49 protein-coding genes (2 of these 49 cut by a window edge) are annotated in these 57671 nt (G+C 35.6%); 26 read left to right on the plus strand and 23 right to left on the minus strand.

Annotation, left to right across the window (positions count from 1 at the left end):
* The 13 genes from BMY56_RS04120 to BMY56_RS04180 all read left to right on the plus strand — a co-directional run.
* Nucleotides 1–194, plus strand: partial view of a D-arabinono-1,4-lactone oxidase gene (locus BMY56_RS04120; protein WP_091620325.1) — the end only. Its footprint begins 1180 nt before the window's first position; the window shows 194 of its 1374 coding nt (coding positions 1181–1374); its start codon lies off the left edge, out of view; the stop codon is at nucleotides 192–194.
* A gap of 15 nt (nucleotides 195–209) precedes the next feature.
* A complete protein-coding gene (locus BMY56_RS04125; protein WP_091620328.1) occupies nucleotides 210–1829 on the plus strand; it encodes a carboxylesterase/lipase family protein in 1620 nt (539 codons plus the stop codon).
* 8 nt (nucleotides 1830–1837) lie between these two features.
* Entirely contained in the window at nucleotides 1838–4135 is a 2298-nt protein-coding gene (locus BMY56_RS04130) for a glycoside hydrolase family 3 protein (protein ID WP_091620331.1), read from the plus strand.
* Between the two features lie 212 nt (nucleotides 4136–4347).
* Nucleotides 4348–4860, plus strand: a complete 513-nt coding sequence (locus tag BMY56_RS04135; RefSeq protein WP_091620333.1) for a hypothetical protein — start codon at nucleotides 4348–4350, stop codon at nucleotides 4858–4860.
* A 294-nt stretch (nucleotides 4861–5154) separates the two neighbouring features.
* Nucleotides 5155–5532 (plus strand): cupin domain-containing protein, encoded by a 378-nt coding sequence (locus BMY56_RS04140; protein ID WP_091620336.1) that lies wholly within the window; start codon nucleotides 5155–5157, stop codon nucleotides 5530–5532.
* A 148-nt stretch (nucleotides 5533–5680) separates the two neighbouring features.
* Nucleotides 5681–6361 carry an NAD(P)H-binding protein gene (locus BMY56_RS04145; protein WP_091620339.1) on the plus strand — a complete coding sequence of 227 codons (681 nt, stop codon included), beginning with the start codon at nucleotides 5681–5683 and terminating at the stop codon, nucleotides 6359–6361.
* A gap of 82 nt (nucleotides 6362–6443) precedes the next feature.
* The gene (locus BMY56_RS04150) at nucleotides 6444–7232 is read left to right on the plus strand and encodes a 3-keto-disaccharide hydrolase (RefSeq protein WP_218144549.1); all 789 of its coding nucleotides are present in this window, start codon (nucleotides 6444–6446) and stop codon (nucleotides 7230–7232) included.
* Nucleotides 7233–7710: 478 nt separating this feature from the next.
* Nucleotides 7711–8718, plus strand: coding sequence for a phytanoyl-CoA dioxygenase family protein (locus BMY56_RS04155; protein WP_091620343.1), 1008 nt, complete (start codon nucleotides 7711–7713; stop codon nucleotides 8716–8718).
* A 299-nt stretch (nucleotides 8719–9017) separates the two neighbouring features.
* The gene (locus tag BMY56_RS04160; RefSeq protein WP_091620346.1) at nucleotides 9018–9302 is read left to right on the plus strand and encodes a hypothetical protein; all 285 of its coding nucleotides are present in this window, start codon (nucleotides 9018–9020) and stop codon (nucleotides 9300–9302) included.
* 30 nt (nucleotides 9303–9332) lie between these two features.
* On the plus strand, nucleotides 9333–9698 hold the full coding sequence (locus BMY56_RS04165) for a DUF2200 domain-containing protein (protein WP_091620349.1): 366 nt from the start codon (nucleotides 9333–9335) through the stop codon (nucleotides 9696–9698).
* Nucleotides 9699–10056: 358 nt separating this feature from the next.
* Nucleotides 10057–10476 carry a hypothetical protein gene (locus BMY56_RS04170; protein ID WP_091620351.1) on the plus strand — a complete coding sequence of 140 codons (420 nt, stop codon included), beginning with the start codon at nucleotides 10057–10059 and terminating at the stop codon, nucleotides 10474–10476.
* A gap of 313 nt (nucleotides 10477–10789) precedes the next feature.
* Nucleotides 10790–11110 (plus strand): hypothetical protein, encoded by a 321-nt coding sequence (locus tag BMY56_RS18745; RefSeq protein ID WP_218144550.1) that lies wholly within the window; start codon nucleotides 10790–10792, stop codon nucleotides 11108–11110.
* Between the two features lie 215 nt (nucleotides 11111–11325).
* Nucleotides 11326–14706, plus strand: a complete 3381-nt coding sequence (locus BMY56_RS04180; RefSeq protein ID WP_143057778.1) for an SMEK domain-containing protein — start codon at nucleotides 11326–11328, stop codon at nucleotides 14704–14706.
* A gap of 129 nt (nucleotides 14707–14835) precedes the next feature.
* On the opposite strand, the gene BMY56_RS04185 is transcribed toward BMY56_RS04180, so the two are convergent.
* Complete coding sequence (locus tag BMY56_RS04185; protein ID WP_091620357.1) at nucleotides 14836–15804, minus strand: transposase; 969 nt, start codon at nucleotides 15802–15804, stop codon at nucleotides 14836–14838.
* A 359-nt stretch (nucleotides 15805–16163) separates the two neighbouring features.
* Here BMY56_RS04185 and BMY56_RS04190 point away from each other — a divergent pair, with 359 nt between their 5' ends.
* On the plus strand, nucleotides 16164–17150 hold the full coding sequence (locus BMY56_RS04190; RefSeq protein ID WP_091620360.1) for a DUF389 domain-containing protein: 987 nt from the start codon (nucleotides 16164–16166) through the stop codon (nucleotides 17148–17150).
* A gap of 273 nt (nucleotides 17151–17423) precedes the next feature.
* Here the strand turns inward: BMY56_RS04190 and BMY56_RS18480 are convergent, their stop codons facing one another.
* Nucleotides 17424–17618 (minus strand): hypothetical protein, encoded by a 195-nt coding sequence (locus BMY56_RS18480; RefSeq protein ID WP_143057779.1) that lies wholly within the window; start codon nucleotides 17616–17618, stop codon nucleotides 17424–17426.
* A 268-nt stretch (nucleotides 17619–17886) separates the two neighbouring features.
* Between BMY56_RS18480 and BMY56_RS04195 the strand changes: the two genes are divergently transcribed.
* Nucleotides 17887–18429 carry a DinB family protein gene (locus BMY56_RS04195; protein WP_091620362.1) on the plus strand — a complete coding sequence of 181 codons (543 nt, stop codon included), beginning with the start codon at nucleotides 17887–17889 and terminating at the stop codon, nucleotides 18427–18429.
* 79 nt (nucleotides 18430–18508) lie between these two features.
* Here the strand turns inward: BMY56_RS04195 and BMY56_RS18970 are convergent, their stop codons facing one another.
* Entirely contained in the window at nucleotides 18509–18643 is a 135-nt protein-coding gene (locus tag BMY56_RS18970) for a hypothetical protein (RefSeq protein WP_262493772.1), read from the minus strand.
* A 234-nt stretch (nucleotides 18644–18877) separates the two neighbouring features.
* Between BMY56_RS18970 and BMY56_RS04200 the strand changes: the two genes are divergently transcribed.
* The 7 genes from BMY56_RS04200 to BMY56_RS04230 all read left to right on the plus strand — a co-directional run bounded on the left by BMY56_RS04200 (nucleotide 18878) and on the right by BMY56_RS04230 (nucleotide 25762).
* Nucleotides 18878–20116 carry a DUF2130 domain-containing protein gene (locus tag BMY56_RS04200; protein ID WP_091620365.1) on the plus strand — a complete coding sequence of 413 codons (1239 nt, stop codon included), beginning with the start codon at nucleotides 18878–18880 and terminating at the stop codon, nucleotides 20114–20116.
* A 71-nt stretch (nucleotides 20117–20187) separates the two neighbouring features.
* The gene (locus tag BMY56_RS04205; RefSeq protein ID WP_091620368.1) at nucleotides 20188–20484 is read left to right on the plus strand and encodes an immunity 53 family protein; all 297 of its coding nucleotides are present in this window, start codon (nucleotides 20188–20190) and stop codon (nucleotides 20482–20484) included.
* Nucleotides 20485–20738: 254 nt separating this feature from the next.
* Nucleotides 20739–21116 (plus strand): hypothetical protein, encoded by a 378-nt coding sequence (locus BMY56_RS04210; RefSeq protein ID WP_245737135.1) that lies wholly within the window; start codon nucleotides 20739–20741, stop codon nucleotides 21114–21116.
* 125 nt (nucleotides 21117–21241) lie between these two features.
* The gene (locus BMY56_RS04215) at nucleotides 21242–21832 is read left to right on the plus strand and encodes an aspartyl/asparaginyl beta-hydroxylase domain-containing protein (protein WP_091620373.1); all 591 of its coding nucleotides are present in this window, start codon (nucleotides 21242–21244) and stop codon (nucleotides 21830–21832) included.
* A 264-nt stretch (nucleotides 21833–22096) separates the two neighbouring features.
* Nucleotides 22097–24244, plus strand: a complete 2148-nt coding sequence (locus tag BMY56_RS04220; RefSeq protein WP_091620377.1) for a cation:proton antiporter — start codon at nucleotides 22097–22099, stop codon at nucleotides 24242–24244.
* 174 nt (nucleotides 24245–24418) lie between these two features.
* Complete coding sequence (locus tag BMY56_RS04225) at nucleotides 24419–24802, plus strand: hypothetical protein (RefSeq protein ID WP_091620380.1); 384 nt, start codon at nucleotides 24419–24421, stop codon at nucleotides 24800–24802.
* A 393-nt stretch (nucleotides 24803–25195) separates the two neighbouring features.
* On the plus strand, nucleotides 25196–25762 hold the full coding sequence (locus BMY56_RS04230; RefSeq protein ID WP_091620383.1) for a cupin domain-containing protein: 567 nt from the start codon (nucleotides 25196–25198) through the stop codon (nucleotides 25760–25762).
* A 33-nt stretch (nucleotides 25763–25795) separates the two neighbouring features.
* Here the strand turns inward: BMY56_RS04230 and BMY56_RS04235 are convergent, their stop codons facing one another.
* The 3 genes from BMY56_RS04235 to BMY56_RS04245 form a co-directional block, all read right to left on the minus strand.
* Nucleotides 25796–26569, minus strand: coding sequence for a LytR/AlgR family response regulator transcription factor (locus BMY56_RS04235; protein ID WP_091620385.1), 774 nt, complete (start codon nucleotides 26567–26569; stop codon nucleotides 25796–25798).
* Nucleotides 26566–27600 (minus strand): sensor histidine kinase, encoded by a 1035-nt coding sequence (locus BMY56_RS04240; RefSeq protein WP_091620388.1) that lies wholly within the window; start codon nucleotides 27598–27600, stop codon nucleotides 26566–26568. The genes BMY56_RS04235 and BMY56_RS04240 overlap by 4 nt, the downstream gene beginning before the upstream one ends.
* Before the next feature lie 142 nt (nucleotides 27601–27742).
* Complete coding sequence (locus BMY56_RS04245) at nucleotides 27743–28129, minus strand: hypothetical protein (protein ID WP_091620391.1); 387 nt, start codon at nucleotides 28127–28129, stop codon at nucleotides 27743–27745.
* Between the two features lie 214 nt (nucleotides 28130–28343).
* Between BMY56_RS04245 and BMY56_RS04250 the strand changes: the two genes are divergently transcribed.
* Nucleotides 28344–28838, plus strand: coding sequence for a heme-binding domain-containing protein (locus BMY56_RS04250; protein WP_091620394.1), 495 nt, complete (start codon nucleotides 28344–28346; stop codon nucleotides 28836–28838).
* A gap of 44 nt (nucleotides 28839–28882) precedes the next feature.
* Here BMY56_RS04250 and BMY56_RS04255 read toward each other — a convergent pair whose 3' ends face one another.
* Nucleotides 28883–31198: a glycoside hydrolase family 113 gene (locus BMY56_RS04255; protein WP_091620396.1), complete on the minus strand. Its 2316-nt coding sequence runs from the start codon at nucleotides 31196–31198 to the stop codon at nucleotides 28883–28885.
* A 135-nt stretch (nucleotides 31199–31333) separates the two neighbouring features.
* Here BMY56_RS04255 and BMY56_RS04260 point away from each other — a divergent pair, with 135 nt between their 5' ends.
* Nucleotides 31334–32053, plus strand: coding sequence for a head GIN domain-containing protein (locus BMY56_RS04260; RefSeq protein WP_091620399.1), 720 nt, complete (start codon nucleotides 31334–31336; stop codon nucleotides 32051–32053).
* Here the strand turns inward: BMY56_RS04260 and BMY56_RS04265 are convergent, their stop codons facing one another.
* The 8 genes from BMY56_RS04265 to BMY56_RS04300 form a co-directional block, all read right to left on the minus strand.
* Nucleotides 32054–32236 carry a CPXCG motif-containing cysteine-rich protein gene (locus BMY56_RS04265; protein ID WP_091620402.1) on the minus strand — a complete coding sequence of 61 codons (183 nt, stop codon included), beginning with the start codon at nucleotides 32234–32236 and terminating at the stop codon, nucleotides 32054–32056.
* 5 nt (nucleotides 32237–32241) lie between these two features.
* A complete protein-coding gene (locus tag BMY56_RS04270; RefSeq protein ID WP_091620404.1) occupies nucleotides 32242–32919 on the minus strand; it encodes a hypothetical protein in 678 nt (225 codons plus the stop codon).
* A gap of 22 nt (nucleotides 32920–32941) precedes the next feature.
* On the minus strand, nucleotides 32942–34261 hold the full coding sequence (locus BMY56_RS04275; protein ID WP_091620407.1) for a TolC family protein: 1320 nt from the start codon (nucleotides 34259–34261) through the stop codon (nucleotides 32942–32944).
* A 19-nt stretch (nucleotides 34262–34280) separates the two neighbouring features.
* Complete coding sequence (locus BMY56_RS04280) at nucleotides 34281–37550, minus strand: efflux RND transporter permease subunit (RefSeq protein ID WP_091620410.1); 3270 nt, start codon at nucleotides 37548–37550, stop codon at nucleotides 34281–34283.
* Nucleotides 37550–38680 (minus strand): efflux RND transporter periplasmic adaptor subunit, encoded by a 1131-nt coding sequence (locus BMY56_RS04285; RefSeq protein WP_091620412.1) that lies wholly within the window; start codon nucleotides 38678–38680, stop codon nucleotides 37550–37552. Before BMY56_RS04285 ends, BMY56_RS04280 begins: the two co-directional genes overlap by 1 nt.
* A gap of 486 nt (nucleotides 38681–39166) precedes the next feature.
* Nucleotides 39167–40051 (minus strand): leucine-rich repeat domain-containing protein, encoded by an 885-nt coding sequence (locus BMY56_RS04290; protein ID WP_091620416.1) that lies wholly within the window; start codon nucleotides 40049–40051, stop codon nucleotides 39167–39169.
* Between the two features lie 214 nt (nucleotides 40052–40265).
* Nucleotides 40266–41141, minus strand: coding sequence for a leucine-rich repeat domain-containing protein (locus BMY56_RS04295; RefSeq protein ID WP_091620419.1), 876 nt, complete (start codon nucleotides 41139–41141; stop codon nucleotides 40266–40268).
* Nucleotides 41142–41301: 160 nt separating this feature from the next.
* On the minus strand, nucleotides 41302–43212 hold the full coding sequence (locus BMY56_RS04300) for an ABC-F family ATP-binding cassette domain-containing protein (RefSeq protein WP_091620422.1): 1911 nt from the start codon (nucleotides 43210–43212) through the stop codon (nucleotides 41302–41304).
* Between the two features lie 137 nt (nucleotides 43213–43349).
* On the opposite strand from BMY56_RS04300, the gene BMY56_RS04305 reads away from it, so the two are divergent.
* Nucleotides 43350–43739, plus strand: coding sequence for a DUF983 domain-containing protein (locus BMY56_RS04305; protein WP_091620424.1), 390 nt, complete (start codon nucleotides 43350–43352; stop codon nucleotides 43737–43739).
* A gap of 2 nt (nucleotides 43740–43741) precedes the next feature.
* Here BMY56_RS04305 and BMY56_RS04310 read toward each other — a convergent pair whose 3' ends face one another.
* The 7 genes from BMY56_RS04310 to topA all read right to left on the minus strand — a co-directional run bounded on the left by BMY56_RS04310 (nucleotide 43742) and on the right by topA (nucleotide 53378).
* The gene (locus tag BMY56_RS04310) at nucleotides 43742–44779 is read right to left on the minus strand and encodes an NAD(P)/FAD-dependent oxidoreductase (protein ID WP_091620427.1); all 1038 of its coding nucleotides are present in this window, start codon (nucleotides 44777–44779) and stop codon (nucleotides 43742–43744) included.
* Between the two features lie 100 nt (nucleotides 44780–44879).
* A complete protein-coding gene (porN, locus tag BMY56_RS04315; protein WP_091620430.1) occupies nucleotides 44880–45767 on the minus strand; it encodes a type IX secretion system ring subunit PorN/GldN in 888 nt (295 codons plus the stop codon).
* Between the two features lie 65 nt (nucleotides 45768–45832).
* Nucleotides 45833–47389 carry a type IX secretion system motor protein PorM/GldM gene (porM, locus tag BMY56_RS04320; RefSeq protein WP_091620433.1) on the minus strand — a complete coding sequence of 519 codons (1557 nt, stop codon included), beginning with the start codon at nucleotides 47387–47389 and terminating at the stop codon, nucleotides 45833–45835.
* Between the two features lie 57 nt (nucleotides 47390–47446).
* A complete protein-coding gene (gene porL / locus BMY56_RS04325) occupies nucleotides 47447–48103 on the minus strand; it encodes a type IX secretion system motor protein PorL/GldL (protein ID WP_091620435.1) in 657 nt (218 codons plus the stop codon).
* An 84-nt stretch (nucleotides 48104–48187) separates the two neighbouring features.
* Nucleotides 48188–49552, minus strand: a complete 1365-nt coding sequence (gene porK / locus BMY56_RS04330; protein WP_091620438.1) for a T9SS ring complex lipoprotein PorK/GldK — start codon at nucleotides 49550–49552, stop codon at nucleotides 48188–48190.
* A gap of 120 nt (nucleotides 49553–49672) precedes the next feature.
* Complete coding sequence (locus BMY56_RS04335; RefSeq protein WP_091620441.1) at nucleotides 49673–50830, minus strand: formimidoylglutamase; 1158 nt, start codon at nucleotides 50828–50830, stop codon at nucleotides 49673–49675.
* A gap of 58 nt (nucleotides 50831–50888) precedes the next feature.
* Nucleotides 50889–53378 (minus strand): type I DNA topoisomerase, encoded by a 2490-nt coding sequence (gene topA, locus BMY56_RS04340; RefSeq protein WP_091620443.1) that lies wholly within the window; start codon nucleotides 53376–53378, stop codon nucleotides 50889–50891.
* A 197-nt stretch (nucleotides 53379–53575) separates the two neighbouring features.
* Here topA and BMY56_RS04345 point away from each other — a divergent pair, with 197 nt between their 5' ends.
* Nucleotides 53576–56716, plus strand: a complete 3141-nt coding sequence (locus BMY56_RS04345; RefSeq protein WP_091620446.1) for a WD40/YVTN/BNR-like repeat-containing protein — start codon at nucleotides 53576–53578, stop codon at nucleotides 56714–56716.
* 61 nt (nucleotides 56717–56777) lie between these two features.
* Here BMY56_RS04345 and BMY56_RS04350 read toward each other — a convergent pair whose 3' ends face one another.
* Nucleotides 56778–57671: the 3' portion of an LVIVD repeat-containing protein gene (locus tag BMY56_RS04350; protein WP_091620449.1), read on the minus strand. It continues 378 nt past the right edge of the window; only the last 894 of its 1272 coding nucleotides appear in the window; the start codon falls outside the window, past its right edge — the gene reads right to left on this strand; it ends in the stop codon at nucleotides 56778–56780.

Consider the following 57671-nt stretch of genomic DNA (forward strand, 5'->3'; position numbering starts at 1 on the left):
TAATAAAAATCATTGAAAAAGAACTTGAACCTTTTGTATATCGCCCACATTGGGGGAAAGTGTTTACTATAGCCCCAGCTAATTTACATTCTCGATACCCAAAGTATTCAGAATTTATTACGTTGGCAAAGCAGTTAGACCCTATGGGCAAATTCAAAAACGATTATCTAAATCAAAATATTTACAACTCTTAATTAACTTTCAACGAAATGAAAATTTATTTTAAATTAATGACCGTGTTAGCCGTTACGCTATTGAGTTCGATAACTTCTGCTCAAGACGTGGTACTTACAGGATCACAAGTCCCAGCAACGGCAACTGAATTCGGCCAAGTTCGAGGCTACGTTCATAACGAAATTACTACCTACAAAGGTATACCGTATGCACAGGCAAAACGGTTCGAAGCGGCAGTAAGTCCAACTAAATGGGAAGGTGTAAAAAGCACCACCATGTTCGGGCCTGTGGCACCATTGCTTACCCCAACTACATCTATTCAAGATGAATCTGAATTTGTATTTGACCACGACTGGGGATTCCCTAATGAAGATTGTCTTAGTTTGAATGTTTGGACCCCCGAAGCTTCTAACAACAAAATGAGACCCGTACTTTTCTGGATTCATGGTGGCGGATTTACGGCCGGATCAAGTCATGAACTTCCGTCTTACGATGGTGAAAACTTGGCAAAAAAAGGAGACGTTGTAGTCGTTTCTATCAACCATCGATTAAATGTTTTAGGCTTCCTTGATCTATCATCCTATGGTGAAAAGTACCAACATTCTGCCAATAATAGTATTTTAGATATGGTAAAGGCCCTAGAATGGGTGAAGAACAATATTGCCAACTTTGGCGGTGACCCTAACAATGTAACCATCTTTGGTCAATCTGGTGGTGGCGCGAAGGTGAATACGCTTATGGCCATGCCAAAAGCAAAAGGGTTGTTCCATAAAGCCATTAACCAAAGTGGAGCATTTAGAAGTGCCATGTTGGAAAAAGAGGACACACAGGATATCGCAAAGGAGACCATAGCTATTTTAGGATTGGAAGGTTCTACTATTGATAGTATCCAAAATATCCCTTTTGATGTTTTAGCTGATGCGAGCACCAAGGCATTAGGCAAAGTCGCAGAAAAAATGAAAGCGGCGGGGAAACCTGTAATTGGTTTTGGACTTAGTTGGGGTCCAAGTCGAGATGGGATTGACCTACCCTATCAGGTGAACAGTAAAGAAGCCTTGGCCTTATCAAAAGATATTCCGTTGATGATCGGTACCGCAAAAAATGAATTTGCACCATTTGCCAATATGCGTTTTGTGGGTGCATCTGAAGAAGTCATCATGAAACATATTAAAGATACCTACAAAGACAATGCAGATGCCTATATCAAAGCGGCCAAAAAGGCATATCCAAATGATACAGATCCTAAAGACCTGTTAGATATCGACACTATGTTTAGACCTGGTGCCGTGGTTCAAGCAAATGAAAAGTCTGCAATAGAAGGTGGAGCTTCTGTATACATGTTCATATTCACATGGCAATCTCCCGTTTTTGACGGAAAATATAAAGCGCTTCACTGTATGGAACTACCTTTTGTATTCGATAATATCAATCTTGCAAATCAAATGACAGGTGGTGGTGAAGAAGCTCATGTACTAGCCGAAAAAATGAGCGGTGCATGGATCAATTTTGCAAAAACAGGAAATCCGAATTACAAGAACCTTCCCGAATGGCCTAAATACAATAGCAGCAATACGGCCACCATGCATTTTGATGTTACGTGTGAAGTTAAACCTCAGCTAGACAAAGAACTTTTTGAAATTGTTAGCGGTCAATAATATATAGCATGATAAATAATAAAATAAATATTAGTTTACTGACCGCCTTAATTTCAGGTGTTCTCTTAACTAGTTGTAGTGAAAAATATACTACAGAAGTTAAGGATGGCATCACCATTATTAGTAACCAAGATGGAGCTACATTAGGGTATTCCGCTGAATCTGGTGTTACTATTTTAGCGCAAGATCGGTACGCTTTTAAAGATTTAAACAAGAACGGAACGCTTGATAACTATGAAGATTGGCGTTTACCGGTAACCGAGAGAGCAAAAGATTTGGCAGGTAAAATGAGCCTTGAAGATATTGCAGGACTTATGCTGTACAGTTCGCACCAATCTATACCCGGCAGTAGCCGTGGTTTTGGTTCTTCTAATTATGGTGGTAAACCATTTTCAGAAAGCGGTGCCATAGCTAGTGATTTATCCGACGAGCAAAAGAAATTTTTGACCGAAGATCATTTACGTCATGTGTTGATTACCTCTGTTGAAAGTCCGGTTACTGCCGCACAATGGAACAATAATGCACAAGCCTTTGCAGAAGGGTTGTACTTGGGTATACCTGTCAACACGAGTTCTGATCCTCGACATGGTAGTGACTCTTATGCGGAATTCAATGCTGGTGCGGGTGGTGCTATTTCTATGTGGCCAGGCACTTTGGGCATTGCCGCATCTTTTGATCCAGCGTTAATGAAACAATTTGGAGAAATTGGGTCTAAAGAATATAGGGCTTTAGGAATTGCAACTGCTCTTTCTCCACAAATTGATTTGGCCACAGAACCACGTTGGAGCCGTTTTGATGGCACTATGGGTGAAGACCCAAATTTGGCTACTGATATGGCTCGTGCGTATGTAGACGGATTTCAGTCTACCGATGGTGGTGATTGGGGAATGCAAAGTGTAAATGCTATGGTAAAACATTGGCCTGGTGGCGGACCCGAAGAAGGGGGGCGCGATGGCCACTTTGGATATGGTGCTTATGCCGTATATCCTGGCAAGAATATTAAAGACCATATGCAACCATTTACAGAGGGTGCTTTTAAATTAAATGGCCCAACTAAAAAAGCAGCGGCCGTAATGCCCTACTATACTATTTCTGATGGTGAAGGAGAAAATGTAGCTAACGGATATAACAAGTATTTAATTACCGATGTCTTACGGGGCAAGTATGGTTATGATGGTGTTCTTTGTACCGATTGGGGAATAACTCGCGATGTATCTGCAATTGATAAATTCGAAGGTAAACCTTGGGGCGTAGAAACCATGAGCGAAGCTGAACGTCATTATAAGGCTATAGCTGCGGGTATGGACCAATTCGGTGGAAATAATGCTATGGGTCCGGTTTTAGATGCTTATAAAATGGGTGTCGCAGAACATGGCGAAGAAGCGATCCGTGAACGTTTCGAAGCTTCAGCTGTTCGATTATTGACCAATATTTTTAGAGTGGGACTTTTCGAAAATCCGTATTTAGATGTGTCTGAAACTGAAAAAATAGTAGGTAACAGTGAGTTTATGAAAGCTGGTTTCGATGCGCAATTGAAATCTATAGTAATGCTTAAGAATCAAAATAAAACCTTGCCAATTGCATCCAAAAAGAAAGTATATGTGCCACAACGCTATGTAGCACCAAGTACAAACTGGTGGGGAATAACTACTCCTGAAAAAACAGTAGACGCTTTTAATATGGAAGTTGTTGCTAAATATTTTGATGTAGTTGAGACTCCTGAAGAAGCAGATTTCGCTCTTGTAGGTATCTATAGTCCAAACGGTGGCGTTGGTTATGACCGTGCCGATTTGGAAAAAGGAGGTAATGGGTATGTACCCATTAGTCTTCAATATAGTACATATACCGCAGATACGGCTCGTGAAGTAAGTTTAGCAGGTGGCAGCCCACTTGAAGATTTCACCAATAGAACCTATAAAGGTAAAACGGTGAATACTATCAATACGGCCGATATGCAATTGGTAAACGATACCAAAGCAAAAATGGGCGATAAGCCAGTAATTGTATCGGTAAAAGTAGGCAAGCCAATGATTTTCTCTGAAATAGAAGGTAGTGCTGCGGCCATAGTGGTGCACATGGGCGTACAAGATCAAGCGTTAATGGAAATTATTACAGGAGCTAAAGAACCTTCTGCCCTACTACCATTTCAAATGCCAGCCGACATGCTGACCGTTGAAGCACAATTTGAAGATGTACCAAGAGACATGAAAGCATATACAGATGCCGATGGCAACTCGTATGATTTTGCTTTTGGTTTAAACTGGAGCGGCGTTATAGACGACGCTAGAGTAAAAAATTACAAATAATAACTCAACTAGCTCAATTAAGCTCTGGGAGATTTTTTCTTCCAGGGCTTTTTTATTCCTGTACTCATAAAAATTAGCCACAACAACCTCATAAAATCAAAATAAACTCACAATTATATTAAACCTTTTTGATATTTAAACATCTAATATTCTGTTACAAAAAATTAGATATTTTTGCCCTCGAAAAACAAAACCCTTTAAACAAATTAAAGATGAGAATGACCACCGGATTACGCATGAGAATTATTCACCGCTATTTAGGATTCTTCCTTGCAGGCATTATGGCAATGTATTCCATTAGCGGAATCATTATGATTTTTAGAAATACCGATTTTTTAAAGAGTGAAAAAATAATAGCACAACAACTGAAGCCCAATTTGGAGACTGGTGAACTTAGTGCAGCTTTACGGGTTAAAGGTGGCATCAAACCTGAGAAAACCGAAGGGGACGTCGTTTATTTTGCACAGGGAGAGTACAATGCCAAGACCGGTATGGCTAGTGTTAAGAAAATGGAACTGCCCGTAATTTTGGATAAGATGGAGCATTTGCACAAAGCAACTACAGACAGTCCGGTATACTATCTAAATATTTTCTTCGGACTTTCATTATTGTTTTTTGTAATATCCTCATTTTGGATGTTCATGCCACAAACCTCTGTATTTAAAAAAGGTATCTATTTTACGTTGGGCGGAATAGTCTTGACTATTATACTGCTTTTCGTATAACTGTACACCTACAACTCATATAGTAAACACCTCCATTTAGGAAATCCTAAATGGAGGTGTTTCATGTTTAAAGCACATATCAAGAAAAATGTACCCCAATTTTAGTATCTTGTAGTATATAAACCGAAGTACACTCCCCCTCCCGGTTTTAGCGTAAGTAATTTAAAACGAACTATATACACCTACCTAAACCCAATTAAGCTTCAAATCGGTTGATTTAGGTATTGGTTCATATTTTTATTAGTTCTACCCAAATTGAACGAAATGCATATGAAAACTCTAAAACTTTAAATTATGAAAATCAACAAAAAAAACATTCCAGTTACAATGGAAGCACCTGGCACAATAATGCGAGCAAAAGACAATTTTGGTGGAATGACTATTGGCTTTAACGAACTGCCAAAAGGAACAGATTTTACACCCCTACTAAATGGACTCGAAAATGACAGTTGCCATTGCCCTCATTGGGGATATGTATTAAGTGGTAAACTACTCGTTACGTATACCGATGGTTCTGAAGAAATCTTGACAGAAGGTGATGTTTATTTTCTTCCAAAGGGGCATACTGCTATAGTGCAAGAAGACATAAAAATGATTGAATATAGTCCTTCTAAAGAATTTAGCGAAGTAATGGCCCACGTGGGTAAAAAAATGGCTGAATTAGGCGGATAAAATGTAAACGATTATTGAAATTCTTTAGAGCGTAATCGAATAAGCGATAAGGCTAAAATAGGCCTCCCGACAAAACCTCTTGAAAACTATACAAAAGGCTGCATTTATTGATGACCATAGCATATCTTCAATAGAATTAAAATAGACCATGACTTTAGAATCTAATCAAATATCGGTTGTAATGCTCGGAGCAAGTGGGGCGGTTGGTATAGCAGCCTTAAAAACTTTTTTGCAACTCAATAACATTGAGCAAATTACGTTGCTTGGCAGAAACCCTATTACAACAGTAAAAACCGATTGTGTTCATCAGTTCAAAATAGACGTTAGTGAACCTAGTTCGTACAAGAACTATGTTCATGGACACACAACTGCTATTTGTACCTTAGGTGTTGGTCAACCTTCAAAAATCAGTAAAGAAGAATTTATAAAAATTGATAAAACTGCTGTGTTCGATTTTGCAACAGAATGCAAGAAAGCAGGAGTTAAACATTTCGAATTGCTAGCTTCTGTAGGCATAAACTCAAAGTCATCTTCCTTTTATCTGCGTACAAAAGGCGAATTGGTTGAAGCGCTAAAGGAATTACATTTTGACCGACTGAGCATTTTTCAACCTTCTATGATTTTAACCCCCTCCAACCGTTACGGCATTGGGCAAGCCATTACCTTAAAAGTCTGGCCTTTACTAAAACCCATGCTTATTGGAGGTCTACGTAAATACAGAGGCATACCTGTAAATGTTTTGGGGCAAGCCATGGCAAAAAATATCCTCCAAGAAGGCAAAGCTTACGAAGTATTGCAATGGAACGAGTTTTATGACATTAGCCAGTAGCAAGTAGCCACTATTTGGCGATACGTTGAGAAAATGTACTCTGAATTAAGAAATAAAATAAATGCTAATTGGAATATATAAAATGAGCAAAACTAAAAAGTTATCTTTCACGATTATACTAGTTGTATTTATTTTAACCAGTTCTTGCATACAGAAAAAGGAGAGTGAATGGATATCCATTTTTAACGGTAAAGACCTAAATGGATGGTCGCCAAAATTCACGGGTGAAGCATATGGAAAAAACTTTCTGAATACTTTCCAAGCAAAAGACGGGAAGCTAATTGTCTCTTATGATGACTACGCTAATTTTGATGACAATTTCGGCCATATTTTTTATAAAGAAAAGCTTTCACATTATAGGTTGCGGTTAGAATATCGATTTTTAGGGGAGTCGGTTCTTGGTTCGCCAGATTGGGCCTTTAAAAACAGTGGTATCAAATACCATTCTCCACACCCTTCTGAACTGCCAATAGACCAAAAATTGCTAGTTGCCGTTGAAGCCCAAATACTTGGGGGTAATGGTAAAACAGAACGCTTTACAGGCAATGTATGCACCGCAGGTACTCATATCGTAATGAATGACAGTTTAATTACACAACATTGCACAAATTCAAGCTATCTGGCTATAAACGATAGTAGTTGGGTAAAGATGGAAATTGAAGTTCATGGCAGTGAAAAAATAATTCACAAAATCAATGGTCAGGAAGTTCTGCAATACGCCAAACCCCAATATGATGACACTGATGAATTTGCTAGGGAACTCATGAAAAATGGTCACTCAAGAATTATGAGCGAAGGTTATATCGCACTTCAGGCAGAGGGTCATCCTATAGAATTCAAGAATATTGAGTTAATGAAACTCGATGAATAATCGTTCAACTTTTCATACCTAATACGTCTGAGATAGATACCAACGAACCTTTTCTAGTAACCTAGTACATTCCTGATTTTGTAGAAATACCAATAGCTAGTTGATAAAAAGCTTTTCTAAAAAGGCATTGTTATAGTGTATCTTTTGTGTGTCTAATATATCGTTTTGCACCACTATTGTATGGTGTTTAAATATCACGTTGAGCGCTGTCGAAAATCATAGGCATTACCAATCCAAAAACAACATCACCATTTTCCCAACCAAAAAAATGCGCTTCTTTCATTTTCAAGTACCTAAGAAAACATACAACAAACTTCTGTATATTGCAGTAGACCACGCAAAGAACACTCCCCTAACACTTTAGCGTTATATTTAAATAAGCATACGTATTATGACATCTATGTTTAGATAGCAATAGGTATTCATATACCCGTACGTTAAATGCTATTAGCCATAAAATACACCTAGCGCTATTAAAATGTCAAATCAAAGTGAAATAAAAATAACGGATTGCGGTAAGATTGGAATTTATTACCTAAAATTAATATGGAACTATTACGAAGAATTAAAAAAGAATCATAGAGAAATTAAAAAAATTGATTGGAAATATATGAATGGTGTTTTTAATGCCTTAGGACTCGGAACAGAGCCTACTATAAAATATCTGATGCAATCAAATAACTCCTTCGATCAATTCGAAAGTTGGATTTTAAAGAATGGTAGAATATCAAAGCCTATTATTGAACAATTTAATGCTGTCGTTAGTAGTGAAAAAGAGAATCATTTTATACCTGAAGAAACAGTATTTAATCAATCAGAACTAGAACAATGGCATCAAAATGGTTATATAATTTTAAAAAACGCTGTGCCTGAAATAGATTGTATAAAAACAGTCAACTTAATATACAATACCATTGAAGCTAATAGTTCCGAACCTGATTCTTGGTATAAGCCTCATCCTCTTAAAAATGGGATTATGATACAATTGTTTAACTCCCCAATTTTAGAGAGTAATAGACTTTCTAAAAAAATTCAAATAGCATATCAGCAACTTTGGAATAGAAAAGATTTATTAGTAAGTATGGATAGAGTTAGTTTTAATCCACCAGAGACTAGGTCTTATAAATTTCCTGGACCAAAATTACACTGGGATGTTAGTCTTAAAACACCAATTCCATTTGGCCTTCAGGGACTCTTGTATCTATCAGATACAGATGAGAACCAAGGTGCATTCACAGTGATTCCTGGTTTTCATAAAAACATTGAAAATTGGTTAGAAAATCTGAATGATGATGAAAACCCAAGAGATATTAATTTACTGAATGATTATAAAAAGAAACACATTGCAGCAAAAGCGGGGGACTTTATCATTTGGAATCAATGTCTGCCCCACGGAAGTAGTCCAAACACATCTGACAAACCTAGGATTGTTCAATATATAAATTATCAACCTATTGATTTAGAATATCAAACGGAATGGATTTAAAATTAGTTAAAGAAGAAAACATTATATATCAAAGTGTATAAAACATAGCTAATAAGTGCTAGATCGAAAGGGATGGGTTTATTTGTGAAGACCGCCAATTTTTAACTGATTTAGGTTTTGAATATTCCACATCATCTATTTCAGATGAATTATTGTCAAAAAATGAGGAATTAATAAGTGGACTTGTTTACAAAAAAACATGGTTAGATATTGCGTTGAAAAATACAAAAGAATGAAAAGGAAAAACTGAAAATTTAATTGACAACATAACAACGGAGATTAAAAAAAGTAAATAACATATGCAAAACAAAAGACCTATACGTATTGCGCTTATTACATTGGTTATATTGCTAATACCATTCATAGCAATGCAATTTACCAATGAAGTACAATGGACAATAGCAGATTTTATAATCGCCGGAGGACTTTTATTCTTTGCTGGTTTGGCCATCGAAACGGTAACGAGAAGAATAAAGAACAAGACCTATAAGCTGGTTTTACTAGTCGCTATTTTTAGTGTCTTAATACTCATTTGGATAGAACTTGCGGTGGGAATATTCGGGACTCCATTTAGCGGTAATTAAATTGTATATAAAATCTTAACAAACTACCTCATGAAATCAACAAGCCATCATGATGAGCGTATTGCAAAAATGATATTTGGATCAGTGTATCCACATTACGTGGCAAAAGTTGAGAAGAAAGGGAGAACCAAAGAAGAATTGAACCAAGTTATTGAGTGGTTGACAGGGTTTACTGAGAACAGGTTACAAAAGCTTATAGATGAAAAAGTAACTTTTGAAACGTTTTTTGAGCGTGCTGCATTACATTCAAATGCGCAATACATTACCGGTATTATTTGTGGCTATAGGGTTGAGGACATTGAAAACCCGTTAACCCAAAAAGTACGATACTTAGACAAGCTGGTAGATGAGTTAGCAAAGGGCCGTAAGATGGAAAAGATTTTACGCGTTTCGTAAATGGATCCTTCCTGCTGTATGTATGGCACAATTGAAATGCCCTCACCGTTTTTGTAATAAAAAGAAGATTTCGTTCGATTTTAGAACATCTGTAAGTCGCTGTACAATAATCTTCTGTACCTTGCAGTAGAACAAGCAAAGTACACTCCCCCTACCACTTTAGCATAGCTAAATTTAAAACACCCATATAAGAGCTATTACCTATACTCCATGCTATTGGTAACATAAGTACATATTACCGTATACAATTGTTGGCGGTAATTTAGTAACGACAATACAAATAAATAAGCATAAATTATTGTCAGTATAACAATACAAATTAGAGTATTAATTAATCATTCATTTAAACCATAAAATCATGAAAGCTTTTAAAAACGCAACAACATTTTTCCACAATTGTGAATCTGCAAAAGGATGGGAAGCCTGTAAAGAGTTTGCCATAGAAAATGCTAAATTCAATGCTCAAAGCGAGCCCATAACTGATGTTACAAAACTTGAGGATTATGTTAATTGGATGAAAGGGTTAGGGAGCATTACAATGCCTGGCTGTTCTTATAAAGTGCATTCTTCTGCTTATGATGAAACCACTAGTACTGCACTATTTTTTGCCACTTTTACAGGTACGCATTCTGGAGATGGAGGACCAATACCACCAAGCAATAAAACTACAAACTCAGAATATGTATATGCTTTAAAAATGAACGATGATGATAAGGTAGAAAGTATGACTAAGATTTGGAATTCTTCGTGGGCATTACGAGAACTTGGTTGGATGTAAAGTATTTAAAAATATATAGAATTTTTGAATCTTTAACATGTGTAAACTATGTGCCTTAACAAACATTTAAAACAACCAAAATCGAATAGGAAAACACATCTGAAAATAGTAGTTTCTCTTTTCTTAATTCTTTAGGTAACGAATCAAATTATTGCACAGCACGGCATAAAAGCCCATAAGGATTCGTTAGAAACCATTGTTAAGAAATCGTATGATGTACACCTTAAACTATTTCAAGCTTATTCGACAGTAGAGGATATCGACAACGCTTTTTAACTTTTTACGGAGGACTTTACATATGTTCATCCAAAATATGGCGGAGTATACCCCGAGAGAGGATTTGTATAATGGATATGTCAGAAATCAAAAAAATGGAGGGTACGATGGAAAAGTCACGGATATTATATTACTACATAAAATTATCGGACTGAACGCTGTCGTTATTCAAAAAAGTTTTGTTGAAAAAAAAGAAGTCAAAATCAAAGATGGCGAACCGGAAATGACCCTTTTTGAATTTAGGGACAGAAAAATATCTCGAATCTTTGAATATTTTATGGCAAAAAAGGGTATACTTTTCGGTGTGGTCTTCTGTACCAAAACCGGCATACACCCACTCACCATTTTCGTAACCTAAAAATGACATTTTCTTACAACTTTACGGTAATCCGTAAGAAAATATACCACCTTCATCGCTATCTTGCAGTACACCAAGCAAAGTACACTCCCCCTAATGCTTTAGCGTAACTAATTATATAACATAGAGATAAATACTAGTTACTTTATTCCTTGATATTGGGGGATATAATTACCAGTAACTATATCCAATTGTTAGCAGAAATTAAAAAACACATGAATCAAGAACATATATTATATCGAATATCACAACTTCTTTCTAGATTCAGGGAACAAATCAAAATATTAAATTCAAATGGAGAATTTAGTATAAATACTCATGCTGAAAATATCCTAATCAAAGTTTTAAACGAGATATACGAATGTGATCTTGAAAATGTAAATTATTCCGAGAACAAAACTTATCCGAGCATTGACTTAAGAGATAAACCAAATAGAATAGCAATACAAGTAACATCAACTGCCGACCTCAAAAAGGTTAAACACACATTGACAAAATTCATTGAAAAAGGAATTTATAAAGATTTTGATAGGCTTTTTATTTTCATAATAACAGAAAAACAGTCTAAATATGATCAATCGAAAATAGATGAAACTACCAAAGGAAAATTCATTTTTAAGGCTGAGTCTATTATTGACCGAACTAACGTTTATTTAGAATTAAATAAACAAAACGATTTAAAAAAAATCAATCGAATCTGTACTCTATTAGAAGAACAGTTTGCTGATAACAAGCCTGAATTAGATAAGTGGGATCTGTATTGTAAAGGGTTAGAAGAGTATGATAAATATATAACAAACTACTACAACTTTCTAGATATAAAAGGCTTTTCCCCTAAAATACACAATACACAAGTTAAAATCAATCTTGAAAAAATTTACGTCCCATTAACTTTAAAAATTGAAAGTGAAATTGGTTCGACTGAAAAAAAAGAAGATATTGAGATATTATATTCAATAGAAAAGGCTCTAATCCATTTTAACAAAATAGTAATTCTTGGAGACCCAGGCTCAGGAAAATCTACTATTTTAAAACACTTGGCACACAAAATATGCTCTCAAAGACCAACTGAAAGCCAATTAAGTGATTTAGTACCAGTGATAATTAAGGGAAGTGAATTTTCGAAATATGTTTCAACTACTTCAAAAAAATTATCAGAATATATAATTGACCAAATTGATAAAAAATTTGAATTTCTATTTACTGAGAAACTTGAAAGTAATCATTTGTTAGTTTTAATTGATGGAATTGACGAAATCAACAATGTTAGTTTAAGACATTCCGTTGTTAATCGAATTAATTCTTTTATTGCTCAATATCCAGAAATAAAAGTAATAGTATCATCAAGGATTGTTGGATATAAAGAAACTCGGCTAAATGGTTATTTTAATCATCTGCAAGTAGTGGAATTTAAAAAAGAACAAATCGAACTATTTGTTAATAGTTGGTATTTATCTATTGCTTCAAACTCAGATAACGACAAAGAAGTAGCGAAGAGAAGTGCAAAAGAATTATTCAAATCTATTAAAAAGAATGATTCTGTTCTAAAGATGGCCAGCAACCCTCTTTTAGTTACAATAATAGCCCTAATACATCATCAAGGTGGGGCATTGCCTGAAAAACGAGTTTCCCTTTACGATATCGCGACTTCGACTTTTTTAGAAAATTGGGTTAGACAGAGAGAAACCGAAAGAAACTCTTCTTTTGATAAAGAAACTTTAATATCAATTCTAGCACCCATTTCATATCATATACATCAGAATTATTCTACAGGTCTAATTACTGAGACTGAATTAAAATCGCTATTTAAACAGGAATATAATAATGTTTATCCTTATCAAAGCAAAAAAGAGGAATCACAAGACCTAAAGGATTTGATTAATTTCTTGCGTGAAGATGCAGGATTTCTATTTGAAAAAGGTTTGGATAAAAATGGAGAATCACTATTCGGTTTTGTTCATCAAACTTTTCAGGAATATTTTACTTCCATAGAATTTAAAACAAGATGGAAAGAAGATTATTATGCAAAAAATCTTGATGAGTATGTGTTCAATCCTAATTGGGCTGAAGTTATTAAGTTGTCAGCGTCATCTTTTAAATTCACTGAACAAGGTAGGTTAGGAAGACAGTATTCTACGAATATCTTAAAGGATATCTTAAGTGTTAATGATTCTATTGAAGAAATGTACCGTCCGTTAAAATTAGTATTTCAAGCACTAATTGATGATACAGAAGTTGAATTTCCTTTTTTTATTCAATTAATTGATCAAGTTTTTAAAGAAATTCTATCTCAAGATGAAAATCATGGTCCGGAATATGAACACAACAGGGAAGTTTGGTCATTCAAATATTTTATTGAATCACTTTTAGAAACAAAAACGTATCAAAATTATTTAGTCCAAAGAATTGTTAATGAAGTTAATGATGAACAAACATCTTCCTTATTAAAACACAATTTGGTTCAAATTTTAATTAATAAGTCGAATATCCAAGATGTAAAAGAGGAACTTATAAAGATCCTAAAATCAGATAATACTGAATTGAAAAAACAACTTTTTGAGTATAATACGGTGATGCCAGTTGCAGAGATTGTTTTCACAAAAGAATTTCGAAATTCCATTGTTGATTATATTAATACTGCAGATTATATAGAAAGTTATAGTGGCCATTTACCTACCCAATATCATTGTGCTTTTGAAAAAACTAAAAAGCAAGGAGATCTCGCTGAATATATTGAAAAAATATCTTCAGAATCGTATGCTGAAAAGTATAAAGAAGAACTTCTACTTTCAATAAGACTAATTGAAAATGAAAAAATAAAGTATGATTACATTAATTCTATTGTTTTTTCAATAGGAATGAGTGACCTAGAGAACCTAAATGAATATGTAAATTCATTAAAAAATGAGTATCCAAATTTGAAATTTCCTAAAATAGAGAAATACATTCTTGAATTAGAGGAATTTAGTTCTTATGGCTTAAATGAATACGAGTTGTTAAATTTTGACAATATAAAAATCTATAATAAAAAGGATGAACCTTCAGTATTTGCCTTTATAAAAAATAAGGAAGTCAAATTTTACCCATACCCTTTCAATGAATCCGATTTGAACATTTACTTTAACAGTGAAACAAAGTCATTTTTAAAATTTCTAGACTTAATTCTTCCAACAATTATTGGCTCAGAATCTGTGCTGTCTATAACAAAACGTGATGATTTACTTAGGTTCATTAAGTTTCAAAAACACATCCATTGGTACACGAGATTAGATCTGACGGAAGTTATTTATTATTGCTTTCAAATGTTATTTGACAAAAAACTAGATTATGATGAAAGCTTATTGAATTGGATAAAAACTCAAACGGAAATAAGACACAGAAGATTTAAAATTTCTGATGATTTCAATAAATCTGAACTTATTTCCAAAATAGAATCATCAAAACTTAAGATACATGATAAACTCTATATTCTAAGTCTAATAGGGGAAAAGAATGATTATGAAAAATATATTAATCCAACTATTAACAGTATGAATGATGCTGAATCAGAAAAAAATAAAAAAGAAATTAAACAAGTTCTATACGAAATACTATAAAAACTTCCGCTAACAAAGAACTGAGGTAAAAAACAAGTAAATTCTTCCTTAATCTGAGACAATACTATTCTAGGCTCATAGAAGCTAAAATCTGATTCTTTGAGCTTTTTTTATGCTATTTATTCTCATTTACCTAGGCAGTATCGAAACGTAAGTTTCATCATATGGTCTACCAGACTTTACAATAGCAAAAGACTGTTTGAGTAGTTTGTTAGCAACTGCTATCAATGCCAGTTTCTTACTCTTTCCTTTGTTGACGATTCGCTCATAAACTTCCTTACAAGCCTTGTTGTGCTTACAAGCATTAAAGGAACATAGGAATAATAAATTCCGAAGCTTTCTATTGCCCACTTTGCTTATCCTTGCACGACCTCTTACGCTGCTTCCTGACTCACGTATCGTTGGGGTTATACCAACATAACTACAAAGCTGTGATGCCGTTTCGAACTTGCTAAAACCATCAGTTACCACTATTAAAAATAATGCAGTCTTTTGCCCTATTCCTGGTATTGAGGTTAACAAGGTCAATTGTTCTTGTTGATCCACTTTCACCAATGACAAAATCTTTGATTCGATAGCTGCTACCTCCTTATTAAGCTGCTTCTTGTTACGTATCAAAGAACGATAAACAAACTTTGAGGGTATGCCCAAAACAGCTTCTCCATGTATTTTGTTCTTAGTTGCGGTACGTTGTTTTAAATAAGTATCCAATAACCGGAACAACTGTAGACACTCACTCTGCGTATCTGTCAAAGCATTGTAAAGAGGAACTTCATTGATCAAAGCATACTCACAAATAGCCTTCGCATCGCTCTTGTCCGTTTTTACCTTGGCCAATTTCATCTGGATGAAACGTTTAATGGACAAAGGGTTTACAACGGATAACATTACTCCATTTTTGTAAAGAAACTGTGCAAGCCTGTAATGATAATAACCTGTAGCTTCCATTACCATCAATGAACCGTCAGGTAATTCTTTAAGGAACTTCTTAAAACCGGGTTCATAGTTCTTGTACCGGTTGTGACCTTGGGAACTACCGTGCACATCAAAGACATCCTTACTGATGTCAACTCCAAAAGTTTCTTTATATTTATTCATAGGAACTGATCTATGAAAGAACTGGCTACCGGTATCACAACAACTTGAAAACGAGATCAAGGTCTCACAGAACTGAACGTGATTCAAGTAGTAAAAGAGAGAGGATTATCAATGTTGTCGAAGTCTAAAGCTTCACCGTGTATACTAACCTTAATTCTCTCTTTTGTTCTTTCTAGTTATATCAATGATTTACTGAAAATCAAACTTAAGAAGTTTATAAAAAATTGCTGGTGTTGTGCTTAAATAAAGGTCGTTGCACGTTTGCTACGTCTGAATTTCCTTCGGAAATTCCTCGCACGCAAACCCGCAACTTTCCATATACAAAAACTTAATGAGTAATCAAAACTGAATATCTAACGATGCACATAGACCCAAACAAAGAAGACACTTTTATAGAGAAGAATTTCTTTTCTCAAGATATTTCACCTAAAGAAAGAACTACTGCATTCAATAGTCTTTTTTTTCATTACAAAAAAGATTGGCAAAGTTCTTTCGCCTTAATGCTAGTTATAAGTGTGGGTATTGCATCACTTGGACTTTCTGAAGACTCATCAGCAACCATAATCGGTGCAATGATTGTTGCTCCATTGGGGCAACCCATTGTAGCACTTGGCGGTGCTATTGCATTAGGTTGGAGAATTCAATCCTTTAGAATGTTAGGAATAATTATTCTTGGAATGATTAGTTCTATCCTAATAGCTTACATCATAAGTCTGACATTGCCCGATATAACTCCCAATAAAGAAATGTTAACTAGAACTTCACCTGATTTGAGAGATATTGGAATAGCAATATTGGCAGGTGCTGCGGGTGCTTGGGGTTATTACAGAAGTGAATTTTCCACAATATTATCAGGTGTTGCGATAGCAGTAGCGTTAGTACCTCCACTTTGCACTTGCGGTATAATGCTTGAACAGGGACATTTTATTTTAGCATATGGAAGTATTTTATTGTTCGTTACCAATCTCATAGGAATAACATTTGCATCAATTTTGGTCTTCTTTGTATTGGGATTAAAAAACAGCAAAAGTCGAAAATGGTTTTATAAAGGCACCATTGCGACAATCATTCTTGGCACAATCATTATTTTACCTCTATCGTTAAATTACCAAAAGTTTAATTCAGGAATTTTATTCTATAATTCTATCTATGAAAAAGCGGGAAAAGTTTGTGAACTATCAGTAAATTCTCCTGTCATTAAAGAGTTATCAATTCAAGGAACTGGAGTTATCATAACAATTGAACCATTTCCAGATGATAGAGATGAAGAACAAAGACTAATAACTGAATTGGAACGGTCAACCGGATTACAGGTTTTTCTTCAAAGCCCTTCTTCCGAACAATGATCAATTAAGAAAGTGAATACGCATAATCGAGTGGATGGCTCTGCCATCAAATGACAGAGTACACCCCTCACACCACCGTACGTACGGGTCTCGTATACGGCGGTTCGCAATACATCTTTTCAATCGCTCTTTACACCAATCGAAACTATTCTCTACTTTTTTAAAGGGCTACAGATTTTCTGGGGGTTGCCCATTAACGAAAATCAATGCTCCCTGAATAATTTCCAGAAGGACTGCGTTCAGTCCTTCCCCACTTGTGAGACCTATGCAGTTTTATGCAACTCGTTTCTCGTGGGTACTATGACCTCGGCTGACTTCTCTACTTGACCAACTCGTAGTTGTAGAGACCTCCCCAGGTAAGAGCGTCTTTTTTCTTCTGATCCCTGCCTTATCTACTATTTCGGTTATCACTTTCCATGTTTTGGACTTTACAATGATGTGCTTGCTTATCCAACCTAATAGCCTCATATAAGGTTCCTGTTCGTCAGTACCAGAATTTGTAGTCCTGCTTTCTTCAGATGTAATCTCACGATTACCACCCTTGCAGCTTACTAATGGTTCAAGGCGTTACCCCTGCCCATAAGGGACTTGCACCCTCTAAATGAATTAGCTACCTTTCTGTAGCTAAAAGACACCCATACTGGGCACACACAATATGTATAGTGTATAGAGCACCCTGCGGGATGCTACGACACCATACACGGAACGTTTTAAAGACTCTATAAAATCCATCATCATGAAACAAATCCTAAGCTTAACAGTCTTCCTCCTATTAATCACAATACAAACACCACTCCTCGCCCAACAAAACAACTTCATTGACGACTCTATAGAGCGTTTAGAAAATTCTCGAAAGTATTTATTGCTTGTGGCAGAACTAATGCCAACAGAAAAGTATGACTATAAAGCCACAGAAGAATCACTGAGTTTTTCAGAGAGCATAATGCATATCGGTTTTGCGCTAGATTGGCATAGTCAGTCACTCATAGGCGACAGAGCAGCACGTGTATACCAAACCGACACCGTTTTTAAACCTGCCAACAAAACAAAAGCAGAAATGATGGCACGTATCGACCAAACCTTTACCGAAGCCATTACACTATTAAAAGATTTCGAACCTGCGCAATTAAATGATGAGCTAGATTATTTTGGGTTGAACAGAAGTAAACGGCAAATATTTATGTTATTGGCAGACCATATTACCCACCATAGGGCACAAATGTTGGTATCTATGCGATTAAACGGGCTGGTACCACCGAGATATGTGTTGTATCAATAAGCAGGGCAACATTGAAATACGCATACGGGGGAATCTGAGTAAACTATCGTTGTTTGTAGCATATAAAAAACCCCAGCAGCTACTCTTGCTTTTTCTTATCGTTCTTCATTAAACTAAGTACGATAAGTACAATTGCTAAACATACGGCTCCGAAAACGGCAATTAGAATAACGCCGTAGCTCCAGTTAACAAGTGGTATCATCTGTGATATCATAGATCGGTGGTTTATATACGAACAAATTTATTATTCCATGACAAGGCAACATATGACATTTGTCAGTATTTCAAAAAATATATAGCACCGTGCATTGGGTATCCTCTTAGCAAAGTGTTGAAAACTATAGCGCTTACTATTGCTTAACCGTATATAGGTTTATATCTTTATACACTAGTCTTATTTCATACTAGAACGACGGAGAACCCACAACGCAAACGTATTTAAACAAACATGGTAGATAAAATAAAATGTCCTAATTGTGGTCACGAATTTGATGTAGAAGAAGCGCTATCTGGTAAAATGCAGGCGCATTTTAAAGCTGAATACGAGCGTAAAGTCGCTGAGCAGGCAGAGATATTTAATAAAGAACGTGGTAAACTCGCCCTTGAAAAAGAGGAGTTCGAGAAAAAGAAAGAAAAAGAGAACGAGCTCTTCAAAGAAAAGCTTGAACAACGCCTTGCCAAAGAATCGGAGAAAATACAGAAACTGACCAACGAAACTTTTGAGCAACAATTAAAAGCCCTACAGCAAGAGAACGAGAAAAAGAAAGAGGAAAACAGGGCCTTACGTGCGCAAGAAATCGATTTGCTGAAACGGGAGAATGAACTGAAAGAAAAGGCCGAAGACCTTAAACTGAACGTTCAAAAAGAATTGCTAGAGAAACAGACCGAAATAGAGGAGAAAGCCAAGGCCAAAGAACGCGAGTCGATGGCGCTGAAAGAGAAAGAATACCAAAAGCAACTAGACGACCAAAGAAAGCTTATTGATGAAATGAAGCGTAAGGCCGAACAAGGTTCTATGCAAATGCAAGGCGAGGTACAAGAATTGGCGCTTGAAGAGCTTTTAAGAGCCACCTACCCTTTCGATGATATAGATGAAATCGGTAAGGGTATTCGTGGCGCAGATTGCGTACAGACGGTTATAAATTCGTTACAACAAACCTGTGGTTCTATTGTATACGAAAGTAAGCGTACCAAGAATTTCAGTAACGATTGGATCAATAAACTAAAGCAAGACCAAATTAACTGCAAGGCCGATATTGCGGTAATCGTTACCGAGACCTTTCCGCCAGACATGGATAGATTCGGAGAAAAGAACGGCGTGTGGATCTGCGGTTTTAACGAGGTAAAAAGTGTGTCGTTAGTGTTGCGGGAGTTGTTATTGAAAACCCAATCGATAAAATCGTCTGACGAAAACAAAGGCGATAAGATGGAACTGCTCTACTCGTATTTAACCAGTAACGAGTTCGTGCAGAATATCAATAGAATTGTCGAGAACTACGATTCTATGATCAAGCAATTGAACTATGAAAAGAAAGCGGCGTTCAAGAATTTTGCCGTTCGTGAAAAGCAGATTTGGGGCGTACAAGAAAATATAAATGTACTGTTCGGTTCTATAAAAGGCATTGCGGGTAATGCCTTATCAACTTCCACCATTTTAGAATTACCCGATGCCGAAATTGATGAGTAGCACTAGTTATGTTTCATATACCAAATTGTAACTCTGAAAAAACACAAATAAGCTAAGCAACAAAACGATAAATGGAGATTTTAGATTGGATACAAGATTGGTTCAAAGATAATTGTGACGGCAATTGGGAACATGGTGAGGTCATACAAATAACCACCTTGGATAACCCAGGATGGGAAGTAGAAATTGATATTTCGAATACTTCGATAGCGACCATGAACCTAGCGTGGATCCGTAACGATAATGGAAAAGAAGATTGGTACGGGGTTAAAATTGAAAACCAAAAGTTTACCGCTGCTGGTGATGCTGGAAAACTGAAATTTTTACTGGGCCTTTTTAAAGAGATGATCGATAAAATAGAAGCGTAATACCGTTGGCCAAAGTACCTTGTACTACCGCGAAAATATTCCCAAGTTAGTGGTGTCCGCTTCTAGTATTGTTCGCATCTGAGGCTAATCAATGCTATGAGTATAGTGTGCTACACACCATAGCCGAACAGAAAAAATAAATTCGTAGCTTTAGAACAGTGAATACCGAACCACAGCTACTAGCACGCATTGTAAATTTTCTAAACTCGATCCACATATCGGTAGTCGAGAAAAGTTTACCTAAGGACACCTTTTTGCCCGGACTGCGAATTGAGGGCGGTACCATTTTAATGGATTTGGAACAATTGAAATATCCGGGAGACCTCTTACATGAGGCGGGGCATATTGCAACGACGGAAGAAACGAGCAGACCATTCATTGGCACACCAAAAATATCGGCCGATTGGCCAACCGACGGCGATGAAATAGCAGCTATACTCTGGTCGTATGCCGCAGCAAATCATTTGCAGTTGAACTTGGATATTGTCTTTCATCCCGGTGGGTATAAAGATGACTCTGAATGGCTCATTGAACAATTCAATAGTAAAAATTATATGGGCTTACCCCTATTAGAATGGATGTCGCTGTGCACCAAAGAAGAATTTCCGAAAATGAACAAATGGTTACGGTAGTGCCGTTGCCTCTAATAAAGACAACGTGCTTGCAAAACAAGGGTTGACCCAATTCGTAATGACGTTAAAAAAATAAAAACAAAATAGACTACTGCGCACCAGTGGCCTAAAATGCCAAACCATACATGGAACCTAAGAAACCGTTTAGAGATAGCATACGATTACCTTTTACCTTCGATGTCGATCAGATGCTTGCCGAGGCACAGGCCTTACAAAATGACCAGTACGAATATTATAAGGTACTATCTTTGCGAGCGCCAGCCCATCTGGTAGACACTTCATTACCTTACCCGCCACCGGCAAACGATTATGCAGACGGCTCTTGGACCGATTGGATGAATACCACTTTTTTAGAAAAATCGCCTTATCTAAAAAGTATAGTCGATACGTTTAGCCAATACACCACGGTAAATTTGGTCAGGCTATTATTTTTAGCGCCAAATTCGGTAGTTAAAGAGCATACAGACCCCACCTTGGCCATAGAGGAAGAGAAATCAATGATCCGACTTACCATACCCATTGATACCAATGATGGTGTCTCGTTTATCTTGAATGACACCGTGGTACCTATGCAAATGGGTGAATGTTGGTATTTACGATTAACCGATCCGCACCGGGTAATCAATAATGGGGCCACCGACCGTATTAACTTAACCATAGATATCATACCCAACGATACAATTATAGATATGATCAACAAGGCTGTTGAAGGATGATAAAAGTCTTTATTCTAAAAAATAAGTCAACAAATCAATAATTTACTAGTGAAGTACTAGTTGATATAACATATCCTCTCTCATTACCAAAATACATTCTTCATCTTCCCCTAATTTTACTTTCGAAATATCCGTGGGTATTCACTAAGTTTACTCGTTGGTTTTGAAATCGTTATGGCTATCAAAACCGTATATACAATCATCAACTACCTGTAAGAAGCAATCTTGAAGCATTTTACTAAAGGGTTGAATAACGCCTATTAAATGATTTCATTGAACATCGTTGAAACTACATTACCTTTTACCAATCCGGTACTGAAATTTCTATTGATACTGGTCATTATTCTATTTACCCCCATCTTTTTAAATAAGATAAAAATACCTGCCCTGCTAGGTCTTATTATTGCTGGTGCAGTAGTTGGTCCGAATGGATTTAATTTAATGGAGCGCGATAGCGGCATTATTCTTTCGGGTACGGCTGGCTTATTATACATTATGTTCCTTGCCGGATTGGAAATGGATTTGGTCGACTTTAAAAAGAACAGTAAAAAAAGCTTGGTTTTCGGACTCTATACCTTTATTATTCCTATGATTTTAGGCATGATAGTAAGCCTTTATATTTTGAAATTTTCGATACCTACATCGATACTATTGGCCAGTATGTTCGCATCACATACCCTAATTGCGTACCCGCTCATCAGTAAATTGGGCGTTGCTAAGAATAGGGCCGTGAATATTACAGTGGGTGGTACTTTAATAACAGATACGCTTGCCCTTTTGGTGCTTGCTGTAATTGTGGGAATGAATACGGGTGAAGTCAATGTAACATTCTGGGTGAAGCTATCAGTTTCCATCCTCATATTCGGGGCAACGGTTATGTTGCTTTTCCCCATCATTGGCAGATGGTTTTTTAAACGGTTTCACGATAATATTTCACATTATATTTTTGTATTAATGATGGTGTTTCTTGGTGCATTTCTAGCAGAACTTGCAGGAATAGAAGCTATTATCGGTGCATTTTTAACGGGCTTGGTACTCAACAGACTTATTCTTCGTACTTCGCCATTAATGAACAGAATCGAATTTGTTGGCAATGCCATTTTTATTCCTTTTTTCTTAATCGGTGTGGGCATGTTGGTCGATTACCGTGTCTTCTTTAAAGATTTGGAAACGATTAAAGTGGCTGCTATTATGATTATTGTTGCCACATCGGCAAAATTTTTAGCGGCTTGGCTTACCCAAAAAACGTTTAACTTTTCTACAGATGAACGTCGATTGATTTTCGGATTAAGCAATGCCCAAGCAGCAGCCACACTCGCCGCCGTCTTAATTGGCTATAATTTAATTATTGGTGAAACAGCAACAGGCGAACCAATTCGCTTGCTCAACGAGAGCATTCTAAACGGCACAATTCTAATGATTCTTTTTACCTGTACCATTGCAACGTTCGTAGCTCAAAAAGGCGCAAAGAATATTGCCCTTTTAGAAACGTCTGGTATGGCAGCGTATGATGAAGAATACATAGAGAATATACTAATACCAATAAACAACAGCGATACCACTGATGACTTGATTAATTTAGGCATCATTGCCAAATCTAAAAACAACACAAATGGACTGTATGCCTTAAGTATTGTTGATGATTATGAAATGGGAAGTTCTGCGGATAAACATGCCCGAAAAATTCTTGAACATGCAACGGTAACCGCTTCGGCAACCGATAATACCATACACACCTTATTACGATATGACATTAATATTGTAAACGGAATTTCGAGTGTGGCCAAAGAACATAAAATCACTGACCTCATCTTAGGGCTACATATTAAAAAAGGTATTTCAGATTCTTTTTTAGGAAATTTAACCGAAGGCATTTTATCGAAATGTAACCCAACCACCTTTATTTACAAACCTTATCAGCCGTTTGGCACTATAAAAAGACATGTAATTATTGTACCTGCCCATGCCGAGAAAGAAATTGGATTTCCGTTTTGGTTAACCAAGGTTTGGAATATTGCCAAAAATTCAAGCGCAAAACTTATATTTTTTGCTACAAAAGAAACCAACGCAGCTATTGATGCATTGCAATTAAAAAACCCGCTAGTCTATGAATTCAGGGAATTTAAAGATTGGAATACTTTTTTAGAACTTAAAAGTGAATTTCAGAAAGATGATAATCTTGTTATTGTTTTGAGTAGAAAAGATAAGCCCTCTTATGATAGCAATATGAGCAAAATACCATCGTATTTAAATAAGTACTTCAACGCGATGAGTTACCTATTGGTTTACCCCATGCAAGTAGGTGAATTTGATAAATCACAAATAGACCTCACCAACCCAACATTAATAGAACCTTTTGGTAAAATTGATGAATTAGAGCAAACCATTGCCAAAATATTAAAGCGAAAATAACCGATTAGTAAGGGTAACATTAATCATTTATCCCTGAAGAGGTTACCTAAATTAAGGTACAAACTGTATCAATTAAAAACAGAATGTTACCGTATTCACTTTTTCAAAATTTCTTATTTTTCATTCAAAATACTAGTAACCTGAATACTAGTATCATAAACACATACCAATAAAATGCAGGAAACCATTAAAAAATTCAAATTCAAAGACAAAGGCATTGTACTAAATGCCCCAGATAGCCTAGAGGATAAATTTGTGGAACTTGGCTTTGAGACATCTTTACACAAAGAAGATAAAAGTAAAAATACCCTGGTCTTTATAAACAACCAAAAAGAATATCTAGACTTTCTTACAAACAGTTTAGAGCGTATAGAAGACGATAGTGTTTTATGGTTTGGGTATCCAAAAGGGACCTCTAAAATAAAAACAGATATTAACCGAGATACCATTAGAACTACAGGTGAAGAATTTGGCATTACCACGGTAACAGCTGTATCAATCAACGAAACTTGGAGCGCATTACGTTTTAGGCCTATTGATAAGGTAGGAAAACGATAAAGGGCATTGCATAAATTGAAATTTAGAATCTTTTCAACAATTTAAAAGAACACTCGTTAACTGTATTCGTCAATAAATAAGTTGATATCTAATTAGAAACAATCATCTAGATAATAGAATAAAACGCATCGTAGTTATACATTATCTATTATGGCCTACCCACAAGTGGATGAAAAATCTCGGTTTTAATTACGTGCTTTAATAGAAAGTACTGGTTTTTGAAACCCATACAATTGTCAAATAATTGTATCGATTCTTCCGTTTGAAATAGTATGAAATATCCTTTAATATTTAACTGACATTTTTAATTAGCAATTATATTATTACCTACATTAGATTGGTTTTTAACGTTTTACAAAAAAAAATATTATACATGACGTAATACATTTAATTATGAAAAGAAAAGGATTCTTTGCAGCACTTCTTGTGATTTCCACAATACCGATGTTGGCGTTTTCATCATTTGAAAAAATGACCAAAAAAGTGGAAAAGGGTTTTAAAATAAAATCAGGTGAAGGTCGTTTTCATGGCCATATAAAATTGAAGGGGGTTAATTCCAATATTTTGGATGTTAAGGTATCGGGAAAGGACACAGATGGTGACCTTGCTATATTTGAGCAGACCTCATTATCGCAAGGAAAAGGAACCCCGTTACATGTACATAGTTCACAAGACGAGATATTCTACATTTTAGAGGGCGCCTACTATTTTCAAGTAGGTGAGGAAAAATATCATATGGCCGTGGGAGATAGTATATTTTTACCTAGGAAAGTTCCTCACGCCTGGACACAGAAATCTGAAAAAGGAAAAATGACCGTGATTTTACAACCCGCAGGCAAATTAGAGGATTTCTTTGTAACCGTAGCCGCCTTAGACCATGAGCCCACAGTAGCGGAAATGAACCTTATTTTTGAAAAAAATGATATGAAGGTTATAGGCCCTCCACTACAACTAGAATAAGTATAGAGACAACAATAATTTCCCCAACATAATTTAAGAACCCATCCAGTTTTTAAAGTCCGATGCTTTGGCCTTACTTACTACTATACGCTCTTTCGAGACCGGGTTTACACTTAAAATAAGCTTCCCGTTGAAGTAGTATTTTAGATTTACGATCGCTTCGCGGTTTACGATACATTGCCTATTGGCCCTATAGAAAAGGGTTGGGTCTAGACTTTCTTCTATATCTTCCAATTTACCGTCTACCATATAGGTTTGGTTATCATTGCTGACTGCTTTTACTAACCCAAGATCTATCAAGAAATAAGCAATATCATTCGTTTTTAAAGGAATCAACTGATCCCGTTGGCTCACCAGAAACGTATTTTTATAGCTCTTTTTATCGGCATCGCCTTTTATCAACCCCAACAGACCCTTTAATTGGTCATCATCGATACCCTGTTCTTTTTCCTTAACCTGCACGGTAAACTGGGTTAGGGCATCGGTCAATTCTTCTTCGTCAATAGGTTTTAGTAAATAATCAATACTATTCACCTTAAAGGCCTTTAGCGCATATTGGTCATAGGCCGTCGTAAATATCACTGGAATATCGATTTTCACCTGTTCAAAAATCTCAAAAGAGATTCCGTCTGCCAAGTGAATATCCATTAGAACCAGTTCTGCATTATGTGGTGTTGAAAAATAGGCAACGGCAGCTTTGACCGTATCGATAATAGCTAAAACTTCTATTTCAGTATTTATGCGGTTCAATAAATAGACAAGATGATCACTTGCGGCAAGCTCATCTTCAACAATGACGATTTTCATTCTATTTTTCTTAAAGGAAGTTCTACTTGAAAGATACCATTTTCAGTACGTACAAGTATATCTTGTTGCTGTAAGAGCAAGTATCTTTTTCTCAAATTCAATAATCCGGTACCGGTACCCTCTGCCATTGTTGTTCTTGGGCGTAATGGGTTTTCTATAAAAATAGAATTCTCTCGTGAATAGACCCGAACCAATAACGGGTTAGATTCTGAAATTTCATTATGCTTTACGGCATTCTCTACCAAAAGTTGCAGCGCCAATGGCGGAATTTTCCGCCCCTTTAATCCTTCGGCAATATTGACCTCAATTTCAAACCGTTCTCTATAACGGGTTTTCATGAGATAGGTATAACTTTCTAAATACTTAAGCTCTTCGCGTATGCTCACCAAATCACTATCGCCACTCTGTAAAATATACCGGTACATGTACGAGAGCTTTTTTACAAATTGGGTTGCAGGTTCATTATCGCGTATGAGCGATGTCAACGAATTTAGTGAATTGAATAAAAAATGAGGATCTATCTGGTTTTTAAGAGCCGTAAGCTCTTTCTGTAGATTCTGATGTTTTAAATGCTCGTTCTCTATATCGCTTACCCGCTGGTTCGCTTGTAAGCGTAAAATTCTGGCAATGAAATAAAGTACGATCAACAAGGTAACGTACCCAAAGGTCAAAAAGCCCCTGCCCTCATTAGATAAAGGACTATCGACTATTATAGGGTGTAATGCTTTCCAAAGGGTTAGGGTGGCAAAAAGCATTACCAAATCCAACACAATAATACTTACAGTAGCAAAGGTGCCTCTAAGTTTAAATTTAATATACACCACATTGGCATTGATTTCTAAGATTGCCCAAGAGAAAAAGACCATAAACACCAAACGGAACAGAAAATCAACCACCCAAACACTTTCAAACTGTTCGTTGCCAGAGCTGATCATATTGTATACATGAATGTTTCTGGGCAAGGAAACCAAAACTGCTAACAAAAGGGCAATTTTAATAATCTGTTGTTTTTTAACTGTCGGTAAAATCATGACATATGCTTTAGAGGAGCGCTTTTCAAATTTACATCAATTTTACTGTCGATGCGCCGCCTAGTTTTTGAAGCCAAAAAAGGCCTTCAAATTAAATTTGAAGGCCTTTATCAACCAACCTTAATCAACTAACTAATTTAAACTATACTTTATAAGGGTCGAAATTTGCAGGCAGGTAATCATTAACGTCAAAACCTAATTCTACTTCTTCCTCTATTTCTAAAACACATATATCTGCTATATCTATTTGATACCCTTTGTAAGCATCAAAACCATATGGTAAATACTCTGATGTATCAATTCCTAAATCTATATCTTCTTCGATTTCGATTACATTAAGATCTATTGAAGAAACTAGAATAACTTCATTGGCTTGATCTTTTAAAACTTCCTCGAACGGATTAGTAACATCGTTGAATAAAGAAGCATTTGCAATCTTCATTTCTTTTCTATGTTTTTGTTCTGCCGTAAAGGAAATAAGAACTCCCGCTACTAGTACTAAACCAAAAATTAATTTTATTTTTTTCATGTTTTTATATTTTATTACGTTTCTTTTTATTTGATGATACAAATGTACAGTACAACCCTACCACGAATAGCGGCTTTTTAACTGAAGCGTCTATATTGCAAGATGAAACGTCTAAAAAGAAAACTGAACTTTTTTAGCGAGGCAAAGAATACTTTCATATCCATATAATTTATAACTTTAGAAAAGACAATTACTAGAACTAAAACTGCTTACCATGTTAAAAAAAATCATTTTCGCACTCATCGCCATTTTCATTATCATTCAATTTATACGACCAGAAAAGAATATTTCAGGTAATGAAACCTTCGCCATACAAACCAAATACAACATACCCAATGATGTAGAAAACATATTTCAGTCATCGTGTTATGACTGCCATAGCAATACTACCAAATATCCTTGGTATTCGAATGTACAGCCTGCAGCTTGGTTTTTGGCCGATCACGTTAAGGATGGTAAAAAGCACTTGAATTTTTCTGAGTTCACGAACATGCCACTCTTTGTACAAAATCATAAACTAGAGGAAACTAAAGAGATGGTTGAAGAAAAAGAAATGCCATTACCTTCTTATACCTATTTTGGACTTCACCCAGAAGCTAACTTGACCGATGCTCAACGTCAAAAAATTATTGATTGGGCAGATTCGCAGATGAATTATCTAAAACAAACGTACCCAGCGGATAGTTTGGCCTTCCCGAAAAGGGAATAGTTCTCTATCTTTTTAAAGCAGCTATGTAAACGGATGTGTTCTAATTATTTAGTGAACCATTTACGCACGGTTTCTTCTGCTAATTTGTTATTGGGCGTAAAGGCATTGTTGTCTTCACCACGGTACTCTAAAAAGCTTGGAAACTTCCACCACAGTATACCTTTGCACCATGGTTCGTTCTCAATACCTTTAAAGATGATTTCATAGCAACGTGCCTGCATTTCTTCATTAATGCTTTCATCTGCCTCTGCATGCGGATTCTTCCATGGTTCGTTAACACTTCTGAATCCGATTTCAGTGAAAACAATTGGCTTTTCGAAACGCTCGTATACCTTTTCAATTTTCTTTTTTACCCTATTGAAGCTCTCGCTCATTTCCTCATCGGTAGGATTATCATTCTTACTCAAGGGGTAATAACAATCTAGTCCGATATAATCCAAGTCATCCCAAAACTCTATATTCTCAAATTCTTCTCCCCAATTGGCAGCATACGTGATATGACCCGAAAACAATCCTCTTGTTTTCTTGATCATACTTCGCCAAGTTTCAGGTCTCGATAACGTTGCCTTTGTAAACTCGACGCCTATACAAAGGGCATCCATACCATGTATTTCAGCTAAAAAGGCATAATGGCGAATCCAGCGATAATAATGGTCATGAAACAAATCCCATTCTTCGTCACTAGGCATTTCAATTCCGCCAGGCCAACTTCCACCAACATATATTTGAGGTTTTAACATGGTATACATACCCATATCATGTGCAGTCGATAATGCATGAACCACAGCCTCATCATTCTCACTACCGGCACTATTACTAAAACGGAGTGGTGTCGCTGCATTTATATTGTTAATACCTGTATAGGGTACAAGTGCCATTGCATTGCTGCCCATAGACTTTTGCTTCAACAGCGATTCTGTTGCCTTTTTAGAACCATAACCATTGTAAATACTGTAGCCTTCATGAGCAAAATTGAATCCTTTTAAATACGGGAGCTCTTTCTTAACCACTTCTTCTTTCGGATAGGTCTTCGACAGGCTTTTTAAATAGAGTTGCCACTTCCCTTCTAATTTTTGTATTTCTTGGGTCGTAAGTTCACCATCTTTATAGTGGTACAAAAAGATTTCTTTACCCCAGGTTTGCATTAAAAAATCTACAAAAGCCCCTGCCAAACAATCTCGTATTAAAGAAGACTCCATCTCTAGAAACGAATTATCGAGCAGTTCCGCAACCGACAATGTATTTTCTGATTCTGCCAACCGTGCAGACCAATATTTATAGCCTTTCATTTGCCATTTATCGGTAAAATAAATGGGTAAACCTTGGGTGAGAATATCCTTTTTAGAAACCCCTAGCATATTACGCAGCAGTAGTTCATTATCCTTACCAATGTTGTTGTTCTTATATATTTTATTGGCAATGATATGAATAGAATTATTCAACGTATCGTAATGTGCTTGGTTCGTATTACCTGTCATTAAGCCCTTCTCTTCTGTGTTGCTATAAAAATTATAGGTGATTTTCGGAAAATCATCATTGTTTAGAAAAGCGAACACTTTGGAGGTGTTTCGTTTTATTTGCTCCTCAAGACTTCTTACTTCATTTGATTTTAATGCATTTTTATGATTTACGAACTGATACTTTTCTGCATTAAGAAGCACCTTGTTTCCCTTAGAGAAATCAAAAAATGTACTATTATCTGTTTTCCATTGCTCATTAAAATCTCCCATGACCACACGTTCATTATCATTATAGAGTTCATAATTAAGATTTTGCCAGTAAAAAGAGCGTCCGTTGTCCTTTACCTTTTCGGCAAAGAAATCAAATACCTGCTGCGCATCTGTTCCTGTCATAAAACTAAATGGTATTTTGGACATTAAAGGATTCGGATAAAAACTTACAGATAAAATAGAATTCTTATTCGTTATCTTATTCGAACCTATCATTATCGCTCTCCTATTTACCTGAAATGGAGTTTGGTCTATAAATTTTTCTAGAATTTCATTCTCGTCAATAGCCCCTAACAGAAAAACAACATTCTTCTTAAGAATTTCGTCAGTAACCTCATCAGCTCGTTTATAAAGAATTTTTGCACTGCGCCAAGATTCAGTAGGTTCTAGCAACGAAAGCTCTTTGAGTATCTGTTCATATTTGTTGCTTAACACACTATCCTTAGCGGCATACACTACAAGTATTTCTCGTTTTTCAAAAAAGCTGCCTCTAAGTTCTCGCCGTGTAGGTATGGAATCTAAAGTTTCAGGCACTACTGCATTTTCAGCATTTGGGAAATATTCAACACCAGCATAGCCAACGATACCTAACGCTACAACCAGGGCCAGTACTACATATTTCTTTTTCATACGCTGCAATGAAGACAATTACTTGTTTAAGATAGTGAAACTGTAAAACGTAAGCGAACACCTTATCATTATTTAACTTTTACAGTCAAACCTCTTAAAAAATATCGAAAACCTAGTTTTGTAAATAAATCAGAAATGAAGTGTAACTTTGAAGCACCAATTACCCAATACCACATGAAACCAATTGTACTATTCACTCTATTTATCTATTCAACCCTTTCTTGTTTTGCACAAAGTACTGTAACTATACCTTTACAGAAATTTACCGAACTCAAGGTTTATGACCGCATTACCGTAAATCTTATTAAAGGAGAAGAGAATAAACTTGTGTTGAGTGGTGAAGATAAAGAGGATGTTAGCATTACCGAAAATAATGGACTCTTGAAGGTTAAAATGGGTATTAATGAGTTTTTATCTGGCAATACTGTTAATGCTAAACTATACTACACCGAAGAATTAACTGTAATCGATGCCAACGAAAATGCAAGAATCGTTTCTAGTGGAATAATTAAGAGTTCGACAATAGAAATTAGGTCGCAAGAAGCTTCCACTATCACCTTAAATATTGAAGTAGATACGGTTAATGCGAAAAGCACTAGTGGAAGTGATATCAAGCTTTCTGGCACTACTGATTACCAAGATGCCAATATAAATACCGGCGGCAAACTGTACAATAAAGGATTAAAGTCTAGGTCTACTTCAGTAATCGTTTTAGGTGGTGGTATTGCAGAGGTTTACGCAAGTGAAAAAATCATTGCCAAAGTAAAAGCTGGTGGAGCTATACAAGTTTACGGAAATCCGAAAATTATTGATAAGGATGATACTTTTGGTGGTAAAATAGAATTCAATAACTAACTACTGCTCTATACTTTGAGCATCGAAGGCAATGAGTTCATTATCTTCAAAACGCGGTGTTAACTCTATTGGGTTACAACACACTTCGCAATCTTCTACATAGGTCTGTTGGGTAATAGATGGGTCGAGAAGCATAGAAACTTCTTCCCAACAATATGGACATTGAAAAAAATGCTCGTACATAGTATTTATGCCCCTTTCAATTTTTTAGCCAATTCTTTTAGTGTAAGGGTCTGTACCAAATTATCGGCATTTGAAGTAAAAATGGTCTGGTTACCTAACTTCAAAAACAAAGTATCTTCATCAGTCTCTACAAATAGTTCAGATGCATTTGCCTTAATCTCTTCTAACTTAAGATCGAAACGTTTCTTTAAGGTAATTAAACCATTAAAATTTGTAAGCTCAAAACCAGAATAATCAAATACCCGTTTTAAACCGCTAAAAAATCCAATTCCAATAAATATGCAGCCAGCAATGGCAAACTTATAGGCCAATGTAAACACATCTAACTCGTCGCCATTAATAAAAGTAAACGCTAGGTTTATACAGCCGTAAATTCCTATTAAAAAAACGATTACCCCTAAAATAATAGCGATAACATCTGTAAACAAAGCCTTGTTCGTTCTGGTAACTGTAATGCCATCAGAATTTTTATCCGCTTTAAATCCGAAATCCTTCAAATATTCTAGATTCTTTATTTGAGTTAGTTTACTGGAAATAGAAGCTTCTAACGGACTAAGATCTACTTGAATATCACGTTTCTTTATTTCCTCTCTTAAACTTATCTGAGATTCAAACGTAAGAAGTGACTGTTGATAGAGTATCTCTATTAGCTCGCTATTTGTTCTTTTGATATACATGTCCATACCTTACCTTATTAAGTAACTGTTACAGTTCAATATTTAATAATTGTCCCGTAAGTTGTAGTAATTGAAGCTCTGCCAACTTAGCATCGTACTTTGCTAAATTTTTGTTCGTCTGCGCATTCAATAAATTTATTTGAGCTTGCCTAAATTCAATAGATGTAATACTACCTAATTGAAATTGTTCGTTAGAGCGTTCAAAGTTATTCTGATTGGTCACGACATTCTGTTCTTGCAAGCTAAAAACCTGCAATCTATTTAGGTAGTTTTCCTTGGCGTTTTGCACATCCCTTAAAACCTGTTGCTCTATTTGTTCTTTAATAGTTTCTTGGTTATCCAGAACTATTTTCGCATTCTTTATCTGTGTAATACCATTACCGCCATCAAATAGGTTCCAAGTAAGATTCAAACCGGCAGATATTCCTGTTGAAACACTTGAAGCTAAAAAGTTAGTTGCAGGAAAATTACCTTCGTTCCAACCATATGATCCAGTAAGGCCAACGGTTGGTAAAAAAACAGACTTACTAGATTTATAAGCGTAATCGTTTATTTTGATATTTTTTTCGGTCTGTAATACGCTTACATTATTCGCAATACCTTTATCTAAAAATTCTTCTAAACTTATAGGGTTTACAAAGGCGATAACAGTATCGACCTCAAAAGAGCTTGCAAGATCTCGATTCAACAATAGATTTAAATCTCGTTTTGTATTCCTAAATGTTTGTCTTGTATTCATTAGATTGATACTATCGTTTACCAAATCTACTTGTGCATTTAAAACATCTAACTTATTTGTCTGACCATACTCAAAACTATATTCAGAACGTTGTAAGCGCTTTTGTGTATTCGAAAATGTGTCTTCTAAAACCTTAATATTCTCAGTAAGTCTTGCCACTTCAAAATATACAGTATATAACTGTATCATCGTTGTTTCTATGGTTTCTCTAGTTTCAAGTTCACTTAAACCATATTCCTCCTTAAGTCTTTTATAATCATACCAACGGCCTAGACCATCAAATAAGGTGTAATTTAAATTTAAAGAAGCATTGTAACGTGTAGTTTCGGCACCATCAATTGCCCTAACGCTACCATCTTGAAAAGTAGCTTCTTGATTGCTTTGATCAAATGACCCACCAGCATTACCTGTTAAACTTGGCAAGTAGCCAGAATTTAAAATGTTCTTATTATTATCGGCTATTTTTAAATTGTTTTTAGCAATGATTACCCCAAAATTATTTTTTAAGGCAAGTGCTATCGCGTCTTCTTTTGAGAGTGTATTCTCTTGTGCGAATACACTACAAAATGGAATTAACAACAATAAATGGATGAATCGTAATCTAATCATTATACTATACTTCTAATTTCTAATGAATATTTGAACTAACTTCTGCGTGATCGTGATGACTCTCATCCTCGATTGAATGATTCTTTTGACCTTCTAGATGTGCAGCTTCCTTACGCTCCGTAATGGCTCTTTCTACTTCTTCTTTTGTAATCTTATGACCCGAAGCCAACATTTTATTACCAGCTTTTATATTATTACTAAACGATAGAAATAGTGGCAACATCAATAACGTTAATATGGTGGCAATACCAATACCATAGGCAATAGAAATCGCCATCGGTTTTAAGAATTGCGCTTGTCTACTAGTCTCTAACATTAGTGGCGCCAAACCTGCAATAGTTGTAATCGAGGTAAGGAAAATTGCCCTGAACCTAGATTTACCTGCTTCGAAAATAGCATTGTCAAAGGTCATACCTTCACGTAAGTTAGAATTGAACTTACCAATTAGCACCAAGCCGTCGTTCACCATAATACCAATTAAGGCAATGATTCCTAAAATCGATAGTACGTTGATAGGAAAATCGTGAATCCAGTGTCCCCATGCTACTGCCGTAAAACTGAAAGGCACTAAAAGCAATAACATTAATGGCTGACTAAAGCTTCTAAACGTAAAAGCAATAGTGATGTATATTAAAAGTAAAACGGTGAATCCTACCAATTTCAAAGACCCTGTTAATTTACCCAACTCTCTATTCTGCCCTTCATAGGAAGCATTAACCGTTGGATACTTTGAGTGTATTTCGGGCATGATGACATTTTGTATTTCTGTCATGATATCCGTAGGACTATCCTTTACATCTTTCATGTCTGCAGATACCTGAATTTCACGCCTGCCTTCTAATCTATTAATTGCAACATCGCCACGCTCAATAGTGTAATCTGCTATTTCACTCAACGGAACACGTTCACCTGTAGGAGTGACAATTCGCATATCGTCTAAATTGGTAATCGAAGAACGCTCATCTCTTTCATATCTTACCCACACCCTAATTTCATCTTGCGATCGTTGAAAACGCTGTGCTTGTACACCGAAAAATCCTGATCGTACCTGTGCCATTACCGTACGAAGGTCCAGACCTAACAAATAGGCATTCTCTTTTAAGGTCAATCGAATTTCCTTAATACCAGCTGGATCATTATCAGCAATATCTTTTAATCTGGAGTTATTCAACAAAATGTTCTTTAATTCCATCTTTGCAGCTTTAAGCTCTGCTATATTGTTACCCAGGAGCGAAACTGACACAGGAGAACCACCAAAGTTTCCACCTGAACCATATATTAAACTTTCTACCCCAATGACTGGCCCAACTAGTTCTTCTAGTCTATTGGTTACCATATCTGAAGAAATCTCATCGGGTCTTTCCTCACCAGGCAAAAGGTTTATATTTAATTGTGCAGTAGATGAACCTGGACCTAAACGTCTAATAACATTCTCAAAAAGCATTTTATTTGTGCCTTTAAGATATTTTTCTGTCAATTCTTGATTTACAATTTCTGCTTTTTCCTCAATCATGGAAATAATAGAATCTGTAATTTTCTCATTAGTACCATTAGGCATTTCTAATTCTATACCTACCCTGTCACTGGCTATTCTTGGAAAAAATGCAGTTCTAATAACACCCCCACCAATAGAACCCAAGGTTAATATAAGTGCCCCTAAGAAAAGACTAAAAACAAAAATTTTATAGTTCATTGCAAAATGTAATGCGGGCGAATACAATTTATCGCGCATCCATGTCATCATTTTATCACCAAACTCATTAATAACCCGTAGTTTGGCAAATGCCTTTCCTAATCCGCTTTTTGGTTTGTCATCTAAAGGCTGTAATGCTTTGGAGTGCGCCAAGTGAGCAGGTAGAATAATTAATGCTTCTACTAATGAAACCACTAATGTCAGAATAACGATTACAGAAACTTCACCAAAGAACTCCCCTATTCTACTATCTAAAAACAAGAATATTGAGAAGGCTAATATTGTAGTAATAATCGCGGAAATAATCGGAGGCAATACCTCCATAGTGCCATCTACAGCAGCCTGTACAGGGGTTTTTCCCTTTTCGTAATGTTGATAAATATTCTCGGCTATAACAATACCATCATCTACCAAAATACCAATAACGATTATCATACCGAATAAAGACAAAACGTTGATGGTTACATCAAAGAAACCAGCAAAAACAAACATCCCTAAGAATGCTACCGGTAAGCCGAAGGCTACCCAAAATGCCAATCTTGTGTTTAAAAACAAGGACAGGAAAATCAGTACCAACAACATACCCATGATAGCATTCTCCGTCAATAATTGGGTACGTTGAACAAGGGTTGTCGACTGATCAGACACAATGTCTAACTTAACGTTGTTGTACTTATCATTAAAATCTTCTATATATTCTTTTACCTGTTCTGCAGAGGATATTAAATCTTCATTATTGGTACTTGTAATTGTAGTACTTACCGATAAATTACCATCAAAGTAAGTCGCATTAGGCGATTCTGCAAAACGGTCTTTAACGATAGCCACATCTTTTAATCGAATAACCGTACCTGATGGGTCTGCCTTAACCACTAAATTATTTAACTCATCACCATAATATGCACGATTATTTGCACGTATTAAATATTCCTCTGCATCGGTCTTAATATTACCGCCCGTTACAAGAATATTGGCATTACTTACTGCATTAGCAACCTCAGTAAAAGATATGCCATAAGCCAAAAGGTTATTTTCATTAACGGCTATTTCAATTTCCTCTGCTGGAAATCCTGAAATTTCTATTTGAGAAATACCCTCCATTGCTCTCAGGTCATTCTCAATTTGACGACCAACACTTTTTAAAGTCGCTAAGGGAATATTTTCACCGCTAATAGCAAAAGCAATAGTTTGACGAACGGCCTCTAGCTTCGATACAATTAAAGGTTCCATACCAGTTGGGAATGTTGGCACCCTATCTACCGCATTCTTAACTTCTAATAGCATAAAGTCGATATTCTCTCCTTTTTCTATTTCGACATTAATGGTACCACTATTCTCCCTAGAAGTAGAGGTAACACGATCAACCCCTTGCAGGCCTTTAAGGTTATCCTCTATCTTTAACACAATACCCTCTTCAACCTCTTGCGGTGAAGCACCTGGGTAGGTAATGGTAATTGCAATATTCTTAGAATCCGTTAAAGGAAAAAAAGATGATTTTAAAGCCTTTGCACCTACTATACCAAAAAGGGCAAAAGAAATTACCACAACATTAACGGCAACATGATACCGAATAAAGTATTCTATCAGTTTACGCATTATCCTTTTGTATTTTCTTGTTGTTCGGAGTAAATTTTAACTGCCATACCTGTATAAGCGCCACTTAGCGGTTTGGACATTATGGTTACGCCATTGGGCACATCTTTTAGCACTACACGTTTATCTGAAAAGTAAACAGGGTTAACATCGATGATATCCAAAACCGAATCACGTACTACAAAAATTCTGTTTCCATCTAAAAGCAAACTTCGATCCACCTCAATAGCATTCTCCTCTTTTTTGGCATCTAAACTGGCCTCTAAGTACATACCTTCACGTAAGTTCTTATTATCTACTTCTATATATGCTTTAACGGTTTGTGTTGCTTGATCAATACTACCGTTGATTCTAGTGACTTTACCCTTATACGTAGTATTGTCATCTAAATTTGTAAGCTCTACCGATTCACCTAACTTTAAAAGGTCTGTGTAGCGCTTGCTGATAGAAACTTCTAGCTCGTATATCTCTGGATTAATAAATTCACCTAGTTTTTGACCTGCCCTTACTAAAGTACCTTCTGTAACCAAAGCTTCAGTCAGCACCCCAGAAAATGGAGCGGTAATACGATATTTAGAAAGTCGTTGTTCTAAATTCTTTACATTGTAATAACTTGTCAAAATACCTCTACCAGATATAAAGAATTTTTCTTTTTCAGTTATCATTTCAGGAAGTGCCGGAGTACTTTTTGACATATCAAAATTGGTAAGGTAGCTTTGCCATTTTGAATATATATCTGGATAATCTAAACGTAAATCCGGCATTATCGCCGTAAGTTGATTGAATAAATTACTTTTCGCAGATTGAACACTTGCTGCATATTCATCGGCATCTATATTTATTACCGTTTCACCCTGTCGAAAAGCTTGCCCTTCTTTAAAAAGTTTACTACCTCTTTTAAATACACCTTGAACTTCGGCATATAACTCTACACGTTGTTTTGCCGTTAAATTACCGTTTGCCGATACGACAATAGGCACAGTACCATTTTCAACTACCTCTGTAAAAACAGTTTTAACCACTTTTTCAGATTTTGGTTTAAACGTTTTTTTACTATCTATAATAACCTTAGATAAAAAGAAGGATACTACAATTAGTAAAATACCCAGTACGGTAAAAATAATTTTTCTCATTTGGCAATATAATTTTTAGACTTTATCAGTTCTAGTAATTGATTGATTTATATACTTCAGTTTTCAGTTATTCATTGTCTTATACGGACACAAATTGTTTCATTATCAAACCCCTTCATCTAAATTCAAAAGATAAAGACCGTATAAAACAGAAAAGGTTTAATCTTAGAGATATAAATAATTTATTAATCATCATCATTCACGCAGCATATTCAATTTGGAAAGAAAACCACAGTAATCTGGGTACTCTAGCTAAATATGCAAATTGAACCTCCTAATAAAATTAAATGAATACTTAATACATCTTTTGGCTGAAAATCATATCAACCCACCCTCAAACTAATTAAAAAGCGAAACTACAAAAAAACATATATGGCTTTTAACATTTAAATGGTTAAAGTAATCATAAAGTATGCTGAATTTTCTGAATGTTAAGCGCAAAAAAAAGGGATGCATTAGCATCCCTTCTATATAATTGAAAATCTTCTAATTTCTGTTTACATCTTCATACTTTGTATCTACCACTCGAGTCCTGCTCGATTTGGTACTACCTAATTTCATATTTAAAAATTCGTCGTCACTATCAAAAACAGCTAATTTTTGACTTTGCATTCTTAATAATGAATTCAAAGATCTAAAGTCATTGCCTTGTAATTGCACAAATTCAAGATTACTTAATGTAGCCATACTACTTGGTACGTCACCTTCAAATTGATTGTAAGAAAGTATAAGTTCCTTTAAATTTACAAGCCTACCTAAATCAACCTCTATTGGCCCAGTCAGCTTATTACCAAAAAGCTCTAACCTTTCTAAATTCAATAGTTTTTCAATTGACTTGGGTAAACTACCTTCTAAATAATTACTTGAAAGATTTAAAGCTTTTAAATTTTCCAATTCTCCAATTCCGCTTGGTATAGCTCCCTGAAATAAATTATTAAACATAGATAGCTCTTCAAGGCTTTTCATTTTTGTATAGTCTTGAGGCAATGTCCCGCTTAACTTATTCATCTCAAGCCGAAGTGACTTTAAGGTTTCTAATTCAAATAAATCTTTAGGCAAGTTGCCCGTTAAGGTATTAAATGAAAGATTCAAAGTCTTTAAATTGGTAAGAGCGGCAATACCATTGGGAATTTTTCCACTAAGATTATTTCGGTATAATTTTAAGCCAACAACGTGCCCATCATTTATTTCTACGCCGTACCACGAAGATGGATCCGCTTTTAAATTCCAAGTATTCTGCCATTGTTCACCGACTGTACTTTTGTGGAACTCTAATAAATATTGTTTTTCACTTTTAGGAATTTGTGCATTAGCTATGCATCCACTCACCATAAAGAAAAATATGCAAGTATATTTTAGAATGTTTTTCATAATATGGAATTAATTAATCGTGGAGTGAATTTTTGAACTGGCATACTTCTGTCAACTCTTTTAAAAAACAGGGGTAGACTAAAAAGCACCTACTATATAACGTTCAAAAAATAAATTTATGATACCTCGAAAATGTTAAAGTATTTTAACTAAGAAAGAGATGCTGTTCAACATCTCTTTCTTTTACCAAACTAACTAAAAGTGTAAACTACTCTTACTCTTCTATATCTTCAAACTTCGTATCGGCCATTTTGGTCTTACTAAAGTTGATATCTTTAAATTCAAGTTTTCTATCATCTTTATCATAATCAAAAACTAAGTATTCTTTTGTTTCTAAAAACTCTAAAGCTTTAAAAGAACTGAAATTATTATTTTGAATTTGAAAAACTTCTAAGCTTGCCAATTGGGCAAATTCATTAGGAATTTCACCGTCAAGTCTATTATTCGCTAAAACCAACTCTTTCAAATTGCTTAGCATGCCCATATCTTTTGGAACAGCGCCTTCTAATTTATTTTCAAATAAGCCTAATGTTTCCAATTGTGATAACTGCCCTAACGATGCAGGTATATTTCCATACAAATCATTACTAGAAAGATTTAAAATTTTTAAACCTTTTAAATTTCCTACTGTGGCAGGAATTTCACCTGTTAGAAAATTATTAAAAGCTGAAAGCTCTACTAACTCTTTTAAATTTCCAATTTCATTAGGAATCTCACCGTTGAGCCTGTTCATCTCTAATTTTAATACTTTTAAGTTAGACAGGTTAACTATTTCTGCAGGAAGTGCACCGGTTAAAGAATTAAATGCAAGATTTAATACTTTAAGATGCTCTAATTTTCCAATCTCAGAAGATATAGGTCCCATAAGATTATTATGAAACAAATTAATTTCAATTACTTTATTATCTTCGATTGTTATACCGTGCCATTGAGAAACCGGAGTATTTAAATCCCATTTTTTGACCCAGTGTTTACCATTAGTAGAAGTGTACAAATCAACCAAGGCTTTCTTCTCCTTTTTCGATATTTCTGCAAAACATACTGTTGTGAGAAAAAATAAGCTAAAACTTAAATAGTATAGTTTTTTCATATGTCGGCGGTTAAGGAAATTCCTTTAATTAAGAATTCTCCTACAAATTTCAACTAATAACGGTAAAAACTAAAATTTTATCGTTGACCAACCCGCGTTTGTTGTGAAAGCGCCCATTTATGTTGTGAAACTCACTAAAAGCATGGTCTATGAAATATGACTACGCTATGGATTCTATATTTAATGTAAGAACTTCCCAATCTTGCATTAGCTTCTCTAATTTATTCTTCTTTGCTTGGTAAGTATCGAAAAAGTTAGATTTCGCAATTGTTTTATCGTAATCTACCAAAAGGTTATGGTCGATTTCTTTAATTTCTTTTTCAAGACTACCAATCTTACTTTCTATAGAGCTTAATTGGTTTTTTAAACTCTTTAATTTTTTCTGGTCTTGAAAAGAATTCGATTCTTTTGGCTTCTCCTTATCAACGGCAACTACCTGCTTTTTTTCAATAGCTCTAAAGTTTTCTACTTTGCGTTGTTCTAAATAATACTCTACATCACCAAGATATTCCTTAATTTTTTGGTCCTTAAACTCATAAACCTTATTAGTTAAGCCTTGTAGAAAATCTCTGTCGTGAGAAACCAAAATCAATGTCCCCTCAAAGTTTAAACATGCTTGTTTTAATACGTTTTTCGATTTAATATCGAGGTGGTTGGTAGGTTCATCCATCACCAATACATTAAACGGCTGTAATAACATTTTTGCCAAGGCAAGTCGGTTTCTTTCACCACCCGATAATACTTTTACATATTTTTCAACTTCTTCTCCCCTAAATAGAAAAGAACCTAAGATATCTCGCACCTTACTTCTATTCTTTTCATTTGCAGCATCTATCATGGTATCTAAAATGGTTTTATTACCATCTAAATACTCCGCTTGGTTCTGAGCAAAATATCCTATCTGAACATTATGACCTAGTTTTAAATGTCCTTTATGCTTTAAATCGCCAACAATAATTTTCGCTAAAGTTGATTTACCTTGACCATTCTGGCCTACAAATGCAGTTTTGCTATCACGTTCTATTAAAAGGTTAATATCATCAAGAACATGGTTGCTACCATATGCCTTTGAAAGACCTTCAATTTCTACTACTACCCTACCTGGAGTTACAGATATTGGAAAACGCAGACTCATTACACTATTATCATCTTCATCAACCTCTATACGCTCAATTTTATCCAATTTTTTTATTAAGGACTGCGCCATAGATGCTTTGGTAGATTTCGCCCTAAACTTTTCAATAAGCCGTTCTGCTTGTTGTATTTCCTTTTCTTGGTTCTTTTGAGCGTTTACCTGTTGTTGCTTGATCTCGTTTCTTAAAACCAAGTATTGCGTATATGGCTTATTGTAATCATATATTCGGCCTAATGATATTTCGATAGTTCTGTTAGTAACATTATCCAAGAACATTTTATCGTGCGAAACAATAACAACGGCTCCTGTATAATTATTCAAGAATTGTTCGAACCAAATAATAGATTCAATATCCAAGTGGTTTGTTGGCTCATCGAGTAACAATACATCGTTACTTTGCAATAACAACTTTGCTAACTCAATACGCATTCGCCAGCCACCAGAGAACGTTTCGGTCTTTTTTTCAAAATCTTCGCGTCTAAAACCTAAGCCCTGAAGAATTTTTTCAGTTTCACCTTGATAATTGTACCCTCCTAAAATTTCATAATGATGAGATACATCGTTTAAATCTACAATAAGCTGACTATACGAATCGGTTTCGTAATCGGTGCGTTCTGCCAGTTGATGATTAATTTCATCTAATTTTAGCTCTAAGGCCTTAATTTCCTCAAAAGCTTGGTATGCTTCATCCAATACCGATCTACCCTGTACGAAATCTATATCCTGTCTAAGAAAACCTATTTTTATATCCTTCTCAACGGCAATAACACCGGTATCTAAAGGCATATCCTTATTAAGCATTTTTAATAAGGTTGATTTACCTGCACCATTCTTCCCTACAAGACCTACTCTATTTCCTCCATTTAATCGAAAAGAGATTTCTTCAAAAAGAGATTCTCCGCCAAAGGATACTGATAGGTTGTGAACGTTTAACATAAATAATATTTCTTCTGGTTTATTCTTAAAAACATCACTTTTACATAATGATTGCTCTTAAGCAAAATTTGTGTTTAATGGCTTCCCAATAAGATGAAAAGAGCCTTAAAATTGTACCTTTGTATAAAGTTTTGCAAATGTTAAAAAAAGGAAACAAACTCTACAGTATTTTAACAGGAAGTTGTCCAAGATGTCACCAAGAAAGCATGTATTTGGACAAAAATCCATATCATTTGGGTAAAATCTTTAAAATGCATGATAGATGTGGCCATTGCGACCTTAAATATAAAATTGAGCCATCTTTTTTTTATGGGGCTATGTATGTGAGTTATGGAGTAGGAATTGCCTTTGCTGTTGCCGCTTTTGTAATCGCAAAATTAATCATCGGCGCTAACCTTATTCAAACATTTATAACTATCGTAATTACTATGATTGTCTTTATGCCGGTAATTATGAGATTGTCTAGAAATATTTGGATCAACATTTTTGTAAAATATGATTCAAAGGTTAAACTTAAGAACTCCTAATTTCAATTAAACCTTGCAATATCCATTTCATCTAGAAGTGGGACATCTGTTTCTATTAGATCATATAATGCTTTTGATGCCCAAGGGGCAATCATAATACCATGTGAACCAAAACCGTTTAAAACCCATAGATTATTATACTTGGGATGTTTACCTACCAATGGCCTTCTGTCTTTTACCGTTGGTCTAACGCCTGCCTCTTGATCAATTATCCGATAAGTACAACCTAAAAGGTCGTCTAATTTTCTTTGCAATTCTTCTCTGGCATCTTCGGTAATGCAGTTATCTTTTTGGTCTCTATTGTAAGTTGCCCCTACCTTATATACATCATTACCTAACGGAATTAAAAATATAGATGATTTTATAATATTCCTTTCCTGAAGATCTTTTGCTTCAATAATCAAGTATTCTCCTTTTGAGCCTTGCATGGGCAAATACTTGAAATACGGATTTTGCATCATTCCGAAACCTTCAGCAAAAACTATATTTTTAGCTTTTATACCTTTGTAAGTAACAGAATTTGGTAGAATTGCCAACTCGTTATAATCAAATGTCTCTAAGTATATACTTTTTCCCTTTTGCAACCATTTCGTATACCCATCAAAGAGAATTTTAGTGTCTAGTTTACCGGTTTCCAAAACCTTTCCGAATTCGAAAGGGATCTTTAGTCCTGAATTTTTATTTGAAACTAATTGCGTATCTAAAAATTGTTTCAAGCTTTTTTTATCCGCAGCTTCGAACCATAAATTCTGCTCTTCAATAGAGGCGAATTTTCGTAATACATGCAACTTTTCATCAAATTGGATATTCAAGAATTGTTCAAGTTGGTTATAAAAATCAACCGCTACAGCTAATTGTTCATCTGCCCTCCATGATAAGGTAAAACGTTTTAAGATAATAGGATTATAGAGTCCGCCTGCAACTCTTGAAGATGTTTGCGACTGATCATTAAAAACAACAAAAGATTTATTATTTCTACGCAGTGTTTCACAAAAAGCAGTGCCTGCCAATCCTAGTCCTACTACCATATAATCTACCATGCCGCAAAGGTAATGACAAATGAATTCATTTATTTACAAAAACAAAAAACCCAATCTTCCGATTGGGTTTTTATTATTTGAATTGGATGTTTTATTAAGCTTAATAGGCCCACATATCTTGTTCTTTATCTCGAATAGCTTCTTTGATACGTTTAGCCTCTAATAACTGAAACAAAGCATTATCTGCAATATAATCATCTATATTTCTATCACCTTGAATATTATCCTCTTTATAGATAACTGCGTTAAACCTTCTTGCGTTCAACAACATATCGTAAGAGATAGGCTGAGCGGAATTCTGTTGGTTAAAAACTTTTGCTTCATGAAGTATTTCACGTGCATCTGGAAACCAAACCCAGAAAAGTTCCACCATATCAGGATTATCATCATCCATAAAATTTACATCTGGCGCAACTGGGGCAATACCTAAAAGTCGGTATTTTAACTCACCTTGTCTTTTATCAAAATACCAAATTCCTTTAATATGATATTCTTCTATATCGGATGCTGATATATTTCTACGAGTAATATACTCTTCTGAAACAGTTTCACCTGCATTCATTTGCTCATACCCATAATCTAGAGTATCAACCATCTGCAAGGCATCTTTTAAATCGCCAAAAGACCTTTTTTTAGTGAAATAAGAATCTGTATACGTTTCTAAATTTCCACTCTTTAAATTTTTAATTAGAACGTGATATAAAGACCTTCTATCAGGTCCAATATCCATAGTATCTGTTGGATAATATAATGGGAAATTAATTCTCTCATCTAAATCTATGGTCTCCCATAAAGTTTTAGACCAAAGTATATCCCTATCATCTACATAACCGTATGCTAACGGAGCATCATTATCGACAGCTTTCTGAGCTTCTGTACGCACACCAACCTCATCGGGTTTTTTAGCATTCAATACATTTGCTTGGGCCATCATTGATACTGGTAACATAGTTACCGCTCCCATTACTAAAACATTTTTCCAATTCATGTTTGATTCACTTTAAAATTAACCGGGTAAGACCGTTAGGCTTACCCGGTAGAATTCCATTTAATTTAGTTTGTAATCTCCACAACTACTGGAGATACTTTCTTCAACTTGTAACTTTTGTTATTTGTGATATAAGCTTCGATATCAAATATTTGAACGATATCTCCTCTCTTGGCACGATCTAATGCTGCTTTAGCCTTACCATCCATCTTATTTCCTCTTACAGTAACAGTTGGTTGACCTGGAACTTTGAATTTAAACCCGCTTACCGCAAGATTTAAATCAAAATCGAAATCTTCTAAACCAGCACCTATAGTAGCTATTTCAACATTTCTTTTAGGAAGTTTAATACTACCTGTCTGCTTACTTACACTACCTTCTGGTCTAGGAATATCTTTAATTCTGAATTCTAATGATGACCCTACTGGTTCACCATCTGGTAATGTACCTGAAGCCTTAATAGTAACTGTTCTACCAGTACCTGGGTTCATAACATACTTGCTACCACCAATTGACTTTAAACCTGGTGCAGAAGCATTTACTTTGTTATTTGCAATACCTGGTATAGAAATCGACATTGGATTTGCTACCCCACGGTAAACAACATTCATCTTATCAGCTGCGATTAAAGCGCCACCTGGCTTAGATATTGTTGCGAATGAATTATTAACCTCTACAGGAATTTCTTCACCATCTTGCTTAAAATAGATTATACCTTTTAATTCATGATCACCGGCAGAACCAGAACCAATTAGCATTTTAACCCCACCTGCTTCCAATTTATAATCAGAACCTTCTGAAAGTTTTCTACCATCTAACGTTAATTCGGCTCTTACTGGAGTAGAAGAATTATCAGTTTTACTAATGATAATCTTTCCATCGTACTTCTCACCTGTGTAGTATGCAGATTTTGTAGCTGTAAGTGATGTCGCAAAATTCTTTAAAGAAACTTGACTTGTTAACTCACCTTCTAACATAGATTTTAAAGCTGCTTCTTCAGTAACTTTTACATCTGCTTGAAGTGCGGTTAACTTTGCCAATGATGCTACTAAAGGATACCCTTCATAATGATAGTTGATCCAGTCTTGCATACCATCTTTAGCTTGAACTTTACCTTCTTCGTTTCCTGTTTGAAAACGATCTACAACAGATGCTTTCAAAGAAGCTGGAACAATAGCAGCTACATTATCTCTATAATCTGTAATTCTTTTCATGAATTCCTTTCCGCCTTCAGAAAGATTATCTCCTTGAAAGAATTTTTGATCTAAGAAATCTGACATATCCATTCTTGCATAATCCTTAGGATTTTCAAGACCTTCAGTCATTCCAGTTTTTAGCGACTCTAAATAATCATAATATTCTTGAGACATTGCTTTAATCTGTTGAGCATTCTTATACAGCTTTTCATATTTAGCTGCATCTTCAGATGCTTTAGTTTCCAGACTACCTAAGAACGCTTCGTTACTTGCGGTTGTCATTGCGTTTGAAGTCTCTAGCTTTTCATTCATGATACCGAATGCAGCTAATACTTCCTTACTCATGTTTAATGCCAGCATTGCGATGAAGATCAAATACATTAAGTTGACCATCTTCTGCCGTGGTGAATTTTTTCCTCCTGCCATGGATTTATTTTTTTAGATTTTAATTAATAATTGACTTGGGTTCTATTAAAATCCAATTTAGTTTTTACTCATTGCAGATAGCATGCCACCATAAACACCATTCAATGAAGAAAGGTTAGTTGACAATGATGCCATTTGATCCTTAAGAGCACTTGCATTTTGTACTACTTCTTCGTTTACTGAAGCTTGTCTGCTAGCACTTTCTAATTGTACTTTATAAAGACTGTTTAAAGACTCCATTTGATTGGCAGCTTGAACCATTTCACTTGAATACTTCTTAGTAGATTCCATTGCATCTACTGTAGGAGCGATACCTTTAGCGGCACCTTCAAAGTTTTTGATGCTAGAACCTAAGCTCTCCATAAGACTTGCGTCTACACCAGCTTCTTTTAACAAATCGTCTAATTTTTTAGATAAAGATGCTTCTGCTTCTTTTATTTCAGCAGCTTGTCCTTTTTTAGGAGAAGATTTGCCTTCAGCACCAGCTAATTCTGGGTAAACTAATGCCCAATCTAAATCTTCGTCTACTGGTTCGAATGCACTGATTGCGAATATAAGAGCTTCTGTAATAAGACCTATCGCTAGAAGAATACCTCCGTTTAAAGGACCTAACTCCCAGTGAAGAATTTTGAATAATGCACCAATAATTACAACTGATGCTCCTAGGCCGTAGGCCATGTTAAATAATTTTTTTGTGGATTTTGACTGTGCCATGATTTTAATTGAATTTAAGGTTTAATAAAAAAGATTTGGTTAAAATTTAATTTGAATTTATTATAAAACTGTATTTACTACTATTTATTGTGTAGAATCCTCTTCGCCCATGTAATCTTGAACTGTTCTGAATCCTATGTAACTACGAGCAGAATCTGCATATTCGTAATCTCTTGTACTTACTTGTAAGAAGTAAGCTACATCTTTCCAAGAACCACCTCTAATAACTTTTCTAGTATTCGATTGATCACCGCCATTAGGGTTCATCGTTGATACATAATCATATGCACTTGGGTCATAACTTGAATTCGTCCATTCAGAAACGTTACCGGCCATATTGTACATATTAAAGTCGTTAGGCTCATAAGATTTTGCTTCTACTGTATATAGTGCGGCATCTGCGGCATAATCACCACGTTGTGGTTTAAAATTAGCCATAAAACAACCTGTATCACTTATTACATAAGGTCCACCCCAAGGGTATGTTCCACCTTCGATACCACCTCTTGCGGCATATTCCCATTCGGCTTCGGTAGGAAGTCTAAATTGATTAACGAACTGCTTACCTCTACTCTTGTTATCGTCGTTCTTATATTTAGTTCTCCAATTACAAAAAGCTTTTGCTTGTTGCCAAGTGATACCTACTACAGGATATTCACTGTATGCATCGTGCCAGAAATAGTCGTTGTGCATTGGCTCGTTATACGAATAAGAGAAATCTCTAATCCATACAGTTGTATCTGGATAAATTTCCACTTCTTCTGTACGAATAAACTCCTTACGGCTTTTATTACCCTTTGTAGAAGCACGTGCTGCTGCTTCGATATCCATCCAATTGTACTTAAACTTTAGCTTTTTTACATCTATAGTTCGCTGACCGTTATAAGATTCTTCTTCAGATAAATAGATAGAATCCATTATTTCAGTATAATACTCATCTGGATAATCAGATGTGTTCCAGACCAATTCCTCATCCTTACTCAACGCTCTACCTTCGTAACCGGTCTCGCCCATTCCAGAATAATTATCTAGCATATACTTATCATAAACAGATGCTCTAGTAGTATCTGCATCTTTAAATGCATAATCACCGATACCGCCCTCTTCAGGGCCGATACCCAACTCATCTGCCAATATTGCCAATTTGGTTCTTACGATAGAATCCTTTACCCATTCTACAAATTGACGATACTCACTATTTGTGATTTCTGTGTCGTCCATGTAAAAAGAACGTACGGTAACCGTTTTGGTCGGTGCGTTCAATAATTTTGCTTGGTCTTCTTCACTCTTACCCATAATGAAAGAACCTCTTGGGATAAGTTCCATTCCATATGGTTTTTCCGGATACCACTTTTTTCCCTGGACACCGGTTAGCTCTCCTTTAGTCTTAGACCCACAACTGGTGAGTAAAAAAATAAACGCTATAGAGGATAACAATAGCTTCTTCATACTTTAGGTTAAATTTCGATTATGGTTAAACTCAGAATACAATGATTTATTCTAACATCTAAAACTATGTTTTATATAAAATATTGTATTAAAGCCTTTAATGCTTAAAAATTATTCTTGTTAATTAAAGCCTTTCTTATATGCTTTAAACCACCTTTCAGGAATGCGTTGATTACATGCATCTAAATAATCCTTCTCGGTGCAAGGTAATAACGCAGGTGTATGGCCTTTAGTATGTGAAGTAAAAATTGATGGGACTTCTACCCACCATCTTTCTGTTAATAAACTTTTGTAGAACACTAATTCTTCATCTTCGCTAGGCACATTGTACTTCACAAAGTCTTCAGTTTTAGAGTATGGAGATTCTTGAATTCTGTAATTGATACCCTCTATAAAATACCAAATAATTTGAGCTATCAATTGCTGGGACTGCACGGTGTTTTCCATCTCGTACAAGCCAAAAACAGAGACCTTATCGCTTATTCCAGCATATCGCGCAATGGCACATATTTCGCGACCGTCAAAACCATTGGGTGAAAAATTGCCTGACAATGACATTTCACTTGCCTTAACAGATCGTAAATCTAAACTTACCATATGCGCATTTCTAAGTACCGGTTCGGCCAATGAAATATCATTGGCGACTTCGCCAAGTCGATACGCATCAAAAAATAAACGTTCCATTAAATCTATTTCTTCTTGCGCATTGAAATAGCTTTGATAACCAATATTTGAAAAATTAAAAAGATTGTTGGGCTTATCAGTAATGATCTTACTCATATAAGAATGAGAAGATATAATTTCATCTTCGATACCAAAATCGAACCTACTATCGACTGCCACAAGATTGATCATATCTCTAATGCCATCAAAAGCTCTATAGGCAGGGTATGTAAGATCCTGGGTAGCACCAAGTATTATTGGAATAATATTTTCCTCTAATAAACCTGCCACTATTTCTTTTACAACAAAATAGGTGTCATCTACTGTTGCACCTTCTTCTATATCACCTAAATCTACTATGGTACCGTTCCAATTACCAATTAAAAGCTTGTAGAATTGCAATCGAATACCTGAGACATCTAACTTCTCGTGCTTTTTTTCATAGGCATTTCTAGACTCCCTAACCCCTAAAAGGGCCACAGTAGCATTGGCCAGAACAGGCAACCCGTCCTTTTCAGTATGTATATAGGTATTTTTACCAATAGATTGACTAGGCAGTAACTCATTATGGGCCAAAACTTTGTCCGGTACCGGAACTAAAAAATCAAAGGCCATTTACAAGTGGTTTAGGAATCATGAACATATTACACTGATCTTACGATCTAAAAATATATTACTTTTTTGACTTAGGTTTAGCTTTTGCCTTTTTCTTTGGTGTTTTTTTCTCTATCAACTTCTGAGCTTCTTCTAATGACATTTTAGTTACATCGACAGTCTTTGCCAATTCTACCTTAATCTTGCCTTTTAGTACATTATGGCGTCCCCATCGTGCTTTTTCGATACGTATACCTTCTTCTTCCCAGTTTTGTACAACTTTATCTATTTCCTTTTGTTTCTTGGTTTCGATAAGTTCAATGATATCATCATTTGATAGATTATCATAGTCATATTTTTTATTGACATTAATGAACATTCCGTCCCATTTAATAAAAGGCCCAAATCTACCGACTCCCTTGGTCACTTCTTTTTCTTCATACATTGCAACTGGCGCATCGGCTTTCTGCTTTGCAACAATTAACTCAATTGCCCTATCCATTTCAATTTCAAAGGCACTTTCACCTTTATCCATAGAAATAAATTTTTCTCCAAATTTCACATAAGGTCCAAATCTACCGACATTCGCCAATACTTCTTCCCCTTCATAAACACCAAGCTTTCTTGGAAGCTTAAATAGATCCATTGCCTCTTCATAGGTAATGGTGTTCAATGACTGCTCTGGCAACAAACTTGCAAAAGTTGGCTTCTCTTCATCATCAACAGTACCGACTTGTACCATTGGGCCAAATCTTCCCAAACGCACAGAGACCTGCTTTCCACTTTTAGGGTCAATTCCTAAAATTCTTTCTCCGCTGGCACGATCCGCATTCTCTTCTACATCAACTACATTTGGATGAAAATCTTTATAAAAGTTTTTCATCATTTTCTTCCAATCCTCATCACCTGAAGCTATTTCATCAAAATCTTCTTCAACCTGAGCGGTAAAGTTATAGTCTAAAATATTGGCGAAATTGGTAACCAAGAAATCGGTAACAATCATACCAATATCAGTAGGTACCATTTTACCTTTATCTGAACCTACATTTTCTGTAAGATTCTTTTCTTGAATTTTATTTGATTCTAAGATCAATTGTTGATACTTACGTTCAGCACCTTCAATAGTACCTTTTTCAACATAACCTCTATTCAGAATCGTAGAAATAGTAGGTGCATATGTAGATGGTCTACCAATACCTAACTCTTCTAATTTTTTAACCAAAGATGCTTCTGTAAATCGGTAAGGAGGCCTGGTAAAACGCTCGGTAGCTGTAATAAAATTATTCTGTAAAGACTCTCCTTCTTTCATCGCAGGCAACATTCCTTCTTGCTCTTCTGCTACATCTTCATCATCTACACCTTCCATGTAAACTTTTAAGAAACCATCAAATTTTATTACCTCACCGTTTGCAGTAAATTCCTCTTTATGCTTATTCGTTTTAATCTTAACATTGGTTCGCTCTAGTTGGGCATCGCTCATTTGCGATGCAACTGTACGTTTCCAAATTAAATCGTACAATTTAGATTGATCTCGCTCTAATGATGGAGATTGATTGGTCATCTCAGTAGGCCTAATAGCTTCATGCGCTTCTTGAGCTCCTTTAGATTTACCTGTGAAATTCCTAGTATGACTATATTTCTCACCGTAATTTTTAACAATGGCCTCTTTAGCAGCGGTCAATGCTTCATTGGATAAGTTTACACTATCCGTTCTCATATAGGTGATTAACCCTGCTTCATATAATCGTTGTGCCACTTGCATGGTCCTACCTACAGAAAAATATAATTTTCTTGAAGCTTCTTGTTGAAGTGTAGAGGTTGTAAATGGTGCTGATGGAGATTTCTTAGCCGGTTTTTTATCTAATTTACTTACTGAAAACTCAGCAGATATATTTTTCTCTAAAAAGGCCTTAGCTTCTTTTTCAGTATCGAAAGTTTTGTTCAATTTGGCCGAAAATACACTTCCTTCCTCTGTTTGAAATTCTGCCGAAATCTTAAAAGTTGCTTGTGGCTCAAAACCTTCAATATCTCTTTCTCGCTCAACTATAAGACGAACTGCTACAGATTGAACACGACCCGCAGAAAGACCTGGCTTAATTTTTTTCCATAAAACAGGAGATAGTTGATACCCTACTAAACGGTCAAGAACACGTCTTGCTTGTTGGGCATTCACCAAATTGTAATTGATTTCCCTAGGGTTCTCAATTGCCTTTTGTATGGCGGATTTTGTAACAGAGTTAAAGACAATACGCTTGGTCTTTTTCTTATCTAAACCTAGTTCTTCTGCTAAATGCCAAGAAATAGCTTCTCCCTCGCGATCCTCATCACTGGCGAGCCATATAGTTTCAGCTTTATCAGCCAGCGTCTTTAGTTTTTTGACCAGAGCCTGCTTATCCTTGTCAACTATATATTTTGGGGTGAAATCGTTCTCGACATCTACTCCCAACTCATTTGAAGGAAGATCCGCAATGTGACCAAAACTCGATTCAACCTTAAAATCTTTTCCCAAAAACTTCTCTATAGTTTTGGCCTTTGCAGGGGACTCAACAATTACTAAATTTTTCGCCATCAACCTTGTTTATGCTTACAAATGTATACTAAAAATTAAACTTTAAAATTTCAGGCATTCATTTTTTCCTTTAAATAGGCCTAACTTTCCTTATAAAATCATGAATTTCATAGAAATAAAAAAGTTTGGCTATGTCGATTATCAATGAAGATTAAATAATTCTATTTTTAAGGAATCTAACTACAACTCACTTTAAAATGAAAAAGTTACACTTCACTATTCTAATTGCAATATTCTGCTTACCACCATTTCAAAATTTAAGCGCTCAAAGTAAAAAACACACGGTTAGCTATACCGAAACCTTATATAACGGTATGGAATATCGACCTATCGGACCATTTCGAGGTGGTCGTGCTGGCACGGTTGCCGGTGTCGCCAACAATAATAATCTGTATTATATGGGAACCGCAGGCGGCGGTGTTTGGAAAACCACAGATGCAGGCAATAGTTGGCAATGTATCTCTGATGGATATTTTGGAGGTTCTATAGGTGCCATTGCCGTATCTGAATCTGACCCAAATATTATTTATGTTGGCGAGGGTGAGCAAACATTACGTGGTAACGTTTCTTCAGGTAAAGGGCTATGGAAAAGTATGGATGCAGGAGAAACTTGGAAATTTATTGGCCTCAAAGATTCAGAACATATTTCTAGAATAAGAATTCATCCTAAAAATCCTGATTTGGTTTACGTAGCCGCTATTGGAAATTTATGGAAACCAAATGAAACAAGAGGTGTTTTTCGCTCTAAAGATGGTGGCGATAATTGGGAAAAGGTACTTTATGTTAGCGATAAGGCTGGTTCAGGGGATTTAATCTTAGACCCGAACAATAGTAGAATTATCTATGCCACCACTTGGGAAATGAAAAGAAACGGATACCGAATGGATAGCGGCGGACCCGATAGTAAACTCTTTAAAAGTACTGATGGTGGAGATACATGGAACGATATCTCAACAAAATCTGGATTACCAGGTTTTCCTTGGGGAATAGTCGGCATCACGGTTTCACCTGTAGACTCGAATCGTATATGGGCTCTTATTGAAGCAGAAAACGGTGGCCTTTTTAGATCTGATGATGCAGGGGCTACTTGGGAAAAGATAAATGAGAATAGAGCACTACGCCAACGAGCTTGGTATTACACTCGTATTTATGCAGACACAGAGAATATAGATAAGCTTTACATCATGAATGTCAGTTATGGTGTCTCTACAGATGGCGGGAAAACCTTTACTCTTAAAAACGCACCGCATGGCGACCATCATGATTTGTGGATTGACCCTAATAATAATAATCGAATGGTTATTGCAGATGACGGTGGTGCTCAAATTTCAAATGATGGTGGCAATAATTGGACCAGTTATTACAACCAACCTACAGCACAATTTTATCGAATAGCAACAGATAGTATTTTTCCATATCGTATTTATGGTGCACAACAAGACAACACTGCAATACGCATTTCTCACAGAACATCTAGCGAGTCAATTACTGAAAGAGATTGGGAGCCTACAGCTGGTGGCGAAAGTGCACATTTGGCTCCAGACCCGAAAAACAACCAAATTGTTTATGGTGGAACCTATAAAGGGTACATGAACCGATTAGACCACGCAACCGGTCAAGCAAGATCAACCAATGTTTGGCCAGATAATCCGGCAGGTTCAGGAGCTGAGATTATGAAATACCGTTTTAATTGGAACTATCCTGTATCATTCAGTAGACATGATTCCAATAAACTATATGCAGGGTCTAATTTTCTTCATGTTACTACCGACGAAGGTCAATCTTGGAAAACCATTTCGCCAGATTTAACTAGAAGTATTCCTGAAACAATAGAATCTTCTGGCGGACCGATAACCCAAGATAATACAGGAGCTGAATTTTATTCAAATATTTTTGTCATTTCTGAATCAATTCTTGAGAAAAGTGTAATCTGGACAGGTAGTGATGATGGCTTAATTCATGTAACAAAAGACAATGGTTCAACTTGGACCAATGTAACACCACCAGCTACAATGTCTCCAAAATTGAATATGATTAATTCTATTGATCCCAGCCCTTTTCACAAAGGCACAGTATATGTAGCAGCTACAGCTTATAAATTTGGCGATTACACTCCCTATTTATACAAAACTGATAATTATGGAGAAAGCTGGACATTAATCACAAATGGTATTAAAGACAATTATTACACAAGAGTAATTAGAACTGATCTTGTACGTGAAGGACTATTATATGCCGGCACAGAATGGGGTATGTATATTTCCTTTGACGATGGTAAATCTTGGGCTCCTTTTCAATTAAACCTACCAATAACCGCAATACGAGACTTACAAGTCAGGGACAATGATTTAATAGTAGCTACTCATGGCAGAAGTTTTTGGATTATTGATGACCTAACACCACTTCATCAACTGTCGCCCGAAGTAGCCAATAGTGATTTTTATCTTTATAAACCAGGTATATCTTATAGAATGCACCAATCGGGTGGATGGTCTGAACCAGACCCAAAATTGGTAGGCAAGAACCATCCTGACGGTGTTATCATCAACTATGTTTTAAATAAATATCAAGAAAGCGATTCTGTTCAACTAGATATTCTGCAAAAAGACGGTTCATTAATACAGAGCTTTTCAAATAATGCCAAATCGGACAAACTGAACCCCTCAGAAGCAAAATCCTTAAAAGTAAAAGCTGGAGGAAACAAATTGGTTTGGGATATGCGTTATCCAGGATTTAAGACATTTGAAGGTATGATTTTTTATTCCTCTCCAAATGAAGGTCCAAAAGTAACACCAGGCACCTACCAACTAAAACTTACTGTCAATGGAACATCCAAAGAACAAGAATTTAAAATTATAAAGGACCCAAGATTGCCTAACACACAGAGTGATTATCAAGAGCAATTTGATTTTCTGATTGCCGTACGTGACCAAGTAAGCAAAGCTAATGAAGCAATTATTAAGATTAGAAGCATTCAAAAAGATTTGAAATACCTTAAAGAAAAAACGAAAGACAATGATGCCATTCAGCAGTTAGTATCTGACTATGAAACTGAACTTTCGATAATAGAGAATAACATTCATATGACTAAAAATCAAAGTAGGCAAGATCCACTTAATTATGGCATTAGAATAAATAACAGAATTGCATTTCTATTAGCTGATTCTCAAAGAGGTGATTTCGCCCCTACACAACAAGCTAAACAGTTTTTCAAAGAAATCACCGATGAACTGAATGTAGAACTGAAAAATCTAAGCCATCTTATTGACAAACAAACAGAAATTGTCAACTCTAAAGTAAAACTGGAGGATATAAAAATGATATCGTCTGAACAATAATCAATAAAAAAAGGGAAGCTAGTTTTAGCTTCCCTTTTTTTTATTAAATAAACCAATAGATTTACAATTCAAAAGTACTTAAGAGTCGAATATCATTATCTACATATTCGTATTGGTATAAGAATCGGTCACCAATCATTAAAAGTGATGATGCCAATGGTATTACATCATACGCAATAATATTTTCGAAAGTATTAATTAGAGTAATATTAGGGGCATCGCTCTTATCATATACTTTTAAACCAGCTTGACCGTCGCAAATAAAAAGGGTATCGTCTTTAATTCCTAAACCATTTGGGCCATCCATCGGGTAAATAACTTTTAACTCAGGATTCTTCAAATTAGAAATATCTATTACATACAATCCGCTTTCAGTATTTCCACAAAATCCGCCTCCTTTTAGAGTGACATAAGCGTAATTACCATCAACTACCACAGGATCACAAGCCGTGCCATGTCTAAATTCTGATATGAATTCAGGTTTTTCAGGATTCTTAATATCATATATATACATGCCTTGTGAGCCACCAATAAATAGAATATCACCTTGATTGTATATGGTTTCAATATCCCAAGCTACCTGCACATCATCTAAAACTTTTGGCTCCTCTAAATTAGAAATGTCAAAAATATTGATATCACTATAGTCCACCACATATAAATAGTCATCGATTATTTTAAAACGAGCTAAAGAACCACCCTGCCCTGTAGAAGGTTGAGGCGAGCCACCAAAATTTTCCAATGCATTGTCAAAGCTACAAATGTCACAATTAAACTGGGATTCATATTCAGCAACCGACCTTCTTTCTGTTGTAACTTCCCAACCAATAACAATATCGGTATCAAAATCGATATCATCATATTCATAAAAATCCGCTTGCGGGTATTCTATGCTTGTCGTCCATACCTCATTATTATATATCGCATTCTCAATACGGCTTATTAGTTTAATATT

This window comes from Maribacter orientalis (assembly GCF_900109345.1).
GTDB lineage: Bacteria > Bacteroidota > Bacteroidia > Flavobacteriales > Flavobacteriaceae > Maribacter > Maribacter orientalis.

What these genes read in the sequence shown, in the direction of transcription:
- BMY56_RS04125 (WP_091620328.1), top strand. Translation starts at nt 210, where the DNA reads ATGAAAATTTATTTTAAATTAATGACCGTGTTAGCCGTTACGCTATTG.
- BMY56_RS04130 (WP_091620331.1), top strand. Translation starts at nt 1,838, where the DNA reads ATGATAAATAATAAAATAAATATTAGTTTACTGACCGCCTTAATTTCA.
- BMY56_RS04135 (WP_091620333.1), top strand. Translation starts at nt 4,348, where the DNA reads ATGAGAATGACCACCGGATTACGCATGAGAATTATTCACCGCTATTTA.
- BMY56_RS04140 (WP_091620336.1), top strand. Translation starts at nt 5,155, where the DNA reads ATGAAAATCAACAAAAAAAACATTCCAGTTACAATGGAAGCACCTGGC.
- BMY56_RS04145 (WP_091620339.1), top strand. Translation starts at nt 5,681, where the DNA reads ATGACTTTAGAATCTAATCAAATATCGGTTGTAATGCTCGGAGCAAGT.
- BMY56_RS04150 (WP_218144549.1), top strand. Translation starts at nt 6,444, where the DNA reads ATGAGCAAAACTAAAAAGTTATCTTTCACGATTATACTAGTTGTATTT.
- BMY56_RS04155 (WP_091620343.1), top strand. Translation starts at nt 7,711, where the DNA reads ATGTCAAATCAAAGTGAAATAAAAATAACGGATTGCGGTAAGATTGGA.
- BMY56_RS04160 (WP_091620346.1), top strand. Translation starts at nt 9,018, where the DNA reads ATGCAAAACAAAAGACCTATACGTATTGCGCTTATTACATTGGTTATA.
- BMY56_RS04165 (WP_091620349.1), top strand. Translation starts at nt 9,333, where the DNA reads ATGAAATCAACAAGCCATCATGATGAGCGTATTGCAAAAATGATATTT.
- BMY56_RS04170 (WP_091620351.1), top strand. Translation starts at nt 10,057, where the DNA reads ATGAAAGCTTTTAAAAACGCAACAACATTTTTCCACAATTGTGAATCT.
- BMY56_RS18745 (WP_218144550.1), top strand. Translation starts at nt 10,790, where the DNA reads ATGGCGGAGTATACCCCGAGAGAGGATTTGTATAATGGATATGTCAGA.
- BMY56_RS04180 (WP_143057778.1), top strand. Translation starts at nt 11,326, where the DNA reads ATGAATCAAGAACATATATTATATCGAATATCACAACTTCTTTCTAGA.
- BMY56_RS04185 (WP_091620357.1), bottom strand. Translation starts at nt 15,804, where the DNA reads ATGAATAAATATAAAGAAACTTTTGGAGTTGACATCAGTAAGGATGTC.
- BMY56_RS04190 (WP_091620360.1), top strand. Translation starts at nt 16,164, where the DNA reads ATGCACATAGACCCAAACAAAGAAGACACTTTTATAGAGAAGAATTTC.
- BMY56_RS18480 (WP_143057779.1), bottom strand. Translation starts at nt 17,618, where the DNA reads ATGAGGCTATTAGGTTGGATAAGCAAGCACATCATTGTAAAGTCCAAA.
- BMY56_RS04195 (WP_091620362.1), top strand. Translation starts at nt 17,887, where the DNA reads ATGAAACAAATCCTAAGCTTAACAGTCTTCCTCCTATTAATCACAATA.
- BMY56_RS18970 (WP_262493772.1), bottom strand. Translation starts at nt 18,643, where the DNA reads ATGATATCACAGATGATACCACTTGTTAACTGGAGCTACGGCGTTATT.
- BMY56_RS04200 (WP_091620365.1), top strand. Translation starts at nt 18,878, where the DNA reads ATGGTAGATAAAATAAAATGTCCTAATTGTGGTCACGAATTTGATGTA.
- BMY56_RS04205 (WP_091620368.1), top strand. Translation starts at nt 20,188, where the DNA reads ATGGAGATTTTAGATTGGATACAAGATTGGTTCAAAGATAATTGTGAC.
- BMY56_RS04215 (WP_091620373.1), top strand. Translation starts at nt 21,242, where the DNA reads ATGGAACCTAAGAAACCGTTTAGAGATAGCATACGATTACCTTTTACC.
- BMY56_RS04220 (WP_091620377.1), top strand. Translation starts at nt 22,097, where the DNA reads ATGATTTCATTGAACATCGTTGAAACTACATTACCTTTTACCAATCCG.
- BMY56_RS04225 (WP_091620380.1), top strand. Translation starts at nt 24,419, where the DNA reads ATGCAGGAAACCATTAAAAAATTCAAATTCAAAGACAAAGGCATTGTA.
- BMY56_RS04230 (WP_091620383.1), top strand. Translation starts at nt 25,196, where the DNA reads ATGAAAAGAAAAGGATTCTTTGCAGCACTTCTTGTGATTTCCACAATA.
- BMY56_RS04235 (WP_091620385.1), bottom strand. Translation starts at nt 26,569, where the DNA reads ATGAAAATCGTCATTGTTGAAGATGAGCTTGCCGCAAGTGATCATCTT.
- BMY56_RS04240 (WP_091620388.1), bottom strand. Translation starts at nt 27,600, where the DNA reads ATGATTTTACCGACAGTTAAAAAACAACAGATTATTAAAATTGCCCTT.
- BMY56_RS04245 (WP_091620391.1), bottom strand. Translation starts at nt 28,129, where the DNA reads ATGAAAAAAATAAAATTAATTTTTGGTTTAGTACTAGTAGCGGGAGTT.
- BMY56_RS04250 (WP_091620394.1), top strand. Translation starts at nt 28,344, where the DNA reads ATGTTAAAAAAAATCATTTTCGCACTCATCGCCATTTTCATTATCATT.
- BMY56_RS04255 (WP_091620396.1), bottom strand. Translation starts at nt 31,198, where the DNA reads ATGAAAAAGAAATATGTAGTACTGGCCCTGGTTGTAGCGTTAGGTATC.
- BMY56_RS04260 (WP_091620399.1), top strand. Translation starts at nt 31,334, where the DNA reads ATGAAGTGTAACTTTGAAGCACCAATTACCCAATACCACATGAAACCA.
- BMY56_RS04265 (WP_091620402.1), bottom strand. Translation starts at nt 32,236, where the DNA reads ATGTACGAGCATTTTTTTCAATGTCCATATTGTTGGGAAGAAGTTTCT.
- BMY56_RS04270 (WP_091620404.1), bottom strand. Translation starts at nt 32,919, where the DNA reads ATGGACATGTATATCAAAAGAACAAATAGCGAGCTAATAGAGATACTC.
- BMY56_RS04275 (WP_091620407.1), bottom strand. Translation starts at nt 34,261, where the DNA reads ATGATTAGATTACGATTCATCCATTTATTGTTGTTAATTCCATTTTGT.
- BMY56_RS04280 (WP_091620410.1), bottom strand. Translation starts at nt 37,550, where the DNA reads ATGCGTAAACTGATAGAATACTTTATTCGGTATCATGTTGCCGTTAAT.
- BMY56_RS04285 (WP_091620412.1), bottom strand. Translation starts at nt 38,680, where the DNA reads ATGAGAAAAATTATTTTTACCGTACTGGGTATTTTACTAATTGTAGTA.
- BMY56_RS04290 (WP_091620416.1), bottom strand. Translation starts at nt 40,051, where the DNA reads ATGAAAAACATTCTAAAATATACTTGCATATTTTTCTTTATGGTGAGT.
- BMY56_RS04295 (WP_091620419.1), bottom strand. Translation starts at nt 41,141, where the DNA reads ATGAAAAAACTATACTATTTAAGTTTTAGCTTATTTTTTCTCACAACA.
- BMY56_RS04300 (WP_091620422.1), bottom strand. Translation starts at nt 43,212, where the DNA reads ATGTTAAACGTTCACAACCTATCAGTATCCTTTGGCGGAGAATCTCTT.
- BMY56_RS04305 (WP_091620424.1), top strand. Translation starts at nt 43,350, where the DNA reads ATGTTAAAAAAAGGAAACAAACTCTACAGTATTTTAACAGGAAGTTGT.
- BMY56_RS04310 (WP_091620427.1), bottom strand. Translation starts at nt 44,779, where the DNA reads ATGGTAGATTATATGGTAGTAGGACTAGGATTGGCAGGCACTGCTTTT.
- porN (WP_091620430.1), bottom strand. Translation starts at nt 45,767, where the DNA reads ATGAATTGGAAAAATGTTTTAGTAATGGGAGCGGTAACTATGTTACCA.
- porM (WP_091620433.1), bottom strand. Translation starts at nt 47,389, where the DNA reads ATGGCAGGAGGAAAAAATTCACCACGGCAGAAGATGGTCAACTTAATG.
- porL (WP_091620435.1), bottom strand. Translation starts at nt 48,103, where the DNA reads ATGGCACAGTCAAAATCCACAAAAAAATTATTTAACATGGCCTACGGC.
- porK (WP_091620438.1), bottom strand. Translation starts at nt 49,552, where the DNA reads ATGAAGAAGCTATTGTTATCCTCTATAGCGTTTATTTTTTTACTCACC.
- BMY56_RS04335 (WP_091620441.1), bottom strand. Translation starts at nt 50,830, where the DNA reads ATGGCCTTTGATTTTTTAGTTCCGGTACCGGACAAAGTTTTGGCCCAT.
- topA (WP_091620443.1), bottom strand. Translation starts at nt 53,378, where the DNA reads ATGGCGAAAAATTTAGTAATTGTTGAGTCCCCTGCAAAGGCCAAAACT.
- BMY56_RS04345 (WP_091620446.1), top strand. Translation starts at nt 53,576, where the DNA reads ATGAAAAAGTTACACTTCACTATTCTAATTGCAATATTCTGCTTACCA.